Raw genomic sequence first — 57,671 nt, 5'->3', positions numbered from 1 at the left:
TCTCCGATAACAAGTGACTGGAGACAAATACTGAAGTATTCTCTTCTACAGCCAGTCTGCGCAAATAATCCCTCAATTCACGTATTCCCGCAGGATCAAGCCCGTTGGTCGGCTCATCAAGGATAAGCAGTGCAGGTTTGTGCAATATCGCCTGCGCAACCCCAAGACGTTGCCTCATCCCCAGTGAATATGTCTTGACCTTGTCATGAATTCTGGCTTTTAACCCCACCAGCTCGATAACCTCGTCAATACGTTGTTTGGTAACGCCTGGAAACATGCGTGCGTAATGCAACAGATTGTCATAGCCGCTCAAATATTTATACATTTCCGGGTTCTCTACAATGGCGCCGACATGCTTGATCGCCTGCTCGAATTGTGAGCTGATCCGGTGTCCCCGGACAATAATCTCTCCCTCGGTCAGCTTCATAAGCCCGACCATCATCCGGATCGTTGTCGTCTTCCCTGATCCGTTTGGCCCCAGAAAGCCAAAGACCTCTCCCTGCGGCACATCCAGCGTGAGCTTGTCAATAATGGTCCGTCTGCCAATCCGCTTGGTTACGCCCTGGAGTCTGACTACCGGCTCATCCATATGCTGCTGCATAGATAACCTCCTGTAATTTCAAAAATAAAATCACTACAAATCGTAGCAATTTGCCTTGCAGACTGTATTAAGACTTTACCCATTATAACCAAGGACAATAACCAAAGAAAGGCAGTTTAATAAAAATTAAGGTTCGCTTACGGCACTGGCCGCTAGCGAACCTTGGAATCATCAGGATATCAGCATATAAGATTCGGAACTGTATTTGTCATTGAACAGCCGGGTCTGGTCACGATAGGGCTTGGCATCATCGAGAATCGGAATTTCATCCGTGCTGTCCTGGGCAGCAGAATCTCCCGGCATAACAGCCCGGTTTTCCAGCACTTCCTGGCAGGCAACGCAGCATCCCAACGGGTGGACCACACGGAAAAACCCGGTACGGAACAATTGATGAGCCTCATTAATCTGTTCCAGCTTTTTGCACACAACACAATAATACAGTTCTGAATTAGACATTCTTCCCGCTCTCCTTTTTCTGGACAACTACTAAATGTATCATTATAATTGGTATGTTACAATTCGTATCTTTGTACATTTAATTTATGACAAATAGCGAATTTTGTCAAGACAGGTGATGAAAAATTTGTCATTTTTGTTGTCAGATTGTTTGATTTTAACGAAATCAGGTTGTTAGAAGTGCTCCCTGTTTTCTTATCCTGTCTTAGCTTATGAGGACAAGAATCCAAATAGAACCACATTCTGCTAAAAAGCTGCATAAACCCGAGGCTGCTGACTGTATTCTGCAGGCGGCGTCGTTTCGCGTAGAATTCTGGATTTATCCGAGGTAGAGCACCCGCTCTTTCGATTCTCTGTAAATCTGTTAACCCAGCTCGAATTGTGATAGAATATATTTGAAAATATATTAAAAATTACTACACAGGGAGGCGTTACCAGATGCAGTCTGCATCCCATATCACATGGCAGTCCTCCACCTTGAATAGGCAGGAGCGCTCCCGTCGCAACGGCCATAACAGCTGCACCCTATGGTTTACCGGACTCTCGGGCTCCGGAAAATCCACACTCGCCTTCGCCCTGGAACAGGAGCTTTATGCCCTGGGCAAAGCGGTCTATGTGCTCGACGGCGATAATATCCGCCACGGTTTAAACCGTGATCTGGGCTTCACCCCCGAGGATCGCAAGGAGAATATACGCCGGATCGGGGAAGTGTCGAAATTGCTCGTCGATGCGGGACTGATTGTCCTGTCCGCCTTCATCTCCCCGCATGAAGAGGATCGCGAGATGGTACGACAATTATTTGCACCGGAAGATTTTATCGAAATCTATGTCAAGTGCTCTCTGGAGGAATGTGAGAGAAGAGATCCGAAAGGGCTGTACAAGAAGGCCCGCAGCGGTGAAATTCCAAACTTTACGGGTATATCCGCCGGATATGATATCCCCCGTTCACCTTCGATTGTCATGGATACAGAGGAACTTTCAGTGGAAGATTCAGTTCAGCTGCTGATTGACTATCTCGATCAGAAGGGGATTCTGAATTTGAAATCCTGACGGACGATACCGGATTGGATGCATATGAGGAGTGAAAGGGGCAGGGTATATACATAGCAAGCTGCCGTCCGTAGCGGACGGCAGCTTTTGTTTTGCGTGAAATGCCGGTAAAGTGATTAGTTAGGGCTGAAGCGTGTGCTCGGCCTGCATATGCAGCAGCTTGCTGAAGCGACCTTTGCTGTCGCTGGACAGCTGCTGATAGCCGCCCTGCTGGATCAGTTCCCCCTGCTCCATCACCAGCACCTGATCGGCGTTGCGAATGGTAGACAAGCGGTGGGCGATGACAATAATGGTCATCTTCCCTTTTAATTGGTCAATCGCTGTACGAATTTTGGCCTCATTCTCCAGATCAAGTGCGCTGGTGGCCTCATCCAGAATTAAAATTGAAGGCTTGCGCAGAATGGCCCGGGCGAGAACAATCCGCTGGCGTTCCCCCCCGGACAGCCGGATCCCCCGGTCTCCAAGCACTGTATCCAGCCCCTGCGGCAGCCGTCGCACGAATTCATCCGAAGCTGAAAATTGCAAGGCTTCCCATATTTCAGCCTCTGTCGCCTCAGGCTTTACAAGCATCATGTTCTCACGGATTGAGGAATGGAACAGAAACGGGTCCTGTGCGACATAGCTGACAGAGGCTCTGAATGAAGATAGCCGCTCCGGTGTCAATGGCTTCCCGTCCACAGCAACTTCCCCTCTTTCCGGCTGAATCATGCCCATAAGCATATCTATGAGGGTACTCTTCCCTGCTCCGGATTTGCCGACAATTGCCGTCAGGCTGCCGGAAGGAATACGAAGGTTAATATTGCGCAGCGCACACGCTGCCTCATTGCGGTTATAGCGGAAATACACATTACGGCATTCCAGCGCCTCCTTGAGTGGAAGCGGATCAATATTGGAGCAGGCCTGCTGCTGCAAATCCAGTTCCCGTGCAGCCTTGCATTCCGCCCTCAACTCTATCAGGCTGTTGAATGCGGGAACGGAGGAATAAATCTGCTCGACATTGGACTGAATGGAGGAAAAGCGGGGCCATAGTCTGGCCAAAATCAGCACGATTAGCAGCATTTGTCCCGTCTGCACCTGAAGCACCTGCACAGACACAAATACAAAAATAGCGATCATTACGGCAGAGGCCAGCTTGTAGTAGAGCTGCGTCGTCGCCTGGAGTCTCGTAAACCGGACCATATTCTGTTCCATTCTCATGCAAAGTCCCTGAAACCAGTTCAGATGCGACTGCTCCATGCGGTTGCTTTTCATTTCCTTCATGCCATTAAAATGATCGGTAATCCCAAGGAAATAATTTTGCGACAGCTCGGAGGTCCGGTCGCCAAGCTGCTTGGCATTTCGCACAAAACGGCGGGAGAAAACAGCAAGCAGCAGCCCGCTCAAGAGTACCAGTACCGTAAGTACAGGTGACAGGAGAAACGCCAGCCCGATCTGGATTGCAGTGAAAATGAGAGATTTGGCAAGATTCAGAAACAGCTGTGTCCCCTGGCTGACCCGCGCCAGTTCAGAGGTGAGGATATGCTGGAAATCGGATTTGCGCTGTTTCAGGAAAAAACTCCAGTCCGATTCGATTATGGTCCGGTATGTATCCAGGCGAAGATAGCGAATGAAGCCTTGGTGGATTTGAACCCCAACCACCGATTGATGGCGCTGGAGCAGCCCCGTCACAGATAGAATCAAGACATACGCGCCAAGTACCAGGGGCAGACTCGCTGAAGATGGAAGATCCGACAGCGGTTTCATCATCTCTGAGATAATCGGAAGCTCAGTTGCGCTGCTGTTGGCAAACCCGATCACGCTTAGCATTGGCAAAATGAGCAGGATGCCCAGGCTGTCGAAGAAACTGATCAAGAGCGCAAGCAGCATGTTGATATACAGCTTTGCTCCGGCAAAGATATGCAGCTTCTTGAAATATAATAGTATCGGCTTCATAGCATCTCCCCTTAGGAATAGGACTGTCTGACCCGCCTGTAAAACCACAGAAAAGGACGCAACGGGAAGTATAGAAAATGCAGTCCTCTGGGTAACGGAAGCACTTCGGCATCTCTGGAGCTCGGATACAGCCTGCGAAGAAGGTAGGCTATCCTTTGCCGCCAGGATTTCAGAGACAGCATATAGCTTTTGTACTGCCCGGCGATATCCTCCGTCGGTTCCGGACATATCTGAACCCTATTCTGCATAAAAAAGGCGGCCTGAGAGGCCAGCTTGCGGGATTTTCTGCCCGAATACAGCGGTTGGAAAATATACGGCACCGGCGTTCCCAAAAAAGTCGAAGCGAGCAATAGCGCCTGCCCCCCCAGGTTATGACTGCCATTTCGATAGAACAGCTTTATCAACCGCTCGTAATCCATTCCGTTCCGAATCATCCGGTCAATATCGGATAACCAGCGCAATCTGAACCAGGCATGCCGGGCGCCGTGAGTAATCAGATAATCCATCATTTCTTCCTTGCCCATATTATAAATCGGATAGCCTGTCAGTTTACTCGTTCTACGCCGGCTCCACAGCTCCTCAAAGCTGCTCTCCGGTCCGCTGTCGGGATGCAGCCGCCAATGGAGTTCCACCTGAATTTGCTTATGGGGGTGATAATAGGATTGATGATGATCCTTCCACTTCCAGTCATTAATCAGGCGCAGCTTCTGATCTTTGATGACATAGCCCTGCTGCAATAATACCGCCTCTGCACAATCCACATCCTCTACCGGAATCAAAACATCCAGATCCTTGGAGGTGCGCATGGAAACATCGCCGTACAGCTCTTGCGCCAGCAGCGGCCCCTTGAGTATCAGCATGCGGATATTCTCACCAGCCATCAGTTCCGCTACCTGCTTCAGTTCAGCAGTCAGCTGCAGCATTTTAAAGGTATTGTGAGTACAATCCCGGGAAATCGCTTCAATGACATCGGCTGGAATCAATTCCGGCGGCAGCTTTTTCATGGCCGCATATACGGTCGGAAAGACTCGGTGATGCCTGACCAGTTCCACGAATTGATTCCAATCGATATCGTTAAGCCAATCCCTGACTTGATGTGCTGCTTCTTTCTCCTCATACAGTTTCATAAGTTGGAGCATCAATTCCAGTTCTCTTGACCAGGTATGTGTTTGAATGTCCCATTGCGAGCTCATTTGACGCTTCCCTCCATCTGCCGGGCGAACATGGCTACACAGGTGTAGCGCTCCCTTCCTTCCGCTCCGGTAATATAAAACGGGCCACTGCGCAGCCATGCATGCGCCACGAGCTTCCCCTTTTCATCCCGTCCCATCCCCATATAGAGCGTGCTTTCAATCTTGCGGCGCTCCAGCATGCGCATGGCAGCAATTGCTTTCACCATACATTGGCTTTCCCACCAGGTGTGGCGGCTCATGAACTGCACAGCGAAGGAGACCTGCTTGATCATTGGGGCATGAACGTGATTAGGCTGTTCTGTTGTTTCTGCCATATGCTGACCCAAAGTCGGGGCCACCTTGGAGAAGGGCAAAGCTTTCAGTATTCGAGCCCAGCCTAAGTAAAGGAAAGCCTCCAGCAAGAGCCGCTTATGCTCCCCGCTCAGGGAGGCGTACCGTTTCCATTTTCTCCACACGGGCGTAATCCTCCCTCAACTATGCCGGAGGCTGATCAGCCCCTCCTGCTTCAGCTGCTGCAGGAAGCCCAGTACCTGGGTCTGGCACTCTTCGCGCCCGACTTCATAGCGGTCTGTTAAATCATCAATTAACTGCTTTACCGTCTGTCCAGGAGCAATACTCTCCCAAATCACGCCGCCCATGGAGCCAAGATTAAAATATTTTCCGGAACTAATGCTCATCATGACTTTTTCCCCGTCCATATCACTTACCAGGTTCCCTTGCTCCTGTTGTATCAGGTCCTCCAATTGAATCATACTAACTGACATGGTATGGCTCCCCTTCCTTTACCAATTGCAAGATTTGGTCTGCTATCATGTGAGCAGTGAATGCACCTGATCCTCTCTGAAACTTTGCCATTTGCAATCTGCCTGCCAGACGGGCCGTAAAATCAAAATGCCACTGTCCAAGTCCCATCATCGGCACCAGAAAATTACGGTACGTATGGGCAAATAGAAGCGGCATGCCCATCAGCCCTGACAATTTCGTACAGTTCGGCTCTGTACCTGCCAAACTTTCATTGTGCTCCAGTTCAAAAAAACCGGCTAGAGGCACCTGCTGGTGCTCAAAGCTGTCACGTACCGGAACAGCAAACTTATCCGTTTCGGCATATAAAGAAGAATAGCCTTTTCCGTTCATGCCGAGTTGGTCCAGACTTGCCTGCCAAAGCTTTTGCTGCGGGTAAGACGGAATGACAGCCGGGTGGCCATGCTCTGTGAAAGAGACAGCAATGACATCATCAGTCAGTATGCGGTATCCCCGCTGTGTAAACACAGCTGCCAAAGTAGACTTGCCTGCCCCGGATTCCCCACAGAAGGCATAGGCTTTGCCGTTGACAACTACTGCACTGCCGTGCAGCGGAAGAATGCCTCGCTGAGGCAGCAATGCCCCCATGCACGATCCCAGAAGGTACAATCGGAGCTGATCTTCACAGCAGCATGCAAAAGGCGATACGTGAATATACCGACCCTTCTCTACCCCTAAATAGCCAATGTCCGGAATATAGAACAGAACCTGATCCCCGTACAAAGCTGTATAAGGGTTCCATTTCTGTGCATGGTCCCACGCCTGTACCAAATCTGCTCTTCGAATTTCAATCTGTGCGCTTGAATCGTTAACCTCCACTTCGGTTGACTGACAAATCAACTCAGGGAGCGGAAATTCGCTTATTAAGGATAGACCAAAGACCGTGTACCGGTGCAATTTTGAATCCACTTGCTTCACCTCTCGATTGAACGGCTATGGTAAAATCAGGCCCTTACACAATAGCATGTGAAGGGCCAAACACGGGATAAACAAATAATTACGATCTGCTTGGCTCCCAAGGGATTGGTGTTTCGGGCTTATCGTCTGTGATATCCAAATCGCTTGGAGATACAAAGTCAACATACTTTCTTCCTTTTCCATGCATCGTCATGCTAACATCGAGCACTTCGAGCTTTGGCTGTTCCCATACTTTTTTGCTCATGGTTTGTTCACCTCCTTTCAGGCTGTTCCTAAAGGCAGACAGCCATTTACCCGGTCTGGTACCGCTTCAAGAAGCGGTACATAATCAGACTCCGCATGAGAAAACGCGGTGCAGGGTCAAATGCATCCCGGACAGATGGCGCACCTGCCTCTGTCATCGCCTTTCTAATCTGGCTCACATCCATATAGGAGGCTGCACGATCATCGGTGCAGAGCTTCTCCAGTTCTTCCAATAAAGCGGGCCACGCGGGCAGCATGCGGTGAAGCCAGTCTGCTCCCTGAACTCCCCGGACACGCTGGTTCAACCGGACGGTATCCGGCAAATCATTCACTGTTGCCCTGCGGACAAGCGCCCTGTCAAGGCCTTGCTGCATATACTGCTCCACCGGAATGGACAGACAGAACCGCACGACTCGCACATCAAAGGTCGGATCGCGTTCCCATATGCCAAAACGGAGGGACAACTTGCTGGATTTATTCCCGGTCATGTTATGGATAGCCAGATTCTCAAAATGCCTTCTCCTTGCTTCGGTAGCATTGGAGGAGGAGCCATTATCAAGGCTGATTCCGGATTGCCTCAGACGTGCCAATACTCCGGTGCGCCGGGCAAAATCAGGATTAATCAGGAGCGGCATTTCATCACCGGGCCCGGATGAACGTGAGAGCCACGGGAAAATCTGCCTGCCGATCAAGGACATCAGCCTCGACCTGCGAATCCCCCGCTTCCTTCCAAAAAGCTTGAGCTCCCGATAGAATTTAATCCAATGCAGCCGCTTGACCAGGGAAGCCAGGTAATCCAGCGTCGGCCCCCATGAGATGGTATTATTGCCTTTGGCTCCTGTAAGCAAAATACCGATTCCCTGCTTGTGAGCCTGTTCATAAATTCCTTTAATCCAATAGGAATTTTCAAAGTATTTATACGGCATTTCAAGGATATCCAGCCAGTCATCGACTCCCGTAAGGGGACTCTCGCCAGGGACATCTATGTAATTGGCCGTCATATTTCCAACATGCGAAATCGTCTCCCTAATATAGGGCGACTCATCAGCCGCACGGTTCCTGGCTGTCCAGTCCACAAAATCAGGTGACGGGACATGGCTGAATGTATGCAGCAGTTTTCCCTGTCCCTTAAGCTCACGTGCCGCATAGCTCGACACAACACCAGAATCAAGCCCCCCGCTCAAGGTGGCGCCTACCTGCTGGTGTGTGCGCACCCTGCAGCGGACCGCCTGCTTCACGACTTCACGGAATGCCTCCTCATATTCACCGTTGGACGACAAGCTGAGCTTGCGCTCCGGCAGCAGGGTGCCATACCGGGTGACCCTGGCCTGCCTGCTGTCCACTACTATAGAGTGAGCGGGTGGAAGCTGACAGATACCGGAAAAGGCGGTTGCCTGAAGGTCTGTAGACTCAAACATGACCGGAATTGCCAAAAATTCCGACAGCCAGTTCTCGTTCAGTTCTTTCCCGAGCCCAGACAGCTCACGCAACGGCGCGATCGCACTGCAAAAGGCAAAAATTTGAGCTCCGGCATGATAGTACAATGTCCGGTTGCCGCATAAATCCCTTGCGCCGAACAGCCTCCGGTTGCGCTCATCCCAGATGGCAAAGACAAAATCACCAAGCAGATGAACCGGTGCTTCTTCTCCCCATTTAAGAAAGGCAAGCAGAATCAGCTCCTGGTCGCTCATCCGGATGCGCCCCTGAGGATGAACGTGCAGCTTGTCGAACAGTTCATCCCGGTTGTCGAGAATCGCATCAGCAACTACCGTCAGTCCGCTATCGGGATCATGATACGGGTTAGCCGCCCCAACAGCCTCTGGGGTCAGCCATTGTACCCGGCAGCCAAGAGCAGCCTGCTCCCCACGCCAGTGTTGAAAGGTATCACCCGCGTAGTGGTTCAACGCCAGAAACAGATTATCTCCTGCATCCGGCCGCAGCTCTTCCCCATTTATACCGAACACACCTGCAATTGCGCTCATTTCTTCTGCCCCCCGGAAGCCAGATAGGCTGACGCCCACCGTGACAGACGGTTTCCGAACGGGATAAAAGATTTAACACGGTTGACTTTGGCCCGCATATGATCCAGCTGCAGCTGAAGCCGCTTCTGATTGGCATAGCTTTTTTCCAACCGCCGGTCCAATGCCCTCAGCGTCATCTGCAGACGGACAATCTCTGCTTCGGCCTCGCTGCCCGCCTCTTGAGCTGTCTTTGGTGCTGAAGCTGAAGCCACAATAGCTGATGCTTCACTGCTGATCCGGTAATTCTCCTGCCACTGGCAACCCGTCGCTTCTGCAAGCTGCTTGCGGCGAAGGTCCAGCAATTCATGGTCTGGCTCCATGTCAAATCGTGCACCCGTCCAGGTTTCAGCATCCTCAAGCTGCTTGCTGTACCCCAACTCATGGAAGACCCGGGCACCGATTGCCCGGCAATACAGCTCCGTCTCCTCCCGGTCGAGTATTTCCTTCCAGTTATCGAGGGAATCTGTATGCGGCTCTGCATGCTGCCCTACAAAGGGATCACCGACTCCCATACTGAAGAACAGCTCTGATTTCGGCTCATCCATGAAGTCGCCATACCGCTCCAGTCCTTCTTCATAAGATATCTCCAAAAACTCGCAAAGCTTCATCAGTTCTTCCTTCGGATTAACAGCCAATTGCTCGTAATACAATCGATATGTATGGGGATGCGGCTTGCTGAAATAATCCAAATAACGGAATAAGCCAACGGTTATATCCGCCATCTTGATATTGAATTTTGGCTGCATCAGCTCGCTTTTGAGATCAAAGCGGTCCCGGACATGCTGGTTAACTTTCTTATAGGAAGCGATAACCGACAGCGGGTTCCGTATGAGCCATATTCGCTTGGAGTTTGGGAAGAGCTGATCCAGGAACTCCAGCAGATAATAATACCTTGGCGATTTATCAATGACCTTTTCGGCTGTTCCGCTTTTGAGCAGGCTGTTGTAGACCTCTATCGCAAATGACCGGCAAGCCTGCTCATAAGCAGCCTCGGGAAGCATCCCGTTAAAAAACTGCTTAATAATTCCCGTCCCTCCGTAGGGGCGGTAAGGCGCCAGCTTCAAATCATATAGGCTCATCAGAAACCACATTTCCTGCGTGGCAAACACCTTGCTGTGGTTTTGCAGCATAACGGTCGCCAACGAGCTCCCGCTGCGCGGCGTGCAAAGCAGGAAAATCAGATTGCTGCCATCCTGTTTGATCAAACCTAACGCCCCTTCACTGAATGTTACTATCTGTTTCAATTATACATCAAATGATACAATTTGTAACTATGTTTTTAAAAATTTTTTCTTTTTTTTGTAAGCATGTTTAGGCCTTTAGATGTACCACAAGAAGCTTGTCTGACAAAATCTTGTGGTATTTTACAATAATTCTAAGAATATATACTACCGTAAATATTAAGCAGGGAGACTTTTGCTTCATAAACCCGGGTTTTACCCAACTTGAAAGGTGTGTGAATCATATTGGTTAATGTTGCAGACTTTCCCAGAATCGCAACCGAAGCAGATGATACACTCCGTATTCAAAGGGCAGCTGATAACGCAGTTGGCAAAACACTCATAATTCCCTATAAAGTAAGTGAATATGTAATCAGTCAATCCATAAGAATAGACCCTACTACAAAAGTCACGGGATCTACACGGAGTGTGAAAATCCGAAATACGAATGATAATGTCTACGCCTTTGTTATCCAGCCTGCTCTTGGCAGCAACAATGTCAATCAGGCGGAAGGATTCGAGCACCTTTATATTCGTTCAAAGTTTGGCATTAAGTATAACAGGGAAGGAGATTATGGTAGTGTTTGGAGCCAACAACCTGCATTATTTAATGTGTTTGTCCGAAATTGTTACTTTGAGGGAAAATACAGTTCTACAGAAGACCCCAACTACAACACGGATATTGTACCTGACCAAAGTGAACTGGAAGCTTACGGGATTGCAATTTGGGGAGCAAAAATATTTAACCTGGTTGTCAGAGACAACTTTATTACCCAATTTGGAATCCCTTTGTACTTGGAAGGCTGTGACCATACCGAAATCAATAATAATAGAATTACACAGAATGCAATCGCAGTCTATTTGACAACCAAACGGGGAGGCGGTCAAAACTATGGCTCCCAATGCTCAATCAATCATAATGAAATTGTAGGCAATGCACGCAGGGGACAAATTGTCATTCCTGACGGGGATGCTCATACCATCACTGACAACTTCTTTGAGGCAGACAAATCTGCCTGTGAATTTCTCAGAATCTTTGGTGATTTTTCCAATCTGATTACCGGCAACCGCTTTAATGTGACGAAGATGGGAGATGTTGCACCGACAACCCCCCTTATGACAATCGATGTCGGGTATGGCTCGGTAGTTTCCCATAACCGCTGTAATTTTAAACATGCTGAATTTATAATCGATATTAAAACAAGCCGCTATAAAAAATATCGGGGAAATCCATACTTAGAACCAAAGTATTTCATTTTATGGAAAGACAATAGTACAACATTCCCAGTACCTAATCACCCTTTAGTAAAAACAAGGGAAATTGATCCTCTTATATTCAACTCCAAAAACCCACGCTTCTTAAACAATCAAATTGCTCTAGGGGAATTTCCTTGGGAACCGTCCACTGTGTCAACCAACTGGACAATAAAGTCGAATATTGAGGTTCCTTTTCGCTCTAATTTAGCCGTAGACATCGTCATGGACCATCTCAGCCCCAGAAACTTCTATTACACCGTGTTAATACGGGGCAGAGATGTGTCAAAAGAAGGCTTTTGTGAAATTCGGGCTGATGATGAAAATGGGTCCCTGCTATATAATCGAAAATTTGCCTTTGGTTCTACTGATGAACTTTCATCACATATTGTATTCTTACAAAGTACGCGTGGGGTGACCAAACTGTTTTTTCGTTTTATCGTTCATGATGGTACCGCTGAGACAATCAAAATTGAAGAAATTATCTTACAACCCACCTTCAACTGACATAAAATTAGCCAGCTTGTTATGGACTGAGATACGAGTAGATTCATCTACAATAAAATAATAAATACTATTAATCTTTTGGCCTCTTCCCTCAATCTCCAGACTGCTTACTTCTTTAATCTTGGGTCGATAAGATAAGAAAATTTCCTTCATCATCTCAAACTGCATATTCGTTTTAACGGATTGACCAATTTCATCCATAATCGATTGTAAATTTGTTAAACTTTTCCATGTTATGCTCTGCCGAACAAGTGCTTTGATGATCTCGCGCTGTCGCTCATTGCGGCCCAAGTCTCCACGCGGATCATCAAAGCGCATTCGCGAATAAGAAAGCGCTTTCTCTCCATTCAATGCCAAAATTCCTTTCTCAAAGCTAAAACCATTGTAGCTGAATGGGAAATGGTTCTCCACTTCAATCCCTCCAACACTGTCTACCAGGTGTACAAGCCCCTCCATATTAACCTTAATATAATAGTCGATTGGAAAGTTGATAAAACTTTCAACCGTCCGCACAGACATCTCTGTACCCCCAAAAGCATATGCATGGTTAATTTTGTCTTCTATTCCACGCCCAATAATATTCGTTCTTGTATCTCGCGGAATATTAAACATAAGAATAGACTCCTTGGCAGGGTTGACCGCCAGCAGCATAAGACTATCTGAACGTCCACTATCCTTTTGTCGTTCATCCACTCCGATAAGAAGCACAATGAAAGGCTTCAGAGTATCCTCTGAAGCCCTATCTAACGTTGCCATGTTAAGAGTTGAAGGAGAACGGTCTTCAAGAGCCAGCGGCTCATACATCTGCTTCGCCATTGTGTTTACTGCCCGGTTCAAATAAAGGAGCGTCCCGGCAATTCCAAATACGAGCACAATGCAAACACAGATTGAAATTTTCATCCAACGTTTCATAATTCATTCTCCCTCTATAACATTAGTCGGTGTGGTTATTTAGCAAATAATGCTGTAAAGCTTGCTGCCAGGAAGGCAATAAAGGGAGATCATTCAGCCTGAGCATAAAGGGCTCCATAACGGAATAAGCAGGTCGAGCAGCAGGCCGCGGCATGGCAGAAGTCGGGATAGGCGTTACTTGAACCTCCATCTTAGCTTGTTTAAAAATTTCCTGGGCGAATTCAAACCAACTGCAATGCCCTGTATTGGATACATGATAAAGACCGTACTTTTCCGTTTTCAGCATGGCTATGATTGTCGATGCAAGATCATAAGTGTAGGTTGGCGAACCAACTTGATCCTCGACCACTCTCACTGCTCCATGTTCCGCACCCAGCTTAAGCATAGTCTTCACGAAATTATTTCCATGTGCTCCATACACCCATGAGGTACGGATAATGAAGAATCGATTATGATGCTGCTGTACAAACTCTTCCCCTGCCAGCTTGGATTGTCCATATACATTAATGGGTGATGTCTCTGACCACTCGTTGTATGATGAGCTTCCATATCCGTCAAATACGTAATCCGTGCTTAAATAAACTAATTTGGCCCCGACTCTGGCCGCCGCTACAGCTACATTGCGGGTACCAATAGCGTTACAACGGAATGCAACTTCCGGTTCAGACTCCGCACGGTCAACCTGCGTATATGCAGCAGCATGAATAACTGTCGTAGGACTAATTTGATCTATAAGGCTATGAACTTCTTCGCAGTCTGTAATATCCAGTTGATTGCGGGTTAGCCCATAGACCTCTATGCCCTTAGCATTCAGGAGTTTGACAAGTTCCTTTCCTAATTGTCCGCCAGCCCCCGTTACCAAAATCCGTTCCCCACTTTCTGGTCGGGTCATAGAAATAGCTCCTTCCGCTCAATCGCCGAAAGGGGCTGATACGTGTTGTCTTTTCCAGATAACAAAGGATTATTAATCGGCCACGGAATAGCAAGCTCAGGATCATTCCAGGCTATCCCCCTATCCGCGGAGGCATTATAATATTGGTCCACTTTGTACGCAACCTGTGTATTAGGTATTAACGTACAAAAACCATGAGCAAATCCTGGAGGAATCCAGAGCTGCCGATGATTATCCCCACTAAGTATAACGCCAACCCATTGACCAAAAGTAGGAGAGGAAATTCGGATATCAACAGCAACATCATATATAGCACCTGCTAATACCCTCACAAGCTTGCCCTGAGCAAAAGGATCCAACTGGTAATGGAGTCCTCTCAAGGTTCCTGCCTCTTTGGATAATGAATGATTGTCTTGAACAAACTCAGGGACGATTCCGAATGCTTCATAATTTTTTTTGCTGTATGATTCTGTGAAAAAACCGCGGTTATCCTGATGAACTGTTGGCTCTATAATCCAAACCCCATCAATTCCCGTATTTAATTTTTGCATAAAAATATCACCTCGTATGCTTTATATGCAAGGATGTATGGAATTAGTAACGGCGGTTATAACAAAATAGGAGCTCCTTCTCTCACTCCGTTATTTAATTTAGGTCTTCCTACTGAATAGTAGACAAAATCAGTATTCAAGAGCTCTTCCTCCGTATAAATATTGCGTCCGTCAATCAGATTCGGAGCCTTTAGCCAAGAACGAATCTCTTGCAATGAGAATTGTGAGAATTCCCGCCACTCGGTTACAATGCATAATGCATCGGCGTGTCTGGCAGCATCTTCGGCATTATCACTGTAATAAAGATTGTCATGCTGGATTAACCGCTTGAAGTTTTCTGCTGCAACCGGATCATAGGCCCTCACCGATGCGCCCAGTTGCAATAAAGAATTAATAATGTCAAAGGCAGGTGCTGCCCGCACGTCATCTGTATCCGGCTTGAAGGCCAGACCCCAAATAGCAATTGTCTTCCCGTAAAGATCGCCCAATGTTGACTTTAACTTATGAATAATATTAAATCTCTGCCCGTTATTCACATCCACAACAGACTTCAATAATTTGAAGTCATAGTCTACATTTCCAGCGATTTGAATGAGTGCCTGAGTGTCCTTGGGAAAGCATGACCCTCCGTACCCTATGCCTGCATTAAGAAATGAGGCTCCAATTCGTTTATCGTAGCCCATTCCCTCTGCAACCTTGGTTACATCCGCCCCTACTTTTTCACAAATATTTGCTATTTCATTAATAAAAGATATTTTGGTGGCCAAAAAGGCATTTGAAGCATATTTGATCATTTCAGCACTTCGAATATCTGTAACAATAATATTTTCAGTAAGAGGGCGATGAAGCTCCACAATTCCCAATACAGCTTCTCGATTCTCGACCCCAATTACAATTCTGTCAGGATGAAAAGTATCTCTCACTGCTGAACCTTCACGCAAAAATTCAGGAACGGACACAATCTCAAATTCCTGGTCAGTGTGGCTCCTGATTATCGCTTTAACCTTTTCATTTGTGCCTACAGGGACTGTACTTTTGGTCATAATGATTTTAAAGTCATTTAATGCGAATGCAATATCTCTGGCTGCTTGTTCAATGTATTGCAAGTCTGCCTCACCACTTGGAAGCGACGGAGTACCCACAGCCAAAATAATAACATCCGATTCTTGGACTGCCTGGCCCAGCTCACAAGTAAAACGGAGACGTCCGGCCTTCGTATTATTGTCCATCAGTTCCTTCAGCCCCGGCTCATAAATAGGTACTGTGCCACTTTTCAGCAATTCCACTTTCGCCTGATCCTTGTCAACACAAATCACATGATTGCCCATTTCCGCAAAGCATACACCTGATACCAAACCTACATATCCTGTACCAACAACTGTAAGCTTCATCCTCTACACCCCGTTATATATATTTCTTAAAGCACAAATAGCCGCTCGTTCCCGGAGCGGCAGCTGGTATTTCTAATTGTATTCATTTCACACTTGTATAGATTTTAATATTTCTTCCCACGACATGCAGATCCGGTGAATGTCCCCTTCAGTCAGTTCAGCCCCAGTCTGAACCTCAATAATTTCCAAATTGCTTAAAGCGCGAATACTATGTTTACTGCCGCTCGGTATTTTCACAACATCCCCTGGTTTTATTTTTCTATAGCTCCCGTCTTGAATCAGTTCTCCTTCACCAGATATAACCGTCCATATCTCATTACGTTTCCAGTGATATTGGTAGCTTAAATTACGACCTTCATAAATACAGATTCTTTTCGTCAGCACCTCATTTTGATGAGAATACTTGATATAATCAATTACCTTATAGTAACCCCATCGACGCTCTTCGTACATTGGACGATGATCTGTATGCTTCAATACATCCTTGATCCGGAAGCTTTGCTGTTTATCACTGACTAAAATACCATCTGGACTAGCAGCAACAATCAAGTTTGAAGCACCAATAATCGTTACCGGTATTTCCAATTCGTTAATCAGATGCGTATTTTGAGTATCCGGAGTCACAATTCCCCCACCGACAACTTTATTCCCCATTTCAGAGGTTAAGGTATCCCAGGTGCCCAAGTCCTTCCATTTCCCTTCATGAACCATGGCAGCAATTTTGCCGGTCTTCTCTACCACTTGGTAATCAAAGCTAATGCTTGGCAACCTGTTGTATTGCTTCAGCATTTCGTCATATTGGATAGGAATATTTAATTGAATAAGCAAATTAATGATAAGATCCAGCTTAAAAGCAAAAACCCCGCAATTCCACAGCGCACCTTGTTTAATCAAGGCTGCTGCTTTCTCCTTGGAGGGTTTCTCTTCAAATTTTTGAACATCCATGTAAGATAGCAAGCCATTTTTTATTTGCCGTTCCGGAATTATATAACCGTAATTCTCAGAGGGATGATCTGGCTTAACTCCAATTAACGCAATTTCGGCTTCAGATTGGGCTAATATATCGGGTAAAACAGCCAAATCATCAAAAAAGTTGTCATTTACATAGGGATCAACAGGCATGATGACAATGGTCTCATTCAACCCCACACCCTGAATGGAATAAAGATAGGTAGAGACCAGAGCAATAGCGGGAAAAGTATCTCGTCTTTCAGGTTCCAGAATGACATTGACACGGTTGCCCAATTGATTGCGAAAGATCTCCTCCTGAGATTTGCTTGTAGCAAAACAAACATCATCTGCCAGCCCCGCATCATGGAGCTGTCGCCATACCCGTTGAACCATGGATTCGAGTTGTCCGTTTGGGTCCTCCAGAACTTTGAGAAACTGCTTTGACCTGGACTCATTGGATAAAGGCCAAAGCCGTTTGCCTGACCCGCCAGATAACAGCACAACTTTCATGTACCGTGCACCTCCTGTTGATTTAAATCGAACGGTATATGCTCTCCAGTTTGGTTTGCCAATCATTCTCTTGCGCTCTGCGAATTCTCTTAAGGCGATATATTTCCTTGTCCTTCAGCTGTAAAGCCTGCTCGCATGCCTGAATGAAAGCCTCTGCTTTACAATCTGTATGGTAGTAGACACCCGGCTCCTGATATTTATCAGTTGTCGGCAGCCCGCAGCCTACAACCGGAATTTCTGCTGCCATATATTCAAACATCTTGAGCGGACTAACTGCCCGGTTATATGCGATATTTTTGTAAGGCATCAAACCGACATCCAATCTTTTCATGTAACCCGGAACAGCATCAGGAGACTTACCACCCAAGAAAAAAATATTGGGCCTTCCTTTAAGGGCTTCAAAATCTTCTATCGTCCCGTGAGCCGGACCAATTAGAAGCAAATTCCACTCCGGCTTCTGTTTAGAGACTTCAAGCAATAGTTCATAATCAATTTTTGCCTTCAATCCCCCAACGAATCCAAGTTTGACGCCTTGTATCTGCTCAATTTCTTCTTCACGCACCGGGGGGACTTGTGTAAACAAATCGAATTCCACCCCATTTTCAATAACCTTGAAATTTTTGTTAGATTGCTGATGTATGTGACGAGCTAAAAATTCTGATGTTGCAAATCCTAAATTTACTCTGGATGAAATTTGATTCTCCGTTCTGCGAATCATATAAGCTTTAAACTGCTGCACCATACCGCGCAATCCGGTTTTTGGTACCCATGTACCGCACCAGTAATCACTGCAATCATAAATGACCCGCTCCCATTGAGATAAGCCGATTAATTGAGAGAAGTAAGGGTATGTATAAAAAAGCACCTTTCTGGAAGATTCAGCAAGGTACGGTTTTAATGGACTATGGATCATGGCATTGCACATATTACCTACATATCTGAACATCCCTCTGCCGTATGGAAGACTAATCTGGGTAACTTTCGGGTGATTCTGCACTGATATGGATGTGAACGAATCATGGTCCGGATAAATCCAGTAGATATGTCTGGTACTCTCTTTGGACTGTAATAATTCTGTAAGCCGATGACGCCGATATTTCAACCCCTCTTTATCCCAAGAGGTTGGGGCCACAATAAAGTAATCGATTCCCTCACTCATGAAATTGAACTCCTTCATACAAATTATCCGATCTTCTCCAGAATTAATCCTGCTTCATACAGTCTTGCAGATAAGGTATCCGGGTCACTTGTGTTCTGATTCATCAAATGCTGTTCATGATTATAATGTCGCTCGAGCTGAAGTTGGCTCCATTCTCCAGCTTCTTGATCATTCAAGTCTTCCAAATAGTCTTTAAAGACGGATAACACACAGGCCATCTCAATTCCCACCGGATTATAAGGAGATGAATATTTATTCCTCTGTATTGTCGCTTTAAATTCCGGATCTTGCGTATAGTTAATGGCCCTCTTGAGCATTTGCCTGACATTACTCATCTTCCAAACAAAATGGTCCGGAACAAAATGATATAGAACAGCAAAAGCATACAGATTAAAACTGTGATATCCATGCTCCAACAAGTATTGATGCTCCCGCTGATGACGGTTAAAATAAAAACGATAGGCTTGCTTGACGAGTCTATACTTCAGTCTGACATGACCGATGACATGAATAATCCGTCCGGAACGGCTGAGCTGGAGATGATCCATCATTTTAACGAAAAAACGGTCTGTTCGTGTCCGGACATCTTCATGGGGCCGCAGTTTATTTAGCAGCACGCCCATCACTGCAAACCATAATTGCTGATTGAAGGTATGACTAATTCCACCAATCGAACCATCTACATTGCGGATTCTCCACAAACCGGAAGGCTGATCTATTTCATGAAGCAAGAAAATCTCCTGAGCCAGGTTAATATATTGTGGCCGCTGAAAATAATCCCCCAATTGAAGTAAAGCTTGAATAACCCATGCCTGACCAATCAATCCATTACAGAAATCTTTGCTTGAAGTATAGCGGCAATAAAATGTAGCATTCATGGGTCTGGCTTCATGGGAAACCAAATAATCGGCAGCCTTCAGAGCAGCCTGCTTAAACGTATCATCACCCGTAAGCTTGAAGGCTTCCAAAAAAAGAAGACTCCAGTGGGCGGTATTGCGCACTGGAGTCTGCGGATCATTCCATGGACCATTGTGGCCCGGAGGCATATCCCCCTTCTTTCCCTGGAGCTCAACCCCACGGGTTGCACTACTTATGATAATTTCCGTCCATCCAGCTACCATTACATTCCCATCCCATCACGAATGATTTTCTTCTGTTTACGCTTAAGCAATTTGTTGAACATTGGTCTAACTTCATTAGCGACTTCCATATATATTGCCTGATTAAACAGGCGAGTAAATAAGACATACAACGCTGCATACCCCGCCACTGCAAATACTGCCAGCCACAGTTGATCATTAAACTGCTGAACACCGTAACAAATAATGGCCAGACCGCAGGAAATTAAGAATGGGGAGCGCAACTGCAGCAAGTAATCTCTCCATGACATGGAACAAACCCGGTTCACTTGTACCTGCAAGATGCATGCCTTTAAAAGAACAAATAATAAATATGCGAAGGCAACTGCTGATAATCCATAGTAACAAGCAGCAATTAATGTAATTAACCTGACCGGAAGCAGAATCAAATCCACATAAAAAGCTGTCTTTGAAGAATGATGAGCATACAAAGCATTTGTCGCAAAACCGGCAGATAAAATATCGACCATTCCTTTCAAAGCCAGCACCTGCATTACAATGATCGATGGTTCCCATTTGTCACCGAAGACAACCGGGACAGCGGAAGGTACAATAAGAAAGAGCATCGCGAAAATCGGTAATCCTGCTGAAGCAACCAAATGTGTCATTTTATAATACATTTTTCTAAATTGAATTACAGCATTCTCACCCTGCTGTATTTTACAAAATACCGGATATGTAACTTTAGTACTAATCTGAATAACCAGATCAATAACCCTATCCAGCGCTTGCTTGGCAAAAGAGTAATAGCCCAACAGATCGATACCGAGCAGCTTGCCTACGATCAATTCATCGAAATTTCTGCCAAAGTAGTTTAGAATATTTTTTCCGGAAACATATATTCCAAATGCATAATAGGGTTTCAGACTTCTAAAGTTTAAGTATAGGGCAGGGAACCAGCCTTTCTTCTTTTTAAAAAGCCAAAACAACGAAACCGTAATAAACATTGTAGAAATAAACTGTCCGATGATAAAAGAATAGACCTGAAACCCGAGAAGGGCAAATACAATAATGGTGACATTCATAATCCAGGTTTTATTCATATTAATCAGGGCCAGTTGCTTGAATTGAAGTTGTTTTTCCAGCAAAGCTATAAATACGACCCCAAGCGGTTCGATTAAAAATAAAAGGGACGCACTGTGCAGAAGTGTCTTCAGTTCCTCCGCTCCATAATAATCTGCTAACAGCGGTGCTGAAAGATTCACACAGATAAACATGATAACTCCTGATAAAACATTCACAGTAAATATGCTGTTCAGCTCCGGTTGCGTCACCTTCTCATGCTGAATGATGGCTTGTGAAATGCCAAAGTCCGTGATAATTTTGGAGAGGCCGAGGACAAAAATAATGATGGCTCTAAGTCCAAAATCCTCTGGACTTAAAATATAACCCAGTATAAAAATCATTAATGCATTCAGAACCAAATTTGTAAATACCAATAGTCCATTCCACTTAAACCCTGAGATTGTCTGATTTTTCAGTTCACTCATATATATCCCTTATTTCTGCTAAATATAAAACTCAGCGGCTTGTTTCTGGCGGCCAATGTTCAACCACCACTCTTTGTTCTTCTGATACCATTCAACTGTCTCCCGCAGGCCCTCCTCAAACGTATAAACCGGCTGCCACTTCAGCTCTTGAACAATTTTAGTCGGATCAATCGCATATCTCCGGTCATGTCCTTTCCTGTCTTCTACATACGAAATCAAATCAACCGGCTGGCCTAACTCTTGCAGAATCAGCTTAACAACATCAATATTGCGCCTTTCATTATGCCCCCCGATATTATAAATCTCACCAGGCTGTCCTTGGTGAAGCACAAGATCGATAGCTGATGCATGATCTTCTACATGCAGCCAGTCCCTAATATTTAAACCATCTCCATAGACCGGAAGCTTCTCATGCTGTAGCGCTCTAATAATCATTAAGGGAATAAGCTTTTCCGGATGATGAAAAGGTCCATAATTGTTGGAGCAGCGTGTGATATTGCAATTCATCCCATAAGTCTCATGATAGGCTCTCACAAGCAGATCAGCTCCGGCCTTGCTTGCCGAATAAGGGCTGTTAGGCGCAATGGGAGAAGATTCAGTGAAGTATCCTTCCGCCCCCAATGAGCCATAGACCTCATCAGTAGATATCTGAATATATTTTTTAACACCAAATTCTCGTGCTGCTTCCAACAAAACCTGGGTTCCCACCACATTAGTCTGAATAAAGATCCCGGGATCATTGATGCTGCGGTCTACATGAGATTCAGCGGCAAAGTTAATAATGGCTTGAATCTCATAGGTCCCCAAAACTTCCCTGACTGCCGTCGGGTTCATAATATCTCCACAGAAAAAACGGTATTGGGGCAGATCTTCCACAGCCTTTAAATTGTCGAGGTTCCCAGCATATGTGAGTTTATCGAAATTTATAATATTGTAACCCGGATACCGCTTCAGCATATAACGAATAAAATGGCTGCCGATAAAGCCTGCTCCGCCTGTAACTAATAAATTCATTTCTCTCTCCCCTTAAGCTAGGTTAATGATATTGATGAGGCTGTCTGTTTTTTTCCAAATGTCAAATCAAATAAGTGATTTCTAACCATCTCATTAGCCTTTGCCCATGATTCGTGCGTACCTGCATCTGTCCACCAGCCCTCCAGGATATCATAGGTTAATTCACCTTGATAAATATAAGCATTATTGACATCTGTTATTTCCATTTCACCACGGCCTGAAGGCTCTAATTTGTCGATAATATCAAATACCTTGCTGTCATACATATAAATTCCGGTCACAGCATATGAGCTTTTGGGCTGTTTTGGCTTCTCTTCAATTGAGCTAATGATCTTTCCTTTTAGCTCCGCTACTCCGTAACGTTCAGGGTCAGCAACTTCCTTCAACAAAATTTTAGCTCCAGCCCCCTGCTGCTTGAAATTATTAATATAATCATTCAGTGAGTCTGAGAAGATGTTGTCTCCTAGCAACACTACAATAGATTCATCTTTTACAAAACTCCTGGCTAAACCTAAAGCTTGTGCGATGCCTCCAGCCTGGTCCTGAACCTTATAGGAAAAAGAAGCACCAAATTCATGGCCGCTTCCCAACAAATTTACAACGTCTCCCATATGATCACGACCAGTTACAATCAGAATGTCTTTTATGTCAGCTGCAATTAATTTATAGATAGAGTGATAGATCATCGGATACGAGCCTACAGGCAATAAATGCTTGTTTGTAACCTTCGTTAACGGATACAATCTTGAACCCGTTCCCCCTGCTAAAATGACACCTTTCATGCTTCCACCCCTACCTTGAATTTATTAACAATTTGTTCATACAGATCTAAATGCTTATCGAGCATTCTGTCCACGCTATACTGATTACAATGGTCCAAACATTTCTGTTGAAGTTTAGCTCTCTCGTGCGGATTTAAAGTATGAAAACGTAAGAGCTGCTCCGAAATCGCCTGAGAATTACCAGCCTGGAAGAGGAAGGTTGCATCTGCAATTACTTCGGGGATCCCGCCAACATTAGAGCCAAGTACTGGTGTACCTAACTGGTAGGATTCGATAATGACACGCCCAAAGGGTTCGTCCCATACTGAAGGAAGTACGGTTAAATCCGCTTGCTTAATCCGTTCATGCAGCATTACGCCGGACATTTTACCAGTAAATTCAATTCTGCTATCAGAAGCTGACAGACTTTTCAGTATCGACGCCTGAGGCCCCTCTCCACAAATTGTCAAACTGCCAATAACCGTTTCTGGTAACTCCATAACTGACTGTATAAGATGTTCAATCCCTTTTTCATTGCTTAGTCTGCCAAAGTAGATCAGATTGAGTGGCCCTTCATGTTGTTTTATATGAGATTTAATTTCTCCCTCAATTGCATTTGCAATTACGCATTGCACAGCTTGCTTGAACATGCCGGCTGACAAGTGCTCCTGTAATATGAAATCGGAAATGCCAATCACTGCTGAGACATTTCGGCTATAATGTCGAGCTGCTTCCCGGTAATAAAAAGGATTACACAACGAATAGTCCCTCAAGGTATGCACCACAGGGATACCCAGCCGCCGGGCCGCGATCCAGACTGCAAATGTCAATCCGGCTATTTTTTGTGTATGAATAATTGAAGGACTGATGGACTGGATGATTTGTTCAACATGTCTGTACATCGCGGTATTATGAATATCCCTTAAATACCATAAGCCTCTAACCAGTTTGTTTGGACTTGGATCACCATACCAGTACAGATTGTGAACCGGAAGCCTGTGAACAGGAATATCATTAACTGTATCTTGAAACACACCCTGCTTTTTATTTTGTTTGCCTGCTGTCAGAACATGAACATCCATTTTTTTAGAAAGCGCCTCAGCCAGAATTTTTGTTGATACTTCTGCTCCTCCAATAATATCAGGGGCATATAAAGAGTGACTAACCAGAATTTTCAGCATATTTATCCTGTTCCTTATGATCTTCTAAAGTTTTTTGTACCTGGAGATACCAACCTCCAATTATTCCCAAAGAAATCCAAACCACCATCATCCGAAAAGAATCCACATTCATTCCACAAGCGAGTATACCGAATGTCAAACCAAGCAAAATATAAATTTCAGTCTTTTCTCTTGGTCCAACTCTTTTTTTTACGGCAAAAAGTTTCACGATGCACATTACCCATAACATCAACCAAATGATAAGTCCTATAGCGCCCAGTTCCCCAAACATTCTGGCAAACATACCATGTGCTTGAGGAACTTTACGAGCCAGAGGATCTAAGGCATGCTGAATTTCATAAGCACCCAATGCCCAATCAGGTACGTAATCTTGAAATTTGAACATAAATTGCCCTTGACCGACGCCAAAGAAGAAATTATCCAAACCCATATTAACAGCGGAGGCCTGCATACCCAGTCTCGTCATTGATGAATAACTTTCATTTGAATCCAAACTAAAATCATTGACAGACTTTAAAGTCCCTGTCAACTGACTTGTAGCCTGTGCAACGATTTCCTCATTTGAAAACATAATACCAGCGAACAAGGCTATTGAGACAAAAGCTATTGCTACATTTCTTTTATTCAACAGAGTTCGTTTCAATAAGATCGGTAGAAAAAATACAGTTTGAAGTAAAATGATGAAATACATCGTTCTGGATAAGGTGAAATAGATGGTGACTAAAAAAAGAAGAAGTAGCAGCACATGCTTCCTCTCTTTTACAATGGCATGGATCAAGAATGGATATGCAAAAGCACTGTAAATTCCATACCAGCTCGGTTCACCAGAAATACTGTGTATACGGTCTGGAATAAATCTGCCTCGATTAATTGAGGAAGCGACAACTTGATAGATTTCAAGGAAAATATTAATACCGATAACTTTGCCCAATATTTCAATTAATCCAATGAGTACACAAGTTTTAATGGAAATAATGATGTATTTTGAAAGCTGCTGTATGGTTATTTTATATTTGGAAATTAATGTTGAGATGAATAGAACAAGCATAAATCCTATAATTACCATGAATAGCTGGGATAAATATCGGGTTGGTCCAAACGTTTGCTTGTAATAGGAATGAAGAATTGAATCCATATTGGCAAATCCGCTAACAATATTCCAGTAGACAAAAACTAATAAAATTTTAGTAATAAATGAGTTGTAATAAAATCTCTCTAACAAAAGAATTGCCATTAACGGAGACAAAATTAAATAAGGAAAAAAACCTAATTCCAGAAGCAATTCATTATACAATCCTAAAGGGAACCCATTCACAGGCAATAAGATCAAGGAGAGAAAAAGGAACCCCTTAAGAAATTTATATTTTTTATCCTCCAGGTTATGTAAGATTAGTATCTTTTGCTGCTCCATGCTAAGAAGCCCTCCTTTTTTCAAAGAGCAGGGACCAAACTATCTTTCTCAATTATATTTTTCTCCATTGGAATAGTCAGATTAAAGGCTTGAGTTATACTTTGTACGTACTCCTCACGGCTGTACGTTTCCTCAATACTCAACCTTGCCCTCTCTCCAAGTTGTAGTGCAAGTGCCTCATTACTAGATAAATGAATAACTGATTCTGCGAAGAGCTGAGGGTCATCAACAATAAATACGCCATCCTCCTGCGTAAAATCAGTACCTTCCGCTCCGACCGATGTGCTGACTATGGGGATACCACATGCCATAGATTCAAGTAATTTAATCTTTATACCGGCACCAAGCCTCAAAGGGATAATACCAATACGTGCTTTTGCAATAACTTGAAACGGATCCTCTACAAACCCTGTCACTTCAATATTCGGACAGCTTTGAGCCAGTTGATACAATTCTTTGGAAGGACCATTGCCTACAATAACTAAATTTATAGCAGGATTTAGTTCAGTGATGTAAGGGAAAATTTCATTGATGAACCAGACAATTGCATCATGATTCTCATCCCGGTTTAATGCACCGAAAAAAACCAGATCATATCGCTTATTTTCCCTATTTAGTTCAGGTGCAGTATGATAAAAAGGGCGTACAACTTGAGTATTGCGATTTAACTTTAATTCATCTACAAGCTTACGATCCTTATCGTTAAGGGTCAAAATAGTATCGACTTGACTAAACCAGTTTATTTCATTTCTGACACACAGCTTGGTCTGTAATGTATAGAACAACCGCAGCTTTCCTCTTCTGGATTTGCGCTCATACATTTGATTCATCACATCATGGCAGGTAACTGAGATTCTACTGTTCTTTCTTATCTTGTTATCCAACTGCTCCGTATACTGCATCATTTGTTCCCATTCGAAATGAATATATTTATAAGTATTTCTTTCAAGCAGAATCTGCATTTCTTTCGCTGCATCAGATGATGCTTTCGTATTATAATGGATGGCTCTAAGGGGATATAGGAGACAATTTACCAGTTTTCGAATACCGCTTATTTCAATTACTTTGAATTCAGGACACTGAAGTTCTGACAAACTTTCCTTGAGCCCCCAGCTGTGCTCCTGCCGGTTAACAATTGTAATAAGATGGATGTCCACAAAATCGGACATAAACTTCAAAAAATTAAAAAAAACCTTTTGTCCGGCTTCTTTTGAATTTTTGAGTGGAGGGTGGGCACTGACAACCAACATTTTAGGCTTCAAATAATCACCACTTTATCTACTTTAAATAAGCAGAAAATTGTTTTTTTATTGTGTAAGGAAATAACCGGTTTTTTTTACCAAGTTGATAGGCTGACAATTTGCATACATTCTCCATCAAGGCATAAATAATTAGATGTGGCTTTTTTCGTTGAAGCAGATATTTAGTCTGCCTGACAATCATCTTCATACCTTCTTTTTCATTTGAAACATTGGTAAATAGCTCTTCTGTATCTTTAAAGGCCATACCAATATCGAAATAACGCTTGAATTGCTGTTTTAATGAATAGTTATGTGAGTGATACACTCTGGCCTCTGCACAATAATAAACAGATAAATCCTTATAGACTGCTTTTGAGGCAAAAATCATATCTTCATTTAAAATAATCCGTTCAGGAAAGCCGCCAAGAGGAAAGAAATATTCTTTTCTATACATGCTGCAAACATTGGAATTGAAAAAAGTTTTTATTCCTAGCTGGGCAATTTTTGATTTATTTTTAACTATTGAAGTTTCCGGGTAATTGTATCCCCTCGCGAAGCACTCCAGATCCCCGGCATCCTGTTTAGCAATTTGCCGTGCAAAACACACCGCAACTTGCTGGTCATAAAACACCTTTTGCATATTGAACAGTAAAAATTGGTCGTATGGAATGGCATCCTGGGTCATAAAAAGCAGAAACTCGCCGGTGGCCATTGTTGCCATCTTATTACGGGTCCCCCCATGATCAAAACTTGAGTTAGGAATAATTTCAAGTTTGACTTGAGGAAATTCTTGTTTAATGATCTCCACTGTTCCGTCTGTAGAAGATGAGTCAATAATGATTATTTCAATCTCATTTGAGCCTATTTTTTGTTCGTACAATTTAGTCAGTAGAGACCGTATATCTTTAGAAGCATTGTAAGTGGGGATCAGAACTGAAATCAAGGTTTCCCAACCTCCTGTTTAATAACCCTATTAACAGATACACTCTTAATTTAGAGGTAACTATTTTGAAGAAAAAATCAATGTGTTACATAGCCATCACTAACAAGCATCCTTTGAACCAAACAGCACCCTTACAGTCCGCAAAATAATCCAGAGATCAAAAAAGAAGCTTCTTTTTTGGATATACTTCAAATCCAGCTCCACCATTTCCTCAAAGCTAAGGCTACTTCGCCCGCTAACCTGCCACAATCCCGTACATCCAGGAATGACAAGGAGCCGCTGCCTATGGTAGCTGGAATATTCCTCAACTTCTCTCGGCAAAGCCGGGCGCGGACCGACCAGACTCATTTCGCCTTTAAGCACATTGACAAGCTGGGGCAATTCATCGATACTTGTTCTTCGGATAAACCTGCCAATTCGTGTCACACGAGGATCATTCTTCATCTTGAACATGGCACCAGCAATTTCATTCTGATTCTTCAACTTATCCAGCAGTTGCTCTGCATTATGGACCATTGAACGGAACTTATACATTTTGAATTCCCGGCCGTTCATCCCAACTCTTAATTGATGGAACAGTACTCTTCCCCTTCGATCCTCCAGCTTAATCAATATACTAATTACAATTAATATCGGAGATAACAAAATAATTCCAGTTCCAGCTCCTACGATATCCAATGTTCGTTTGGCAAAACGGTAGAAGGTGTACTTTTTCTCTTTGTCTGCCACAACATAATAAGTTCGGGAATCCAGAGCAATCTGTCCCTTATCCCTTCCGGACGGTACGCTCATCCTCCCTCACCCCGGCTTACAAGGAGGCTGTTCAGCTTTTCCTTCCCAATTATTTCTTCAATCGCATTAAGCAGAGGAATGCGCAGCTCTTCATTTTTTAAAGCAAATCCAATACTCGTCAAAATAAAGCCCAGCTTCTCTCCCACATCATAGCGGACACCCTCAAAATTATAAGCATATACGCCCTGAATCAGATTCAGCTTCTGAATGGCATCTGTAAGCTGAATCTCCCCGCCCGCACCAACTTCCTGCTCATCCAGGAAACCAAAGATCTCCGGAGTCAGCACATAGCGCCCCATAATCGCCAGATTGGAAGGCGCCTTGCCTTGCGGCGGCTTTTCTACAAAACGATTGACCTCGTATAACCGGTCAATATGACTTAACGGATCCACAATCCCATAGCGATGGGTTTCATTGACGGGTACTGCCTGCACACCTATGACGGACTTGCCTGTATGTTCATATTGTTCCGCCAGCTGCCGGATGCATGGAACCTCACCTTGAACAATATCGTCCCCTAGCAGAACTGCAAACGGTTCGTTGCCGATGAAATTGCGTGCGCACCATACGGCATGGCCCAGCCCTTTGGCTTCCTTCTGGCGTATGTAATGAATATCTACGTTGGAGGATCTTCGCACCTCATCCAGCAGATCAAACTTTCCTTTGCTGAATAAGTTATTTTCCAGCTCAAATGCATGATCAAAATGATCTTCGATCGCCCGTTTCCCTTTGCCGGTTACAATAATAATGTCCTCAATGCCGGACGCAATGGCTTCCTCCACAATGTATTGAATGGTCGGCTTGTCGACGATCGGCAGCATTTCTTTGGGCATTGCCTTCGTTGCGGGGAGAAAACGAGTTCCTAGACCAGCAGCAGGTATAATTGCTTTTCTGACTTTTTTCATCTTTTCATCACCCTATCCTCTATCTATTTTTTTATAAAAATATAAATAACACCTCTTAGCTTCATCATTACACTTCTAAAAGGTGTTATTTATATTTTCAAACGTAAACGGCTGGCGCCACCCTTGACAGACGCAGCGCCATTCCGTCCAGGGCATCAAACCCCGCCTCACATCACACCCTCGACAATTCATGTCTAAGGCCCGCAGCGGGCCCACAGCGTGACCGAGTGCCTACGATGATAAAGGTATAGTAGGCATTACCTCAAAGCCGCTCATTCGGTGCGTTTATCATTATTTCCCTGCTTTATAATAATCGTGATAAATTTTTCCGCTGCTTCCTGCTACATTGTTCAACACTGTACCAAGCAGTGGCGCATTTACATGCTGCAGACTTGCCCTTGTCTTTTTCACCAGATCCTTCTTGACCTTCCCCGCCTGAACAACCAACACAACACCATCACACAAAGCACTCAGAATGAGACTATCGGTCACCGCCATGATTGGCGGGGTATCGAACAGAATCATGTCATACTGCTCCCGCATTTCCGCAAGCAGCACCTTCAGCTTTTGGGAACCAAGCATCTCGGAAGGATTCGGCGGAATCGGACCCGCAGAAATAATGGACAGATTATCAACTGGAGTGTCGGAAATCACGTCCTGGACATTGAATTGATTGGAGAGGATACTGGATAACCCCACACGGTTCGTCAAGGCGAATACATGATGAATAGAAGGCTTTCTCATATCGGCATCAATCAGCAAAACCCGCTTGCCTTCCTGTGCATATGCGATGGCCAGATTCGTAATTGTTGTTGTCTTGCCTTCGTCCATCTGCGTCGAGACTACCATTACGACCTGAATGGAAGTATCTATCGCGGAATATTGAATATTGGTTCGCAACGTGCGGTACGCTTCAGATATCGGAGATTTCGGATTGGTCAGTGTGACCAGATTCGTATCATTGATTGAGCGTCGCATAGTTTCCTTCACCTGCTTCCTGTTTGTAAGAGGCTGCTACCTTGCGGTTTGCCCGCATATCATCTTTTTGTATTCTTGTAATTGTAGCCAGTACAGGCAGGCCAATATGCTTCTCCAGCTCCTCTTCGGACTTGATTGTGTCATCCAGATAATCAAGCAGGAAGGCTAGCCCGATACCAAGCAGCAAAGCAACAATAGCGCTAATCAGAATATTCATAACCGGATTGGAATTAATCGGTCCTACACGGTCCGCAGGGTTGGCTTCATTTAACAGGGTTACATTGTCTACCTTCATAATGGACGGGATTTGCTCTTTGAAGACTTTCGCGATTGCATTGACAATGTTGGCTGCTCCCTCATAGGAATTGCTCTGGAATGCGATATTCATGACCTGGGAGTTGCTTGCTGCGGCTACGAAGATGCCCCCTGACAACTGGTTAGCCGTCAGTCCCAGCTCCGGGTACTGCTCGACAACTTTAGAGGTAATCGCCGTTGAGCGGATAATCTCCTTATAAGAGTTAATTAGCATGATATTCGTCTGAACCGAACTATAATTGACTGTTGGTGTACCTTCGATCTGGGTTGCCTGATTCACGATGATTTTAGCGCTGGCTTGATACAATGGCGTAGTCATCACATAACTTTTTACAGCTGCTCCGGCACATGCAATAATCATAATAGCGAGTATTAACCATATCTTTTTCTTGATAATGTTCATGTACTGAATGAGCTCCACAACTATACCTCCGTTTATTCTCAATATTATTTAAATTCAACTTTTCACAGTGCAATAATATTCTTTAGCTCATGTTTCATCAACAAAGTAGAGATTGCCGCTTAACTGCCATCTCTGACTTGAAAGTGCTACGGAATCCGACGACTGTCCAAGGAATAATAAGCCGCATTCATCTGCTGGTACATCTTGTGAATTTTATGCTGCTGCGGACTTTGCTGGAGAAGAATGTGATTAAGGGAATAAATTAAGGAGCGCTTCGAGGAAGGCGGCACAATAAATGCAATTCCATACTCGGTCAAATATTCCAAAGGCTTTCTCCAGATAATCTGCCCGTACAATTGATGCACAGTATGGCCAATTTCCAATTGAATCTGCACAACATATTGCAGGGTGACCGGAAAATCCAAAATTGTAACTACCGCCATGCCGCCTGTACTAATGTGGCTCACTACGACCTTGCGGAGCCTGCTTTGTACCGGCTGTCCCCTCACTTGACTGATTCCAATCTGGGCAATCAACCCGTTTGTCAAATGAAGTCGAACAGGATGTCGATTTTTACCGCTTAAAGGTTTTGCGTTTTGCATAATCCACTCCCATTTCACAAAGAAATTCAAGATATGATGGGAATATTTCATCCGAAAAAAGGGCATCATGTCAATAACTTTCGATACAAATCGTATCTTTTATACGTTTTACTTTACGATACAGAACGTAACATGTCAATACTTTTTTCACAAGTTTTCATAAAATTTGCGACGATTTGTTTCAATAAATGCATTTCGTCTTCATACGTATTAATATACAATTATATAGTGTTAGGGGGATAATAATGGACACTGGAGGACGTATTGCTAAACTCAGGGATGAGCGCGGCTGGACACAAGAGCAGACCTCTTCGATGCTTGGTATTTCTCGCGCCGCTCTATCTCATTACGAAAAAAACCGGCGGGAGCCGGATACGGAGACTTTATTGAAGTTTGCCGATCTGTTCCAGGTGTCTGTAGACTATCTGGTCGGTCGTACCAAGCTTCCTCAGCAAATTCTTGATGATAATATACGTGATTTTGTCGATCAATTGGAGCTTTCTGACGATGAAATTCTAGAGAAATTCTCCTTAACCATTGACGGCCTCAAACTGACTCCAGAAGAAGCGCGCAGATTTATTGCTTTTGTCCGGGCGGAAAGAATGATGAAATAATTTTTAAAAATACGAATCAGACAGGATAGCCTGGTATCGTAAGACCCCCTGTTCAAAGGGGGTCTTTGTTTTGCTTGATCCAAGGTGACAAGTCTTCAGGCCAATGCTTTGTTTCCATACCCATTTGCTCCAGAATGGATCGGATGTCCAAGACCACAGAAGTAGGGTAATTCTCTTCCTCATTCTTCTTGTCAACCATGAGCCATCTCCAACTCCCCATCCTTCATAGAGTTCTCTTCTTTCTATTAACAAGATACTGTATTAAAGTTTATTATAGCGAAAAACGTTTGAAAGAGTGTGTCGGAAGGTAGTGTCGAACAGAAGCTTTTAAAATCACTTGATGTCGAGTGTACATGCAGGTTTATGACGAGTGGTGGAGAATATAGTCGAATATCTATTCGATTCCGGAAAAATAAATAGAAGCAACTCGGCAGATGCTGATTTTTGTGAGATGAAAATAGAATACCACGTGTCGCACACTCCCCCAAACCCGTCTATTTTGTCGGACAAGCTGTATATTCCACTGCCCTATGGAGCCATTGAGCATTATATACAGCTTTAAATCCACACACCAAATAGCCCTTCCATTTTGAAGGGCTATTTGGTGTGTGGATGAACAAGCCGCATAAATCAGCAGTGCCAGCTCTCCTCTTAACGGAGCGTAAACCCGGCATACCCTGCTGATTTATGAGGTGTTTCTACTATTATAATAGTTACTTGAACCGAACCCGTTAATTGCCGCCGACGCGTGCCAGATCTCTCATGTTCGCTTCGAAAGCCGCGAGCAATGCTTCCTCGCCCTGCAGGCCGGAATCATGCATTTTTTTGATTTGTGCCATCATACGCTTGTAATCCTTCGGAATGACACGCACAAAATGATTTAATGATGCATTCCAGTCTGCCAGCACTTGTTCACCTATGGCGCTTCCGGTATTGGCGGTATGGCGTTCGATGAATCCTTTAAGCTGGGCAATCTCTTCTTCAACCTCGAGACGCTCCAGCGCAACCATTTCCAGGTTGCATTTCGGATAGAACTCGCCGGACGGATCATAGACATAGGCAACACCACCGGACATCCCCGCTGCAAAGTTCCGCCCTGTCTTGCCGAGTACGACGACGCGGCCGCCGGTCATATATTCACAACCGTGGTCTCCAACCCCTTCAACAACTACAGTTGCTCCAGAGTTTCGCACAGCAAAGCGTTCTCCGGCAATACCGCGGATATACGCCTCGCCGCCGGTAGCGCCGTACAATGCCGTATTTCCGATAATAACATTGTCCTCGGCAGCAAACGTCGCTTTTGGTGATGGTGCCACAATGATTTTACCGCCGGACAAACCTTTGCCGACATAGTCATTGGAGTCTCCCTCAAGCGAAAGCGTAATTCCTTTTGGCAGGAATGCGCCAAAGCTTTGTCCCGCTGAACCTACGAAATGATACGAAATCGTGTCATCCGGCAAGCCCTTCGCTCCATAGCGGCGTGTAACCTCGCTGCCAAGGATCGTTCCGACTACACGGTTCGTATTGCCGATCGGCCATGTGCCGCGCACAGGCTCTGCGTGGTTCAGGGCAGGTGCCGCATTCGGCACAAGCTCCTGCATATCCAGTGACAGCTCCAGACCATGATTCTGCTCTTGAATGCAGTAGCGGGAAGCATCTGCAGCGACCTCTGGCTGGTGAAGCAGCGGTGAGAGGTCTAAACCTTTTGCTTTATAATGATGAATCAGTTCCTTCGTCTCCAGCTTGTCGGCACGTCCAACCATCTCATCAATGGTACGGAAGCCAAGCTCAGCCATGATTTCACGAAGCTCTTGTGCAACGAACAGCATATAGTTCACGACATGGGATGGATCACCCATGAATTTCTTGCGGAGCTCCGGATTTTGTGTTGCTACCCCTACTGGACAAGTATCCAACTGACATACTCTCATCATGACACAACCCAGAACTACGAGCGGAGCCGTCGAGAAACCAAATTCCTCAGCACCCAGCAATGCAGCGATCGCCAGGTCGCGTCCATTCATCATTTTGCCGTCACATTCCACTACGACACGGTCACGCAGATTGTTCAGCATCAGTGTCTGATGAGTTTCGGCAAGACCAAGCTCCCACGGCAGACCTGCATGCCGCATTGACGCCATTGGAGAAGCTCCTGTTCCTCCGTCATAGCCGGAGACCAGAATAACATCGGCACGGCCTTTGGCAACACCGGCCGCAATCGTACCTACTCCAACCTCGGATACGAGCTTGACGTTAATACGGGCACGCGGATTGGCGTTCTTCAGGTCATGAATCAGTTCTGCCAGGTCCTCGATAGAGTAGATATCATGATGCGGCGGCGGCGAAATGAGACCAACACCCGGTGTAGAGCCGCGAACCTCTGCGACCCAAGGATACACCTTGCGGCCCGGAAGCTGTCCGCCCTCGCCCGGCTTCGCTCCTTGCGCCATTTTAATCTGAATCTCATCAGCATTGACCAGGTAGTTGCTCGTTACACCAAAACGTCCCGATGCCACCTGCTTGATCGCACTGCGTCTGGAATCGCCGTTGCTGTCCGGAATATTGCGGGCAGGGTCCTCCCCGCCTTCACCAGTATTGGATTTACCGCCAATTCGGTTCATTGCAATTGCCAGACTTTCATGCGCTTCCTTGCTGATCGAGCCGTAAGACATTGCACCGGTTTTGAACCGCTTGACGATCGACTCGACGCTTTCCACCTCATCCAGCGGCACGGAGCCTCCGTCATGACGGAAGGAGAGCAGCGAGCGCAGCGTCAGGAATTTCTTGTCCTCTCCTTGTACAAGGCTGGAGAACTTTTTGTACATTTTATAATCATTGGCACGGCAAGCCATTTGCAGCGTGTGAATGGTCTGCGGGCTGAACAGGTGATCCTCGCCGTCCTTGCGCCATTGGTACTCGCCGCCGGAATCGAGTTCTTTTTCCGTTCCTTCCTTGCCGTCAAATGCATGATGATGTGCTTTAAGCGCATCTGCTGCAATGACATCAAGACCTACACCGCCGATACGCGATGGTGTCCAGGTGAAATATTCTTCAATCAGCTCTTCTTTCAAGCCGACAGCTTCAAAAATTTGCGCGCCGCGGTACGATTGAATCGTCGAGATTCCCATTTTGGAAAGGATTTTGACAATTCCTTTAGTCGCAGCCTTGATATAGTTTTTGACAGCTTTCTCATGGCTGACGCCTGTGAGCATTCCCTGGCGGATCATATCATCCAGTGTCTCAAACGCCAGATAAGGGTTTACTGCGCTCACACCATAGCCAAGCAGCAAGGCATAATGGTGAACCTCGCGCGGCTCACCGGATTCCAGCAAGAGGCTAACCTGCGTCCGCGTGCCCTGGCGGATGAGATGATGATGCAGGGAAGATACAGCAAGCAGAGCAGGAATCGCCGCATTTTCTTTATCAATGCCACGGTCGGACAAAATAATAATATTATGGCCTTTGGAAATGATCCGGTCTGCGGCCTCGCACATCTCGGCAATCGCTGCACGCAAGCCGTCTTCTCCCTTGTCTGCCGGGAAGAAGATCGGCAGCGTAATGGATTTGAAGCCTGGACGGCGCACATGGCGCAGCTTTGCAAAGTCCTCATTGGACAGCACTGGGGTAGCCAGACGAATATGACGGCAGCTCTCCGGTTCCGGCTGGAGCAAATTGCGCTCCGGTCCGATTGTTGTTCCGGTCGACGTGATAATCTCCTCACGGATCGCATCGATTGGCGGATTTGTCACCTGTGCGAACAATTGTTTAAAATAATTATATAGGCGCTGCGGCTTCTCTGACAGAACAGCCAACGGCGCATCGTATCCCATCGAACCAATCGGCTCTACTCCGCTTCCAGCCATCGGCTCCAGCACCTTGCGCAAATCTTCAAAGGTATAACCGAAGGCCTGTTGGCGCGTCTGTACTGTCGCATGGTCCGGCTCAGGCAGCTCTGGCGCATCCGGCAGATCATCCAGCCCAATCAAATGCTCATCCAGCCATTCGCGATACGGATTGCCCGAAGTAATCCCGGACTTCACTTCCTCATCGGAGATAATACGTCCTTCTTTCGTATCAACAAGCAGAATACGACCTGGACGCAGTCGGTCTTTGTACAGGATATTTTCCGGCTCCACGTATACAGTACCTGCTTCAGAGCCAAGAATGATAACATCATCCTTGGTAACATAATAACGGGCAGGACGCAGACCATTGCGGTCCAGCAAGGCGCCGATTTGCGTACCATCGGTGAACGCCATGGCAGCCGGTCCGTCCCAAGGTTCCATCAATGTACTGTGATATTCGTAGAACGCTTTTTTGTTCTCGTCCATGCTTTCATGATTGGACCATGGCTCCGGCACCATCATCATCGCCGCATGCGTAAGCGGGCGTCCGGACAAATAAAGGAATTCAAGTGTATTATCGAACATCGCCGTATCCGATCCGTCAGGATTGATAATCGGCTTGATTTTCTCCATATCTTCACCGAACAGCTCGGTTGCAAACAGGGTCTGGCGGGCATGCATCCAGTTGACATTGCCGCGCAGCGTGTTAATCTCTCCATTGTGAATCAGATAGCGGTACGGATGCGCACGCTCCCAGCTTGGGAAGGTGTTCGTACTGAAACGGGAGTGAACGAGTGCGATCGCCGTTTCTACCGACTCATCATTCAGCTCTACATAGAACGAGCGGACCTGCTCGGTTGTAAGCATTCCTTTATATACGATCTTCTTGCTGGAGAAGCTGGGAAAGTAGAACATATCCCCACCTTCAAGTCCGGCATAACGGATTGCAAGCTCCGCACGTTTGCGGATGACATACAGCTTGCGTTCAAAAGGCAGTTCGCCTACAATATCCGCCGACTTGGCGATAAATACTTGTCTCACATATGGCTTCGCGGCCTTGGCCGATTCACCCAGCTTTCCGTCATAGGTAGGAACCGTCCGCCATCCGATCAGGGTCTGGCCCTCCTCGCGGATCATTCCTTCCAGAATGCGCTCATGCTCGGCACGAAGCTGCTCATCCTGCGGCAGGAACACCATGCCGACCGCATAGCTGCCTTCCTCCGGAAGCTCCATTCCCAGCTTCTTCAGCTCTCTCGCAAAAAAAGTGTGCGGGATTTGCAGCAAGATCCCTGCTCCGTCGCCTGTATTCGGCTCGCTGCCCTGTCCACCGCGATGCTCCATATTTTCAAGCACCGTCAGCGCCTGTTGAACAATACTGTGTGATTTGTGTCCTTTTATGTTGGCCACAAAGCCCATGCCGCAAGCGTCTTTTTCAAACTGCGGATCATAGAGGCCCTGTTTTGGCGGCAAACCGATACGTTTTTCTGTCATCTTGTTGCAACCTTTCTATATAGAAGATTTTGTTGCATGTGAGGTCTTGCAGCCGGTTGGAACGGCATCACTGACAAATGCCCGTTGTGCCTATTCGTTCCATATATTTTCCGCTTCAATTCCGGTCGCTTCTGTCATAAAATGGTGCAAGGGGATCCTAGCGTCACCAGCAACAACAAATGACGCTCTCCCGTGCAGTTTCTCCTCTGCCGCTTGCTATCAACAGCAAAATCCGTCAATAGTTGGTAATCGCATCTTATCAATTGTGTTATTTATTTTAACATCCCCCTAAAATGATAGCAATTTAATATTTTTATGAACAGGCAAGGAATCTTTTATCAAGATAAATATACAAGATTGTCCTGATACCTTCCATAGATAAGATCGAAAAGCTAACCCCGAAGGCAACTTATTCGCTTCCGGGCCGAAATTCTACGTTTTATTCCAATATATCAGAAGGATGTGTTCAAAATGTATAGCAAGTTAAGGAAAAAAGCTGCCAGGGCTGCGGCTGTAATAATGTCAGCGGCCATTCTCACCGGAAGCCCGGAACTCACATTCGCAGCCGCACCGTTTAATGTAAACATTGGCGAGACCTCCACGTCCTCAGCTGCTGCCTCAACGGCTGCCGAAGCTCCCTCTACATACCGGATTGTAGGTATTGGCGACTCCCTGACTGCAGGCTACGAGCCAGGCATGAATGCAACCTCCGTCCCTTATGGCTTTGTAGAGCGGATCTATGAGCAAGCGCTGTTCAGAGGACGCGCCGCTTACAGCAACTATGGCATTCTCGGACTCAAGCTGGACGGATTGCAGCGCTGGCTAAAGGCCGCGGAAAATGGGGCAGCTATTACGCCTGACGAAATCCAGCCCTCGCTGCCTGATCCTCGCGCAGCACAAATTGCCGCCCAGACAGTCAAGCTGCAAAACGAGCTGAAGCAGGCTGATCTGGTTGTCATCTCAATTGGAGGAAACGACTTCCGGGGACTGCTTGCGCAAGTCCCTTTGGGGAGAACCATCTCGGATGGATGGCTGAAGCAGGAACTGGAGCGTTATGAAGCTTCACTGGAGGCTTCAGTTCGTTCCATAATCACTCTCCAGCCCAAGGCGCAAATTGTGATTTCCGACCAGTATTCTCCCGTTCCCGATATGCCTCTGGTACTTGCGGTAATGGGGCTTAACGACAAAGATGGAATGACAGACAACTATCATTATTTACTGGATGCAGCAAAACAATTAAAAGAACGGCTTAAGCAGCTCACAGCACGCCTGGCCAAGGAGGGCTATCAGGTCAAAGGAGCTTATTCTTCAGATTCTTTTATCGGCAAAGAAAACAGTGCAACCCATGTCATAGAGAAAGACATCCATCCGACCCAGAAGGGATACATCTACATGGCCGAAGCGTTCACCAATGCTATCTGGGGAAAAACGCTTGCGGTAACGCAGGATGCCGAGATCTCCATTGTCGTGGACGGCAAGGAACTGATAAACGAAAACAAACCGGTTTTGAAGCTCGGGCGAACCTATGTTGCATTTCGTGACATAGCGGAAGCAATGAAAGCGAAGACGCAGTGGGATAATAAGACAAGTACTGTCACAATAACTTACGGCGGGAATGTAGTAGCGATCAAAATCGGAGAAACTGCCATGACAGTCAACGGAACGAGAGTCGCGATTGATTCCCCTGCTTTCCTCCATAAGGTGGGCAAGGAGCAAAAAACCTATGTTCCGCTGGCTGTATTGGCTGATGGTCTCGGGTTCCAGGTGGAATACAGAGCCCCGTTAAAGACAGCATTTATTAATAAGTAGATCCGTTACTTCCTGGGTGCATAGTCTTCACGCAGTCTGGAGAGCTGTTCCAGGCCCTGCTCCGCCCAGCGGCGAAGCCGGTCAAGCTTGTTCCATTCCGCTTCCAGGGCGGCCTCAAGCGAGCTTGTATAGTCCGGCAGCTTACTCTGATAGGGCTGGAGATCACGCGACAGCGTCCAGGCCTTCTCGGTGTAGCTCAAAGCTCTGCGCTCATGGAACATCGGGACATCCGGGTCCTGCGGATGATGAAGATCCCCCTGCTCCGGATGCTTCAGGACAGCAAGAACTTTGACGAGTGAACGCGGTCCGCTTGTTTCCACCAGCTCGCCTGCATAAATTCCTGACTTGTACGGCATTTTCACAATATCACCGGGTTGAAATGACTGATTTGGAAGCTGTGACAACTCGACACCTCCTGATTGTAATATGTTTGTAGTAAATAATTTTAACATATTTTAAGGTTTGCGACACAGTGAAAACCGATTTCTGATCTTGTCTAAGCGGTTCTGAAGTCGTAATATGGTATTAGGAAAAGTAGGTGAGAAGATGCGTAAGAAAAGAGTGCTTCTACTCTCTGAAGGGTTCGGTTCTGGACATACCCAAGCTGCTTATGCGCTGGCCTCAGGCTTGAGAGAGCTCTGTCCGGCTGTTCAGACACGCGTAATTGAGCTGGGCAAATTCCTTAATCCGGTTGTCGGCCCCTGGATAACATCCGCATACCGTAAGACGGTCAGCAAACAGCCCAAGCTGGTTGGCATGATGTACCGCACCCAGTATCATAAGTCGCTCAACCGTTTTACCCAGCTTGCGCTTCACCGGGTCTTTTATACCCAGACTTCACAAGTCATCTCCCAGCTTAAGCCTGATCTGATTGTGTGCACCCATCCGCTTCCCAGTGCCGTAGTCTCAAGACTGAAGCGGCTCGGACTGGATGTTCCTTTATATACACTTATAACGGACTATGATGCCCATGGAACCTGGTCCAGCCCCGAGGTGAACAAATATCTGGTTTCCACCGGTCTGGTCAAGAAGAAATTGATGGCTCACGGCATCTCGAACAGCAGGATTGAAGTGACTGGCATTCCTGTTCATCCGAACTTCTGGACAACGTATGATAAATCCGAGCTGCAGCGCCAGTTCGATCTGCTCCCCCTCCCAACCGTGCTCATTATGGGCGGCGGCTGGGGACTGCTAAGCCGCAACACACTGTTCGAATATATGACCAGATGGCGGGACAGCATTCAGATAATCTTTTGTGTGGGGACCAATCAGAAGGCGCGGGAGTCAATGCTCGCGAACGAGAAATTCCGGCATCCGAATATAAAGGTGCTTGGCTTCACCAACGAGATCAGCAAGCTGATGGATGTATCCGACCTGCTCATTACCAAGCCGGGCGGCATGACCTGTACGGAGGGGCTGAGCAAAGGCATTCCGATGCTGTTCTATGAGCCGATTCCCGGTCAGGAGGATGAGAACTGTGAATATTTCATTCAGAACGGGTTCGGAGAGATGTTTCAGAAGGATACGGTAGAGCGCTGGTTCTCCTTATTGCAGAAGCCTTACGCAGCGGGACAGACCCGCAGGGATCTGCTGACCAAGCGGAACCAATATTACGATCCCATGCAATGCCCCCGGGCAGTATTGGAGATGATGCCCTGAGTACGGGCAAACATAATGTTATGGATAAAGCGGCCATGCCCTGATAATCAAGAGCATGGCTTTTTTGTATCATTGGCTTTTCATACACGAAGAGAGCACACAGGCTCTTCCGGAAAAGAACTTGCATGCTCTCTTATTCGTTTTAAAACGTTATGGAATCTCTTGTATCGTTCCTGCCCTTCAGACAATCAAGCTTAGGAAACACTTCCTCCGAACAGGAAACGGTATTCCCAGTGCTTGCCTTGAATGGAGTCGGTACGAACGCCTCCTGAAGCCTTAGAATACGTATGGAGGATTTGCCCGTTGCCGAGATAAATGCCGACATGGGTGATTTTTGCCGTTGATTTGTTTATACCGTTATAGGACGCCTTGGAGGTTCCTTTGTAATCCATAAAGAACATCAAATCCCCGCGTTTCAAGCTGCTCCAGGATTTCGAAGTCTTCCCCACCTTCTTCACATAATCCCCTTGCTGGCGCGAATCGGCTGGAAGCTGGAGATTCAGGCCGTCAAGAAAGGCTCTTCTTACAAAGGAGGAACAGTCAAATGTCGCTGTCGAGTCACGGTTTGAGCCGAATTGGTACGGTGTTCCCAAATATTTCATCCCCGCGGCAATAGCCTTCTCATAGGAACCATTCTTTGCCGGCTGCTGAGGCTTCTGGGTCCCATTACCGCCCGGCGTCTGTCCCGCACCGCCATTGACTGTAATGAATTCACTGCTGCTGCTGATATAGCCTCTTGTTCCGCTGGCATCTACAACCTCGTACCAGTAGGAATTAGGCTGGCTGGCAATTTGGACAGTCTCTCCTGTCTTCAAAAAACGGATTCGCGGCGAACTCGTGGAAGCACCCGTACGGAATGAAACCGATGATTTCACAAACGCTGTCGCCTGTTTGCCTGCGACGGAGTCAGCCGGAGGGGCAGAGACTGCGCCTATGTATTTCGCATTGGAGGATATGTAGCCAATTTCTCCTGTGCTGTCTTGTACTTTATACCAATAGGAATTAACTTGCTCCAGAACCTGAACTTGTTCTCCCGATTTCAAATAATATTTAACCTGGGATGAGGTATTCGGTGAAGTGCGGAAACTGACGGAAGACTGAATCTGGGCTTGTCCTGCTGATGCGTTGGCGGTAAAGGGGATCGTAGCCGATGCAATTGCTACAGCCATTGCAACGGTCCATATTTTCTTCATGATGTTGCCTCCAATATTGAGTTGTAGACAGCCGCTCTCCTTATGGGCCTGCCGGCCCGCAAGCTGAATCGGCGTCCCGCTTGGATGTCATCTTGCTGTCATAGGGGATTGACTACGATGTTCTAAGCTGCCCTCCATCCCTTTATTAGCTTTATTTCACCTCTCATTCTATGGGGACAAGCATCTGAAGGCATCCGACAGGAGTCTCATTTCCATTGCTGCCAAAATTGTCATTGGTGATTATTTCTTCCTTTTCCTCCTATATGGAAAGGGATTGAGAAATTGCCAAAATCATCACCAATCTACTGCCGCCACAGGCTTTCAGCAGTCTCAACCTTAAAATTTTGTCAAGCGTAATTGGAAATAAAAATAGTTCCAAAGAATTATTTACCAACCTTATAATCTAGGACCCGGAATAAATTGGCACTGCGGCTATCCTTCTTAAGACTCGTAATCTGGTTCCATCCCGGTAATGGACACAAGTGTAAACAGCTTTGCCGTGCTTTGTCAGACAAAACTTCGTTTCGCGTAGAAATATAAGAACAAAAAAAAGCCTGCGCCCCCGCTACGCGGTTTCACAGACTTCTGTATACTCGTCCAGTTTGCTTTATGCTTTTGATGCCAGGCCACCTGTCAGGTCGCCTTCAAGCTTTTATGGTCCTCCATATATGGCTCGACATGCACATGCACGCTCATAATGTTGTGCTTCTTCTCCATTTTCCGCTCTATTTCATCACAGATCCGGTGACTTTCAATAAGGGTCATCTTGGGGTCGACCTGGACAATTACATCTACCAGAACATTGCTGCCATGGACACGCGCTTTAATATCAGCGATTGTCCTGACACCTTGCACGCGCTCAATCGAGCTGCGCAAGGACATCAGCCTGCCCGCATCAAATCCGTCCGTCAAGGCATGCGTAGAGCTGTAGAAGATATCCCAGGCTGTCTTGCAAATGATAATGCCCACAACCACAGCCGCAGCGGCGTCCAGCCACGGAAGCCCCATTCTCGCTCCCAGGATGCCTACAGCCGCCCCTGTACTAACGAGCGCATCCGATAAATTGTCCTTGGCCGCTGCCATCAGTGCATGATTATCAATTTGTCTGGCCAGCCGGTTGTTATACATATATACGCCATACATACAAATAGCCGCACCTATTGCTACCCAGAACGTAACCATGCCAGGCGCCTCTTCCTTGCCCGAGAACAAAGAGGATACTGCCGTAATCAGCACCTGAATGCCCACTGTCGCCATAATGAATGAAGCAATCAGCGCAGCGATGGTCTCTGCCCGGAAATGGCCGTAAGGGTGATCCTTGTCCGGCGGCTTTTGGGAAATCCGAAGTCCAATGAGCACTGCCAATGAAGCAACAATATCGGTCAAGTTGTTAAAACCGTCTGCAAGCAGCGCGCTGGACAAAAACAAGTAACCGTTGATCAATTTTAATGAAGACAAGACAATATAAGCCCCGATGCTCACCCAGGCCCCTTTTTCACCTTGTCTGATTTTTTCATACTGCTCCAACTTCCCCGCACCTCCGAAGTACCTCATCCTGCCAATATCGGTATCATAACCGACCGGACCCTAGTGGGTCTAGAGAAACAGTGTTGACCCAGGGTTGACTTTTATGCATAGAAGCAACTTGTTCGGCCTGCTGCAAAAATGTCGTCTCCGTCCAGCATCCGGATTATGATGCCCAAAACCTGCCAATGGTATGAAGCGTAAACAACAAAAAGCAGCAATTTCTAATCACCCGTCTTATGACCTACAGGTGAATTAAAAATGCTGCCCCTATTGCCAGCCGCTTCCTTAGCTTTGTCTTGCAAGCTCAAGTCCGGATAGCTTTTGATTCTTCCAAGCCTGTAATTGCTATGTCGACGAAAGCTCCTCGCCGCATTGAATGCAATATTTGGAGTTGATATCATTCTCCGTCTTGCAGTGATAGCAAATAACGCGAATTTCTCCCGTTGTATCCTCCTGCCTGGGCTCGTCCACAAAACGTTTGCCGCAATCCGGGCAGAAATTCACATCCGGTCCGACCACTTTGCCGCATACACAGGTTTTCTCTTCTTTGAGCTTCTTGATCGTCTCTTCAATCTGTGAAATCTCTTCACGAAGCTCGGCAAGCTCCTCACAATAGGCAAGCACTTGCTCTTCGGACTGGGACAGGTCACCGACTGTATAAGCATCGAATACTGCTTTTCCGATCCGGGTGCTGATTCGGTCCATTTCTTTCTCCCGCGTTGAAATTTTACTTCTCAACTTGGTCGTCTCTACAGTCAACTGCGCCCGTTTCGCCGCTTCAGAGGCGCCTTGTTTCATTTTATCAAATATCGACATGGTTCACTCTTCTCCCTGTATAATTGATAGCCTTCACCAGACACTGGCATTATCAGCCAAATAAACTTCGCTGTTTTTCATACGCACCAAAGCTAAAATAGTTTCTCACAACAGGTGTTTTATGAGCAGAAGAATCAGCGGCGTCATGATTAAATTACCGGCTGGTACCCGCAAAAAAACAAAAACCACCCGTAACTGAACTGCACCTCCAATGTCTAACAATCGGGGTACAGTTCATAATCCGGGTGGTTTTCAACTCTTCAGGACGATCCTTTAGCCGATCCGCCGCAGGATATTCCGAATATCTGTGCTTGAATTAAGCTTCTACCGGGTACAACTGCTCGCGCAGCGCCTTGATTTCCTTGCTTTCCAAATACTCATCATAAGACATCAGACGGTCAATAACACCATTTGGCGTAATTTCGACAATGCGGTTTGCAATCGTCTGGATGAACTGATGGTCATGAGATGTAAACAGCATAGTGCCGTCAAAATCGATCAGACCATTATTGAGTGCAGTAATGGATTCCAAATCAAGGTGGTTCGTCGGCTCATCCAGCAACAGGACGTTGGAGCCGGAGAGCATCATTTTGGACAACATGCAGCGGACCTTCTCGCCCCCGGACAATACGCTTGCTTTCTTGAGCGCCTCGTCTCCGGAGAACAGCATCCGTCCCAGGAAGCCGCGGATAAAGGATTCATCCTGGTCTTTGGAATATTGGCGCAGCCAGTCAACGAGCGTATCCTCTACGCCGTCGAAGTAAGCCGAGTTGTCTTTAGGGAAGTAAGCTTGAGTTGTCGTTACACCCCATTGGAACGTGCCTGCATCCGGCTCCAGCTCACCCATCAGAATTTGCATGAGGACAGACTTGACTAATGAATTCGGGCCGACAAGCGCGATCTTGTCTCCCTTGTTCACCGTCAGCGTCAAATTCTCAAACAGCTTCTCGCCATCTACTGTCTTAGACAGCCCTTCAACCAGCAGCAATTGTTTGCCTGCTTCACGCTCCGGCTTGAAGTTGATGAACGGATACTTGCGGTTGGAAGGACGAATATCGTCCAAGGAGATTTTATCGAGCAACTTCTTACGCGAGGTTGCCTGCTTTGCCTTGGATTTGTTGGCGCTGAAACGTTGGATAAACGCTTGCAGCTCCTTGATCTTATCTTCCTTTTTCTTGTTCTGGTCACGCATCAGTTGCAGCGCAAGCTGGCTGGATTCGTACCAGAAATCATAGTTACCGACATAAAGCTGAATTTTGCCGAAGTCAATATCCGCAATGTGCGTACATACCGTATTCAGGAAGTGACGGTCATGGGATACGACGATGACAGTGCCTTCATAGCCTGCCAGGAAATTCTCAAGCCATTCGATAGACTGAAGATCCAAGTGGTTCGTCGGCTCATCAAGCAGCAGGATTTGCGGATTTCCGAACAGCGCCTGGGCCAGCAATACGCGAACCTTTTGGTTGCCGTCCAGTTCATTCATCAGTTTGTCATGCAATTCAGTCTCGATTCCGAGACCATTCAGCATGGAAGCCGCTTCTGATTCCGATTCCCAGCCGTTCATCTCGGCGAATTCCGCTTCCAGCTCCCCTGCGCGCATGCCGTCCTCATCACTGAAATCAGGCTTCAGGTAGATGGCGTCCTTCTCTTTCATGACATCATAGAGCTTCTTATAGCCCATAATGACTGTATCCAAAACCTTAAACTCATCATATTCGAAGTGGTTCTGCTTCAATACGGCAAAGCGCTCACCCGGCGTAATGTGAACATCACCATTCGTAGGCTCGATCTCACCGGACAAGATTTTCAGGAAGGTCGACTTCCCTGCGCCATTGGCGCCAATCAGACCATAGCAGTTGCCTGGCGTAAACTTAATATTCACATCTTCGAACAGGGCGCGTTTCCCGAAGCGAAGTGTAATACCGCTTGTACTTATCATTGGTTTCAATCCCGTCCTTCATATCAAAATCGTTTCATCTCTTAATTATAACATATAACGTAGAGGAACGGCATGGCGTCTTGGTTGAAAAGCGGCTGCGCCTGAAAATCCGCAGCATTCCCCTCATTCTCCATCAAGCATAAAAGCACAGTCCCCCGTATACCGGAAGGACTGTGCTTTCGTATGACAACTTACCAGTTAATTTTAACCTCATTTCCTGTTCGGGACGATTCATAGATAGCGTCCAGAATGCGGTTGTTCGTATAGCCTGTTAGCGCAGAACTTACCGGTTCCTTATTGGTGCGGATGCATTCGACGAAATGCCTGCCCATCAGGACACGGTCACTTTCCCCCTCCAGCGGCTCGACCGCCGTCTCCTTCACCGCGTCATCCTCATGGGTAATCAGCATTCCTGTATCTCCGGATACCGCAAGCCCCGCCTCTGTTCCCATAAGCTGCACATACGGCTCCTCTTTTGCACCGGCAGCATGCGCTGCCCAGCTGACTTCAAGCAGCAGTGTAGCGCCATTGTCCATTTTGATCATGGCTGTGGCCAAATCTTCTACATCATAATAGCCTTCCAGATTCGGCGTTCCCCACGTCCCCATACCCCGGCGCTGGGGACCGAATTCCGCATAGGTTGACCCGTATACCGACACAGGCTTGGGATTGCCCATCAGGTACAGGGACAAATCAAGCATATGAACACCGATATCGATCAGCGGCCCCCCGCCTGACTGGTCCTTGCGGGTAAACCATGAGCCCCAGCCGGGAATCCCCTTCTTGCGGACCCAGCCGGTCTTCACATTATAGATACGTCCCAGCGTTCCTTGATCCACCTGCTGTTTAATCGCACGGTTCAGAGCGGACCAGCGCATCTGATGGGCCATCATGAGCAACTTGCCTGATTCGCTTGCGGTCTCAAAAATCAATCTGGCCGATTCCGAATCAATCGACATCGGCTTCTCAAGAAGGACATGCTTGCCGTGTTTCAACGCTTCAATGGCAAGCGGTGCATGAAACTGATTCGGCACACCAATAACAACCGCGTCCAGCTCCGGATTTTCCAGAAGCTCCTGCGGGGTGGCGTGTACACGGTCGATTCCAAATTCGCTGGCACGCTGCTCAGCGGCAGGCAAGTAGGCATCGGCGAGAGCGGGGATATGAACTTCCGGTATTTGCCGGAATGTTTCGATATGGACCTTGCCAATGGCTCCTGCACCAATAATGCCAAGACGGACAGGCTGCAGTTCGGACATGAATGAAATCCCCCTTTGGTTATATGAACCCAGTATACCTGCCCGGCCAGCAACAATCCAGCACACCGTTTGTCCTGTCCTTGTGCTGGTTTGGTATCCGGCCGCAAGCCGGGCACAGCAAAAAGCGCAAGCCGGCATGGCTGATTTGACGATGCAGCCGCTCCATCTGCGCTTTTTGCTTGCGGTTATACATAAACACTTATCTTGCCCGCTAACCCCCGTCCAGCCTCCATGTCTCGCCGAGAGGGAGAATGACCAGCCGGTGCTGATCAATCCGGTAATACTCTCGCCCGTTTTCCAGCCGGTCCAGCGCTTCGCGCGGGGTATCGTCAGCCAGCTTGAATGTTCCATAGTGCATAGGCACGAACCAGCTTGCCCCTGTATCCAAAAAAGCCTGCAACGCTTGTTCCGGCGTCACATGCTGCGGCCCCATGAACCACTCCGGCTCATAGGCCCCAATCGGCATGAGAGCCACATCAATATTGAAACGGCTGCCAATTTCCTTGAAGCCGTTGAAGTAGCCGCTGTCACCGGCGAAATAAATGGCGGGTCTTTCTGAAACGGCCGGACGCGTAAAAGGTTCAGGCTCCGCCTCAGGAGCTGCAGCTGTGTCCGCAGGCTTCAAATCTGCATGCTGCATGTCTGATCCCCCGATATCTTCAGTACCGGAGTCAGGCTCAATAATCCACCCTCCCCAATGAGAGCGGTTCATATCCCATGGCGTCCGGCGCGTCCAGTGCTGGGAAGGGACAAAGGTAAAGCGGATACCGTTAATCGTCACGGAATCCCACCAGTGAAACTCCCGGATGCGGAAGAAGCCTTTCAGAAGAAGCTTGCTCTTTAGCCCTGCCGGAACCAGAAGCTGCTTGTTGCCTGCCAGACGGCGCAGGGAGGTGATGCTTAAATGATCGTAGTGTGAATGGGAAATCAGAACAATATCAATGGGAGGCATGTCTTTCAAATGAATACCCGGCGGAGCAAGCCGTTTCTGTAACGCCATCTTGCCCGACCAGACAGGGTCCGTCACAATGTTCAGACCGGAATGCTGGATGAGGAATGTAGAATGCCCAACCCAAGTCATAGAGGGCTTATGTCTGTTTTGCTGCAAAAAGTTCAAGTCCGGCCGTACACTCGGCACGACAAAGGAATAATCCTTGAGCTTCCTTGCCCTCTCCTTGCGCCAGCGCGTAAAGTGGGCCATCGTGCGTTCCGTTCGGACCGGATTCGAGTTCGTAAAGCGGTCTTTTCGCAAGCCGTCAACTCCTTTGCTGCCTTAATCTATTATCTAGCATAACAGGATCGCTAATCAGAGAGCAAACCGGACGCTCACTCAAAAGCAAAAGCAGCCTGCGGACATCCGGGCAGTCCTACCTGCATATTAACCAGAGCACGACAGTCCAAAACGGCAGACACAGCAGCGAAGCATTGAACACCCCGGTGAAAAAATCCCCTTCCCTTCTGATCATTCACCCCACCCCTTTCCCTTCGGAATATTCCTGTACTGTTAACCATTTTGGGCTTTAGGGGGCGTTTTCATTCGTCCTGCCGTAAAGTCTGCTGCTGGAAGCAGCTCGCATTGAGACCTTGATTACGTTAAACTATATAAAGACAACCCGGCCGAACAGGCTGCAATATAAAGGAGGTTATTTCCTTGAAGCTACTTTCCATTGAACCGACACCAAGCCCGAATTCCATGAAGCTTAATCTTGATATAAAGCTGCCGCCCGGGCAGCGCTACACGTATACAACCAAACAGCTCGAGCAGGCGCCCGAGCCGCTCCGCAGCCTGCTGCAAATTGAGGGGGTACGCAGTGTATTCCGCACCGCCGATTTTATCGCGCTCGACCGCAAATCAACCGCAGACTGGCAGCCGATTCTGGAGCAAACGAGACAGCTGCTTGCAGGTGATTCCGGCGCCGCCCAAGGGGCAGGAGCTGCAGGACAGGAAGATACAGCTTATGGCGAAGCGCAAGTGTTGGTGCAAATGTACAGGGGCATTCCCATGCAGATCCGCGTCCGCATAGGTGACAGCGAATCCCGCTCCGCACTGCCGGAACAGTTCGCCGCTGCCGTTCAGGAGGCTGCCGGGTCCGGCATGATTCGCGAACGGATGCTGGAGGATCTCGGCGTCCGATACGGAGAGCCGGAGGAAATTATGACAGAGGTCGTGAATGAGTTGGCCGCAGCATATACGGCAGAGAGACTGCGCGAGCTGATCGAAGCTGCCAAGGCACAAGGCTCTGCCGCACCCGTCGAGGGCACAGCACCGCCAAGACCTGCACCGCTAAGTGCTGATGAACTCGCACAGCGGCTGATTCTGCCGGACTGGAAAGACCGTTATGCGGCGATGGAACGGGTATCTCCAGGTGCGGAGTTTCTCCCGCTGCTCGCTCAGGCGCTGGGGGACGAGAATGCCTCGATCCGCAGGCTTGCAGTCGTCTATCTCGGCGATCTTCGCATTCCGGAAGCTATGCCGCATTTGTTCACAGCACTGAAGGACCGTTCGCCTTCCGTCCGCAGGACGGCGGGAGACACCTTGTCCGACCTCGGCGATCCGGCAGCAATCGGGCCGATGATTGAATCACTGGAGGACAGCAACAAGCTGGTAAGGTGGCGGGCTGCCCGTTACTTGTATGAAATCGGGGATGATTCCGCACTGGAAGCGCTGCGCAAGGCCGCCCAAGATGAGGAGTTCGAAATCCGGCTCCAGGCTCAAATAGCGCTGGAGCGGATTGAGCGGGGCGAGGAAGCCGCCGGTTCCGTATGGCAGCAGATGACTGCAAGCCGCCGCAACGAGGGTTAATAGCCGCATCGTTTCCGCTCCCAAGATCACTGGCAGCAAAATTGCTTGAACCTTGCTAAGGATATTTGAACACAAAAAAGGCAGCTCCATCACGCCGTCATGACAGGCTTCCATCAAGTAAACAGGTTAAACCATTTAACCCGCTACTGGAAGGTAAGCCTATCATGAACACGGCGATGCAGCTGCCTTTTCATCCCAAAATATTCAATATCACACGGATACAGACTTCACAATACTGCTAAACCGCTTAACCAGCCTTCTCTTCCTCATCAAACGCCAGCCTTTATCCAGGCTGTCATTCATTTTCCGCCTTGCGGATGAGCTCGGCCAACCGGATATAAAATGTCTGTCGCGCCGGATCACTCTTCTTCAAGCTTTCAAGGGTCGTCTCATAGGAGAGAAGTGCCTTTGGATACTCCTTGGTCCATGCATGGTCTTGGCGAATCTGTTCATCCGTTTTCAAATAATAGTTGTACGAAAGCAGATCATCACGATTCGGTACAGGGTCATCCCAGGTCACATCCAGATGGTACCATTTCCCGTCCAACAGCACCAGATTCCAGGCATGATCACCTGAAGCAACGGTTCCCTCGACAATTTTATTCTTAATCCCGGCTTCATTCAGCATTTTGTAGGCAAGCAGTGCATAGCCCTGACAGACAGCCCTGCGGTCCTGGAGCGCTTGATAGGCTGTATATCGCTCATAACGTGTATCATATTGCAGGTAACGGACCAGCCAGTCGTGAATCTCTTTGACCTTCTCATGACCATTCATCCTTGGGCTTATAATCTGCTTGACAATATGACTTACCTGCCGATTCACCTCGGCAGTCTCCTCCGGTGTCTCCCGGTATTGAATCGTCACGGTAAGCTTGGCCCTCGCGCTCCATGTACGGAGTGTATAGAAATAAGAATCAACAATATAGGCCGTATAGTCGTCCTGCTCAGTAGCCTCCCTTAACAAGCCGGGAAGTTGCTTGGACAACTGCTCCTTATCCCCGGAGTAAGATACAGTGAACTCTTCAGTTCGCGTCAACAGCCGGTTTTCAAACACGCCTCTTAGTTGATCCAGGTTCGTAATGGCGGAAGAATCAGCAAATACGGATTCGAATTTCAGTTCAGTCCCCAGGCCAAAGAAGAAGATAGCGGCCGTCAGGGTCCACTTCATCAGCGTCTTCTTCATTCGTACCCCCTTAACCGTTTCATTTTTGCTAGCCCTATTATACCTGACATGGTCGGCTAGCGTAAACAAATTGTCCAGACTACTCCTGTACCTAATGCCTATATTCCTTGTCAGAGCTGTTCCGGCTCGCATGCCGGCAACCGCTTCTTGGAGATGGATCTGCCATAAAAAAGTGAGGCTTTGCCCTCTCGCATCCGGTTCATCTTTGGGCCCGGCGTTTGCGAAACCAGGTCAGCCCCAAAAAAAACAGCGGAAAAATGATACCGTGCCACATTTCATATTCGAACACATAGCGGCTGTCCCACATAATATTTTCCACGACATTTTCGCTTGCAAGGGACAGGCTGGACACAATCAGTATAAGAGGGGCAGCTATCCAAAACCGGTCCTTGATACCAAATAATTGGCACAAACCAAGTACGGCAGCATAGAACGTAAAGGACAACTTGACAAAGATGGCCACCAAAAGCACTACCGTAACCGAAGCCTCCAGATGCTCAATCAGCGGCCCGATCCGTATTTCCTGTACGATCAGGAACAATGGAGAAGTACCATGAGCGGCACGGGTAGGGCCCAACACCCCTACCATGAACAGGGTCACCGCACATAAAATGAATGTTGCGACCAGAACGCCGAGAAACATCGCTTTCTTTTTTCCTTTATTTACATATGGATATACCATCATCAATGCAATGACCTCAATATACGGAAAGGCGATGATATTGCGTGTCTCCTTGATCGTCTTAAACAGGTTCATACGAAATGCAGGCATGATCCTCTCGGTGTTCCACTCGGGAATCATCAGCAGGCAGATAATCAAAAAGGTAAACACAATAACCGGAGTCAATATTTCATTGGATCTGATAATCGGCTCCAGCCCCTTGGTCACAGCGTAACAGACAACAATTAACATCATAATATGAAACACGGATATCGGAGTTCGGGGCATCAGCGTGGCCGTCATAAAATCACCCAGATTACGGACAACCCAGCCTGACACCTGGATGAACAAAAAAATATACAACAGTGCGATAGCGCCCCCGACCCACTTGCCTGCTGCTGCTGTACAGATTTCTACAAGCGTCATCTGCGGGTATTGCTCGGCCAGCTTGATCCATAAATAGACGAGCCCGATTCCTGCCGCTCCGGTCCAGATCCATACCATCCAGGCATCTTGTTTGGCAATGGCAATGAGGCCTCCGGGACGGAGAAAGAACGTCGTTCCGAGTACATACATAAAGCTCAAGAGATAAAACTGCCAGCTGCTTACCCGGACCTTTTCCATATCCATCACTCCCGTCCTGGTGTATATGCTCTCTATGCGAAGTGCTAGTGCCCTTTTACCGTGTCAATGACCCAGGTAATCCACTGATTGGGGCTGACCGGCCGGTCCAAAAAAATAAAAATCCACAGCACAAACCCAAGCCAGGCCAGTACAGAAAACATGATGAATTCCTTGGCCTGCTTCTTCATTTTCCGCATGAGATAAATTGAAAAGCAATAAGAAAGGAGGAAAAAAATAATAAACGCGATCATCAAGACCCCCTCCTTCTTTCTATTATTGCGTTCCCATATACGGATCAATTGCTCCCCCGACATCGGCTAATCTGGTCTTAATACTGAGATTTAGAGATGTCGTCTGCCATATTTTTTTGTCTTCGCGCACTGCTGCCCAGTCCTTCCCGCGCTTGTTATTAATGCTTTCCTCCAGGCCGTATAAGTCCCAGCCTTTCTTTGTATACTTGTCGAAAAAGGCCATCTCTTGCTCCTTGATCTTGTCATTGAACGCATTTTTGATATCTGCGATATTAGCTGTTGTCAAACGTTCACTTTGCTGATTATTGAGAATAACAAGCCTGGCCCGGATATCCACATTCCAGACGGGCTTTCCGTCTACAAGCGAGAGTCTTTTTTTGATTTTGATTCGCGTTGCATACAGGTCTACGACACCCGAATCCAGCTTGATGTTGGAAAAGTAGACCTTCGTATCCCCTTGCAGCAGATGATACAAAGAGACATCCTGGAAATTGAGTTTGCCGATCATCTTATCCTTCTTAAATACAGCGCCCCCATTGATTTCAATATTTCCCTTGTTGGCATCAATACTCTCATATCTGTTCGTCGTAGCGGACTCCTTGGACTTATTCAAGGTAATAATCGGAAGCACAGTCAGACGGGTGCTTTCCATATTCTCAATCAGATCCTTCACCCGCGATTTCAAGCTGACGGTACTGGATACTTTGGCTTGGTATTCGATAAGTGAACGCATGTATCGCCCGGGAATTCTCTCAAGCAGCGTGAAGGTATCCATCACTTCATCCATTGGTGAATCCGTTATGAGCAAATACAGGTCTGTTCGGCGGTTGAACTGCCGCTCGACAAAGTTAATAAACTTCCCCAGGCCATGCCTTGCAAAGCGCTCTGATACAATGTGGGATTGGAATTGATCAGGAAACAGCTCCCTCGGAATAACATCGGAAGACTTTAGGGTCAACTGTGCCATATCATTCGCTTCGATCCGGTAGGAGTAGACCGGAGCTTTAACTCCTGATCCTTTTTGAACAGCAAGAGCTGAAGGATTAATAATATGGTAATAAACAATTTGTTTTTTGGTCTCAGGGTCAAAATCCCCCCCGGCCATGGAACCAATCGCGAGTTGATTGATTTCAACCAGGTCCCAGCACCCTGTTAATCCACAAAGGCAGCACAAGGCTAATATGACTAGCATAATTTTCCTACGCATCCGTTTCACCTTCTACTTTATCTTCTTGCGGTTCATAATCGGAGGCTTCTTCAAAAACGGCAGAGGCGCTCTGGCGAGAATATCCTTCCAATCCGATAACACAGTCGGCGCAACAGGTGCCAGATACGAAACGCCAAACGACTTGATCGAAGCCAGATGAACGATTGTAAACAGCACGCCGCATAAAATTCCAAATAACCCCATGAAGCCGCCTAGTGCCATATAAGTGAATTGCAGAATCCTCTGGGAAATGCCAAAGCTGTAGGCGGGAGAGACGAAGTTGGCAATTGCAGTAATTGATACGACAATAACCATGGCCGCTGATACCAGCCCCGCCTGAACAGCAGCCTCCCCGAGCACAAGAGCGCCCACAATGGAAATCGCCTGGCCGGCAATCCGCGGCATGCGCAAGCCTGCCTCGCGCAATATTTCAAATGTGACCAGCATAATAGCTGCTTCAATGAAGGTGGGGAAAGGAACTCCCTCCCGCTGTGCGGCAATGTTAATCAGGAGCGGGTTCGGCAGCAATTCCTGATGGTAGGATATAACGGCCACATAGACAGCAGGAACAAATACGGCCAGCAGAAAAGAAAGCATCCTCAGCCAACGGAGCAGTGTCGCAACATCCGCTCTCTGATAGTAATCCTCGGGTGCTGAAAAAAACTGAAACAAGGTGATCGGACCCACCAGCGCAAACGGGCTGTTATCCACAAGCACTACAACCCGTCCCTCAAGAATGTGTGAGGTCGCCACATCAGGGCGCTCCGTCTCCAGCAGAGTTGGAAAAGGGGACAAGGTCTTATCCTGAATCCATTCCTCCAAATTGGTGCTGTCCAGGATCGAATTGGCCTCGGCTGATTCAATCCTTGAACGGAAGCAATCTACGACTTCTTTAGGTGCCATGTTTTGCAGATATATGATATTAATGACCGTTTTGGTTTGACGGCCAACCTCCAGCAGTTCAATCCGCAAGTTAGGGTCCTTGATTCTTTTGCGCAGCAAGGACAGGTTTATACTAATGTCCTCTGTCAATCCTTCGCGCGGACCATGAACGGTCGTTTCTGTCTTTGGTTCTTCAATTGCACGATTGACCGTCATGCTGGCATCCAGCAGCAGTACTTCATTCGTGTGCGGAAGCAGCAGAACGCATTGCCCGTTCAGCAGCCCCCGGATACAGGTATCATAATCGGAAGCAACCTCCGAAGGGACGAGCGGTATTCGCCTGAGTAGCCTTGACACCATTTTCTCAGCGTCCCGGCCTTTATCATTCACATCTACCTGGCCCTCATCCAGAAATTGAAATACATAATCCTCTACCTTGCCCATATCAATCAATGTCCGGATAAACAGACAATGCACCTGCGCATCATCCGTGAGGGCAAATGTCCGGTTCACTAAATCCGGCGGGTGATGGAGCTTTTCAGCCAGCCTTTCTGCCAGTCGTTTCGGGTCGATATCATGTAGTTCTGACATACAGCTTTCTCCCTCCCTAATGCCGGATCAAATCATCAGCCTGTCAATTTCATACATTATCGTACCCAATTTCTGCATGACTATTCGTAGAATGGTTTTACTGGATGCTCCAGCTGCTCCCTCCCGGCATGTTCAGCCTGCGGTTTCGCATCCATTTGAAGTACGTCTTTAAATACAAAGAAGGAAGCGGCTATAACCGCTTCCTTCTCCATGACCATGCTTTGTGTAATCCCAAAATTAATGGGGTAACATTTTGTAATATAATTGTAATCTTTGCTTCAGGTTAGGTTCATCTTCGTTGCCTATAATGTGAAACATGACCCCCCTTATTATATATTCTCTCTTGTGCCTGCGGCTTCGTTCCCGCAGGCATCTTTGTTTTTAAGGAGCTGTACCGCGACGTCAAACTTCCTTATTTACCCGCCGCCGCGTTCACGAATTTTGCCGCTTGCTCAGTCAGAAGTTCATATTTCCCTTCACGTATCCATTCCTTATTGAGCAGTTTGCTGCCCATCCCGACCGCGCAGGCTCCTGCAGCGAAGTAGTCCTTGATATTGCCCAGATCAACGCCTCCGGTTGCAATCATAGGAATATTGTTAAGCGGAGCGCAAATTTCAGCCAAATAGCCGACGCCAAGCGAGGCCATAGGGAAAATTTTGACCGCTTCAGCTCCTGCCTTCCGTGCGCGCACAATTTCTGTTGGCGTCATTACTCCGGGCCATACGGAAATGCCGCGGCTCGCTCCGAACTCGACAACCTCTTCATCTAAATTCGGCGAGATCAGAAAACTCGCACCGGCAGCCACAGCTTCCTTTGCCATCTCCACATCAAGTACCGTTCCGGCACCAATCGCCGCTCTCCCTTCATACTTCCCGCGCCAGCGGCTGATCGTCTCTGCCGCCTCTTCGGTGTTCATGGTCACTTCCATCAGCCGTATTCCACCCTCGATCAGTGCCAATGCTGCCGCATCAGCCTCCGGCCCTTTATATCCTCTAAAAATAGCTATAATTTTATGTTCGAACAGCATATCCAGCAGTTTGCTCACCGCACATGTCCTCCTTCTTATAATCAAGCATTTCCGGTTTCTTTGAGGCCCCCGGTCCGGCCCTCACGCCAGTTTGGACGGGCTATAAAAAAGACCCGGACGCTTGTATATCTTGTATATAGTCTTGAATTGTATTCGACATCAAAGCTGATTTTCCTTGCTGCAAACGGCAGACTCCTGCCCCCTGTTCAAACTGCGGACAACAAGAAATCTTATTGAAACTTTAACTTCGTGTGACACCGGATAAGCGCCTATGCATACTATGGTGCAGGTATAAACACCCAGTCGAGTTTAAAGGGAGTATGAGAATAATGACAAGATCTCCTATTATTGATACCTCTGTCCGTGCGGGCGGATGCGGATGCCGCGGCACGAAATTCGTAACGAATCTGGCCTCCGCACAGACTGACAATTACCGGGCCTTGCAACAAGGTTTTGGACACGGGGGATTCCCGTCACCTCATGGGCCGGGACCTGTACCGTTTCCCCCTGGACCAGGACCTTTCCCCCCGGGGCCTTTTCCAGGGCCGGG

At 47.0% G+C, this 57,671-nt stretch carries 51 protein-coding genes (1 of these 51 cut by a window edge); 7 read left to right on the top strand and 44 right to left on the bottom strand.

Annotated features, from left to right (window positions below):
* Positions 1 to 601: the 5' portion of an ABC transporter ATP-binding protein gene (locus tag H583_RS0126550; RefSeq protein ID WP_028563129.1), read on the bottom strand. The gene continues 323 nt to the left of window position 1, outside the view; the window shows 601 of its 924 coding nt (coding positions 1-601); the start codon lies at positions 599 to 601; its stop codon lies beyond the left edge, outside the window.
* A gap of 171 nt (positions 602 to 772) precedes the next feature.
* Positions 773 to 1,057 (bottom strand): hypothetical protein, encoded by a 285-nt coding sequence (locus tag H583_RS0126545; protein WP_028563128.1) that lies wholly within the window; start codon positions 1,055 to 1,057, stop codon positions 773 to 775.
* Between the two features lie 438 nt (positions 1,058 to 1,495).
* Between H583_RS0126545 and cysC the strand changes: the two genes are divergently transcribed.
* Positions 1,496 to 2,107, top strand: coding sequence for an adenylyl-sulfate kinase (gene cysC / locus H583_RS0126540; protein ID WP_028563127.1), 612 nt, complete (start codon positions 1,496 to 1,498; stop codon positions 2,105 to 2,107).
* 120 nt (positions 2,108 to 2,227) lie between these two features.
* Here the strand turns inward: cysC and H583_RS0126535 are convergent, their stop codons facing one another.
* The 8 genes from H583_RS0126535 to H583_RS0126500 all read right to left on the bottom strand — a co-directional run bounded on the left by H583_RS0126535 (position 2,228) and on the right by H583_RS0126500 (position 10,420).
* Positions 2,228 to 4,039, bottom strand: coding sequence for an ABC transporter ATP-binding protein (locus tag H583_RS0126535; RefSeq protein ID WP_028563126.1), 1,812 nt, complete (start codon positions 4,037 to 4,039; stop codon positions 2,228 to 2,230).
* Between the two features lie 11 nt (positions 4,040 to 4,050).
* The gene (locus tag H583_RS0126530) at positions 4,051 to 5,232 is read right to left on the bottom strand and encodes a nucleotidyltransferase domain-containing protein (protein WP_036711166.1); all 1,182 of its coding nucleotides are present in this window, start codon (positions 5,230 to 5,232) and stop codon (positions 4,051 to 4,053) included.
* On the bottom strand, positions 5,229 to 5,687 hold the full coding sequence (locus H583_RS0126525) for a lasso peptide biosynthesis B2 protein (RefSeq protein ID WP_036711165.1): 459 nt from the start codon (positions 5,685 to 5,687) through the stop codon (positions 5,229 to 5,231). The genes H583_RS0126530 and H583_RS0126525 overlap by 4 nt, the downstream gene beginning before the upstream one ends.
* Positions 5,688 to 5,702: 15 nt before the next feature.
* A complete protein-coding gene (locus tag H583_RS0126520; protein ID WP_036711163.1) occupies positions 5,703 to 5,996 on the bottom strand; it encodes a lasso peptide biosynthesis PqqD family chaperone in 294 nt (97 codons plus the stop codon).
* On the bottom strand, positions 5,986 to 6,942 hold the full coding sequence (locus H583_RS0126515) for a phosphoenolpyruvate carboxykinase (ATP) (protein ID WP_028563122.1): 957 nt from the start codon (positions 6,940 to 6,942) through the stop codon (positions 5,986 to 5,988). The genes H583_RS0126520 and H583_RS0126515 overlap by 11 nt, the downstream gene beginning before the upstream one ends.
* A gap of 88 nt (positions 6,943 to 7,030) precedes the next feature.
* Positions 7,031 to 7,195, bottom strand: coding sequence for a paeninodin family lasso peptide (locus tag H583_RS36870; protein WP_154666005.1), 165 nt, complete (start codon positions 7,193 to 7,195; stop codon positions 7,031 to 7,033).
* A gap of 46 nt (positions 7,196 to 7,241) precedes the next feature.
* Positions 7,242 to 9,176, bottom strand: coding sequence for an asparagine synthase-related protein (locus H583_RS0126505; RefSeq protein WP_028563121.1), 1,935 nt, complete (start codon positions 9,174 to 9,176; stop codon positions 7,242 to 7,244).
* On the bottom strand, positions 9,173 to 10,420 hold the full coding sequence (locus tag H583_RS0126500) for a sulfotransferase family protein (protein ID WP_028563120.1): 1,248 nt from the start codon (positions 10,418 to 10,420) through the stop codon (positions 9,173 to 9,175). The genes H583_RS0126505 and H583_RS0126500 overlap by 4 nt, the downstream gene beginning before the upstream one ends.
* A 261-nt stretch (positions 10,421 to 10,681) precedes the next feature.
* Here H583_RS0126500 and H583_RS0126495 point away from each other — a divergent pair, with 261 nt between their 5' ends.
* A complete protein-coding gene (locus H583_RS0126495; RefSeq protein ID WP_028563119.1) occupies positions 10,682 to 12,196 on the top strand; it encodes a NosD domain-containing protein in 1,515 nt (504 codons plus the stop codon).
* On the opposite strand, the gene H583_RS0126490 is transcribed toward H583_RS0126495, so the two are convergent.
* The 19 genes from H583_RS0126490 to H583_RS0126400 all read right to left on the bottom strand — a co-directional run bounded on the left by H583_RS0126490 (position 12,176) and on the right by H583_RS0126400 (position 31,737).
* On the bottom strand, positions 12,176 to 13,108 hold the full coding sequence (locus tag H583_RS0126490; RefSeq protein ID WP_028563118.1) for an LCP family glycopolymer transferase: 933 nt from the start codon (positions 13,106 to 13,108) through the stop codon (positions 12,176 to 12,178). The genes H583_RS0126495 and H583_RS0126490 overlap by 21 nt on opposite strands.
* Positions 13,109 to 13,130: 22 nt before the next feature.
* The gene (rfbD, locus tag H583_RS0126485) at positions 13,131 to 14,000 is read right to left on the bottom strand and encodes a dTDP-4-dehydrorhamnose reductase (RefSeq protein WP_028563117.1); all 870 of its coding nucleotides are present in this window, start codon (positions 13,998 to 14,000) and stop codon (positions 13,131 to 13,133) included.
* Positions 13,997 to 14,551, bottom strand: a complete 555-nt coding sequence (gene rfbC / locus H583_RS0126480; protein ID WP_028563116.1) for a dTDP-4-dehydrorhamnose 3,5-epimerase — start codon at positions 14,549 to 14,551, stop codon at positions 13,997 to 13,999. Before rfbC ends, rfbD begins: the two co-directional genes overlap by 4 nt.
* 56 nt (positions 14,552 to 14,607) lie before the next feature.
* Positions 14,608 to 15,942, bottom strand: coding sequence for a UDP-glucose dehydrogenase family protein (locus tag H583_RS0126475; protein ID WP_028563115.1), 1,335 nt, complete (start codon positions 15,940 to 15,942; stop codon positions 14,608 to 14,610).
* An 87-nt stretch (positions 15,943 to 16,029) separates the two neighbouring features.
* Positions 16,030 to 17,403 (bottom strand): sugar phosphate nucleotidyltransferase, encoded by a 1,374-nt coding sequence (locus H583_RS0126470; RefSeq protein ID WP_028563114.1) that lies wholly within the window; start codon positions 17,401 to 17,403, stop codon positions 16,030 to 16,032.
* Between the two features lie 22 nt (positions 17,404 to 17,425).
* Positions 17,426 to 18,562, bottom strand: a complete 1,137-nt coding sequence (locus H583_RS0126465; RefSeq protein ID WP_028563113.1) for a glycosyltransferase — start codon at positions 18,560 to 18,562, stop codon at positions 17,426 to 17,428.
* Positions 18,563 to 18,585: 23 nt separating this feature from the next.
* Positions 18,586 to 19,683 (bottom strand): hypothetical protein, encoded by a 1,098-nt coding sequence (locus H583_RS35705; protein ID WP_028563112.1) that lies wholly within the window; start codon positions 19,681 to 19,683, stop codon positions 18,586 to 18,588.
* Complete coding sequence (locus H583_RS0126455; protein ID WP_028563111.1) at positions 19,683 to 21,191, bottom strand: MOP flippase family protein; 1,509 nt, start codon at positions 21,189 to 21,191, stop codon at positions 19,683 to 19,685. The genes H583_RS35705 and H583_RS0126455 overlap by 1 nt, the downstream gene beginning before the upstream one ends.
* 18 nt (positions 21,192 to 21,209) lie before the next feature.
* Positions 21,210 to 22,205 (bottom strand): dTDP-glucose 4,6-dehydratase, encoded by a 996-nt coding sequence (rfbB, locus tag H583_RS0126450; protein WP_028563110.1) that lies wholly within the window; start codon positions 22,203 to 22,205, stop codon positions 21,210 to 21,212.
* Positions 22,206 to 22,222: 17 nt separating this feature from the next.
* Positions 22,223 to 22,987, bottom strand: coding sequence for a sugar phosphate nucleotidyltransferase (locus H583_RS0126445; protein WP_028563109.1), 765 nt, complete (start codon positions 22,985 to 22,987; stop codon positions 22,223 to 22,225).
* The gene (locus H583_RS0126440) at positions 22,984 to 24,147 is read right to left on the bottom strand and encodes a glycosyltransferase (RefSeq protein ID WP_036711160.1); all 1,164 of its coding nucleotides are present in this window, start codon (positions 24,145 to 24,147) and stop codon (positions 22,984 to 22,986) included. Before H583_RS0126440 ends, H583_RS0126445 begins: the two co-directional genes overlap by 4 nt.
* Positions 24,128 to 25,558, bottom strand: a complete 1,431-nt coding sequence (locus H583_RS0126435) for an O-antigen ligase family protein (RefSeq protein ID WP_028563107.1) — start codon at positions 25,556 to 25,558, stop codon at positions 24,128 to 24,130. The genes H583_RS0126440 and H583_RS0126435 overlap by 20 nt, the downstream gene beginning before the upstream one ends.
* 20 nt (positions 25,559 to 25,578) lie before the next feature.
* Positions 25,579 to 26,820 (bottom strand): glycosyltransferase, encoded by a 1,242-nt coding sequence (locus tag H583_RS35700; RefSeq protein ID WP_028563106.1) that lies wholly within the window; start codon positions 26,818 to 26,820, stop codon positions 25,579 to 25,581.
* Between the two features lie 16 nt (positions 26,821 to 26,836).
* Entirely contained in the window at positions 26,837 to 27,742 is a 906-nt protein-coding gene (locus H583_RS0126425) for a glycosyltransferase family 2 protein (protein WP_028563105.1), read from the bottom strand.
* 99 nt (positions 27,743 to 27,841) lie between these two features.
* Positions 27,842 to 28,534, bottom strand: coding sequence for a sugar transferase (locus H583_RS0126420; RefSeq protein WP_028563104.1), 693 nt, complete (start codon positions 28,532 to 28,534; stop codon positions 27,842 to 27,844).
* On the bottom strand, positions 28,531 to 29,439 hold the full coding sequence (galU, locus tag H583_RS0126415) for a UTP--glucose-1-phosphate uridylyltransferase GalU (protein WP_028563103.1): 909 nt from the start codon (positions 29,437 to 29,439) through the stop codon (positions 28,531 to 28,533). The genes H583_RS0126420 and galU overlap by 4 nt, the downstream gene beginning before the upstream one ends.
* A 291-nt stretch (positions 29,440 to 29,730) precedes the next feature.
* On the bottom strand, positions 29,731 to 30,417 hold the full coding sequence (locus H583_RS34415) for a CpsD/CapB family tyrosine-protein kinase (protein WP_036711157.1): 687 nt from the start codon (positions 30,415 to 30,417) through the stop codon (positions 29,731 to 29,733).
* Complete coding sequence (locus tag H583_RS0126405) at positions 30,398 to 31,153, bottom strand: YveK family protein (protein ID WP_028563102.1); 756 nt, start codon at positions 31,151 to 31,153, stop codon at positions 30,398 to 30,400. Before H583_RS0126405 ends, H583_RS34415 begins: the two co-directional genes overlap by 20 nt.
* A 128-nt stretch (positions 31,154 to 31,281) precedes the next feature.
* A complete protein-coding gene (locus tag H583_RS0126400; protein ID WP_161631222.1) occupies positions 31,282 to 31,737 on the bottom strand; it encodes a PilZ domain-containing protein in 456 nt (151 codons plus the stop codon).
* 245 nt (positions 31,738 to 31,982) lie between these two features.
* On the opposite strand from H583_RS0126400, the gene H583_RS0126395 reads away from it, so the two are divergent.
* Entirely contained in the window at positions 31,983 to 32,351 is a 369-nt protein-coding gene (locus H583_RS0126395; protein ID WP_028563100.1) for a helix-turn-helix domain-containing protein, read from the top strand.
* Between the two features lie 731 nt (positions 32,352 to 33,082).
* On the opposite strand, the gene gltB is transcribed toward H583_RS0126395, so the two are convergent.
* Positions 33,083 to 37,687, bottom strand: a complete 4,605-nt coding sequence (gene gltB / locus H583_RS0126385; protein ID WP_028563099.1) for a glutamate synthase large subunit — start codon at positions 37,685 to 37,687, stop codon at positions 33,083 to 33,085.
* 471 nt (positions 37,688 to 38,158) lie between these two features.
* Here gltB and H583_RS34410 point away from each other — a divergent pair, with 471 nt between their 5' ends.
* The gene (locus H583_RS34410) at positions 38,159 to 39,496 is read left to right on the top strand and encodes an SGNH/GDSL hydrolase family protein (RefSeq protein ID WP_051237058.1); all 1,338 of its coding nucleotides are present in this window, start codon (positions 38,159 to 38,161) and stop codon (positions 39,494 to 39,496) included.
* Positions 39,497 to 39,501: 5 nt separating this feature from the next.
* Here the strand turns inward: H583_RS34410 and kapB are convergent, their stop codons facing one another.
* Complete coding sequence (kapB, locus tag H583_RS0126375; protein ID WP_028563098.1) at positions 39,502 to 39,900, bottom strand: sporulation phosphorelay system protein KapB; 399 nt, start codon at positions 39,898 to 39,900, stop codon at positions 39,502 to 39,504.
* Positions 39,901 to 40,042: 142 nt separating this feature from the next.
* Here kapB and H583_RS0126370 point away from each other — a divergent pair, with 142 nt between their 5' ends.
* Positions 40,043 to 41,155 (top strand): UDP-N-acetylglucosamine--LPS N-acetylglucosamine transferase, encoded by a 1,113-nt coding sequence (locus H583_RS0126370; RefSeq protein ID WP_028563097.1) that lies wholly within the window; start codon positions 40,043 to 40,045, stop codon positions 41,153 to 41,155.
* A gap of 194 nt (positions 41,156 to 41,349) precedes the next feature.
* Here the strand turns inward: H583_RS0126370 and H583_RS0126365 are convergent, their stop codons facing one another.
* The 6 genes from H583_RS0126365 to H583_RS0126335 all read right to left on the bottom strand — a co-directional run bounded on the left by H583_RS0126365 (position 41,350) and on the right by H583_RS0126335 (position 49,144).
* Positions 41,350 to 42,348, bottom strand: a complete 999-nt coding sequence (locus H583_RS0126365; protein ID WP_028563096.1) for a C40 family peptidase — start codon at positions 42,346 to 42,348, stop codon at positions 41,350 to 41,352.
* A 633-nt stretch (positions 42,349 to 42,981) separates the two neighbouring features.
* Positions 42,982 to 43,902, bottom strand: a complete 921-nt coding sequence (locus H583_RS0126360; protein WP_051237056.1) for a cation diffusion facilitator family transporter — start codon at positions 43,900 to 43,902, stop codon at positions 42,982 to 42,984.
* A gap of 318 nt (positions 43,903 to 44,220) precedes the next feature.
* A complete protein-coding gene (locus H583_RS0126355; protein WP_028563094.1) occupies positions 44,221 to 44,691 on the bottom strand; it encodes a zinc ribbon domain-containing protein in 471 nt (156 codons plus the stop codon).
* Positions 44,692 to 45,007: 316 nt separating this feature from the next.
* Positions 45,008 to 46,633, bottom strand: a complete 1,626-nt coding sequence (locus tag H583_RS0126350) for an ABC-F family ATP-binding cassette domain-containing protein (protein WP_028563093.1) — start codon at positions 46,631 to 46,633, stop codon at positions 45,008 to 45,010.
* A gap of 191 nt (positions 46,634 to 46,824) precedes the next feature.
* Positions 46,825 to 47,892: a Gfo/Idh/MocA family protein gene (locus H583_RS0126345; RefSeq protein ID WP_028563092.1), complete on the bottom strand. Its 1,068-nt coding sequence runs from the start codon at positions 47,890 to 47,892 to the stop codon at positions 46,825 to 46,827.
* Positions 47,893 to 48,103: 211 nt separating this feature from the next.
* Positions 48,104 to 49,144: an MBL fold metallo-hydrolase gene (locus tag H583_RS0126335; RefSeq protein ID WP_028563091.1), complete on the bottom strand. Its 1,041-nt coding sequence runs from the start codon at positions 49,142 to 49,144 to the stop codon at positions 48,104 to 48,106.
* A gap of 399 nt (positions 49,145 to 49,543) precedes the next feature.
* Between H583_RS0126335 and H583_RS0126330 the strand changes: the two genes are divergently transcribed.
* Positions 49,544 to 50,695: a conserved virulence factor C family protein gene (locus H583_RS0126330; RefSeq protein WP_028563090.1), complete on the top strand. Its 1,152-nt coding sequence runs from the start codon at positions 49,544 to 49,546 to the stop codon at positions 50,693 to 50,695.
* A 295-nt stretch (positions 50,696 to 50,990) separates the two neighbouring features.
* On the opposite strand, the gene H583_RS34405 is transcribed toward H583_RS0126330, so the two are convergent.
* The 7 genes from H583_RS34405 to H583_RS0126295 form a co-directional block, all read right to left on the bottom strand.
* A complete protein-coding gene (locus H583_RS34405; protein WP_051237054.1) occupies positions 50,991 to 51,878 on the bottom strand; it encodes a transglutaminase domain-containing protein in 888 nt (295 codons plus the stop codon).
* 199 nt (positions 51,879 to 52,077) lie between these two features.
* Positions 52,078 to 53,163, bottom strand: a complete 1,086-nt coding sequence (locus tag H583_RS0126320) for a GerAB/ArcD/ProY family transporter (protein WP_028563089.1) — start codon at positions 53,161 to 53,163, stop codon at positions 52,078 to 52,080.
* 44 nt (positions 53,164 to 53,207) lie between these two features.
* Positions 53,208 to 53,414: a hypothetical protein gene (locus tag H583_RS0126315; protein ID WP_028563088.1), complete on the bottom strand. Its 207-nt coding sequence runs from the start codon at positions 53,412 to 53,414 to the stop codon at positions 53,208 to 53,210.
* Between the two features lie 22 nt (positions 53,415 to 53,436).
* Entirely contained in the window at positions 53,437 to 54,621 is a 1,185-nt protein-coding gene (locus H583_RS0126310; protein ID WP_028563087.1) for a Ger(x)C family spore germination protein, read from the bottom strand.
* A 12-nt stretch (positions 54,622 to 54,633) separates the two neighbouring features.
* On the bottom strand, positions 54,634 to 56,094 hold the full coding sequence (locus H583_RS34400) for a spore germination protein (RefSeq protein WP_051237053.1): 1,461 nt from the start codon (positions 56,092 to 56,094) through the stop codon (positions 54,634 to 54,636).
* An 80-nt stretch (positions 56,095 to 56,174) separates the two neighbouring features.
* Complete coding sequence (locus H583_RS36860; RefSeq protein WP_154666002.1) at positions 56,175 to 56,312, bottom strand: hypothetical protein; 138 nt, start codon at positions 56,310 to 56,312, stop codon at positions 56,175 to 56,177.
* 194 nt (positions 56,313 to 56,506) lie between these two features.
* Positions 56,507 to 57,139, bottom strand: a complete 633-nt coding sequence (locus tag H583_RS0126295) for a bifunctional 4-hydroxy-2-oxoglutarate aldolase/2-dehydro-3-deoxy-phosphogluconate aldolase (protein WP_036711154.1) — start codon at positions 57,137 to 57,139, stop codon at positions 56,507 to 56,509.
* A gap of 311 nt (positions 57,140 to 57,450) precedes the next feature.
* Between H583_RS0126295 and H583_RS37390 the strand changes: the two genes are divergently transcribed.
* A partial coding sequence (locus H583_RS37390) for a hypothetical protein (RefSeq protein WP_211228362.1) occupies positions 57,451 to 57,671 on the top strand: 221 nt, incomplete at its 3' end.

Source organism: Paenibacillus pinihumi DSM 23905 = JCM 16419, assembly GCF_000422505.1.
GTDB lineage: Bacteria > Bacillota > Bacilli > Paenibacillales > Paenibacillaceae > Paenibacillus_D > Paenibacillus_D pinihumi.
This window is presented reverse-complemented; position numbering and strand designations above follow the sequence as displayed.

Excerpts from the sequence above, each read along its gene's own strand:
- rfbB (WP_028563110.1), bottom strand. The coding sequence starts at position 22,205 with ATGAATTTATTAGTTACAGGCGGAGCAGGCTTTATCGGCAGCCATTTT.
- H583_RS34400 (WP_051237053.1), bottom strand. The coding sequence starts at position 56,094 with ATGTCAGAACTACATGATATCGACCCGAAACGACTGGCAGAAAGGCTG.
- galU (WP_028563103.1), bottom strand. The coding sequence starts at position 29,439 with ATGAAAAAAGTCAGAAAAGCAATTATACCTGCTGCTGGTCTAGGAACT.
- cysC (WP_028563127.1), top strand. The coding sequence starts at position 1,496 with ATGCAGTCTGCATCCCATATCACATGGCAGTCCTCCACCTTGAATAGG.
- gltB (WP_028563099.1), bottom strand. The coding sequence starts at position 37,687 with ATGACAGAAAAACGTATCGGTTTGCCGCCAAAACAGGGCCTCTATGAT.
- H583_RS36860 (WP_154666002.1), bottom strand. The coding sequence starts at position 56,312 with ATGGTCATGGAGAAGGAAGCGGTTATAGCCGCTTCCTTCTTTGTATTT.
- H583_RS0126455 (WP_028563111.1), bottom strand. The coding sequence starts at position 21,191 with ATGAGTGAACTGAAAAATCAGACAATCTCAGGGTTTAAGTGGAATGGA.
- H583_RS0126320 (WP_028563089.1), bottom strand. The coding sequence starts at position 53,163 with ATGGAAAAGGTCCGGGTAAGCAGCTGGCAGTTTTATCTCTTGAGCTTT.
- H583_RS0126445 (WP_028563109.1), bottom strand. The coding sequence starts at position 22,987 with ATGAAAGGTGTCATTTTAGCAGGGGGAACGGGTTCAAGATTGTATCCG.
- H583_RS0126440 (WP_036711160.1), bottom strand. The coding sequence starts at position 24,147 with ATGCTGAAAATTCTGGTTAGTCACTCTTTATATGCCCCTGATATTATT.
- H583_RS0126395 (WP_028563100.1), top strand. The coding sequence starts at position 31,983 with ATGGACACTGGAGGACGTATTGCTAAACTCAGGGATGAGCGCGGCTGG.
- H583_RS0126315 (WP_028563088.1), bottom strand. The coding sequence starts at position 53,414 with ATGATCGCGTTTATTATTTTTTTCCTCCTTTCTTATTGCTTTTCAATT.
- H583_RS0126370 (WP_028563097.1), top strand. The coding sequence starts at position 40,043 with ATGCGTAAGAAAAGAGTGCTTCTACTCTCTGAAGGGTTCGGTTCTGGA.
- H583_RS0126545 (WP_028563128.1), bottom strand. The coding sequence starts at position 1,057 with ATGTCTAATTCAGAACTGTATTATTGTGTTGTGTGCAAAAAGCTGGAA.
- H583_RS0126475 (WP_028563115.1), bottom strand. The coding sequence starts at position 15,942 with ATGAAGCTTACAGTTGTTGGTACAGGATATGTAGGTTTGGTATCAGGT.
- H583_RS0126345 (WP_028563092.1), bottom strand. The coding sequence starts at position 47,892 with ATGTCCGAACTGCAGCCTGTCCGTCTTGGCATTATTGGTGCAGGAGCC.
- H583_RS0126435 (WP_028563107.1), bottom strand. The coding sequence starts at position 25,558 with ATGGAGCAGCAAAAGATACTAATCTTACATAACCTGGAGGATAAAAAA.
- H583_RS34410 (WP_051237058.1), top strand. The coding sequence starts at position 38,159 with ATGTATAGCAAGTTAAGGAAAAAAGCTGCCAGGGCTGCGGCTGTAATA.
- rfbD (WP_028563117.1), bottom strand. The coding sequence starts at position 14,000 with ATGACCCGACCAGAAAGTGGGGAACGGATTTTGGTAACGGGGGCTGGC.
- H583_RS0126470 (WP_028563114.1), bottom strand. The coding sequence starts at position 17,403 with ATGAAAGTTGTGCTGTTATCTGGCGGGTCAGGCAAACGGCTTTGGCCT.
- H583_RS0126520 (WP_036711163.1), bottom strand. The coding sequence starts at position 5,996 with ATGTCAGTTAGTATGATTCAATTGGAGGACCTGATACAACAGGAGCAA.
- rfbC (WP_028563116.1), bottom strand. The coding sequence starts at position 14,551 with ATGCAAAAATTAAATACGGGAATTGATGGGGTTTGGATTATAGAGCCA.
- H583_RS0126420 (WP_028563104.1), bottom strand. The coding sequence starts at position 28,534 with ATGAGCGTACCGTCCGGAAGGGATAAGGGACAGATTGCTCTGGATTCC.
- H583_RS0126490 (WP_028563118.1), bottom strand. The coding sequence starts at position 13,108 with ATGAAACGTTGGATGAAAATTTCAATCTGTGTTTGCATTGTGCTCGTA.
- H583_RS0126360 (WP_051237056.1), bottom strand. The coding sequence starts at position 43,902 with ATGAGGTACTTCGGAGGTGCGGGGAAGTTGGAGCAGTATGAAAAAATC.
- H583_RS0126350 (WP_028563093.1), bottom strand. The coding sequence starts at position 46,633 with ATGATAAGTACAAGCGGTATTACACTTCGCTTCGGGAAACGCGCCCTG.
- H583_RS0126530 (WP_036711166.1), bottom strand. The coding sequence starts at position 5,232 with ATGAGCTCGCAATGGGACATTCAAACACATACCTGGTCAAGAGAACTG.
- H583_RS34405 (WP_051237054.1), bottom strand. The coding sequence starts at position 51,878 with ATGAAGAAGACGCTGATGAAGTGGACCCTGACGGCCGCTATCTTCTTC.
- H583_RS0126400 (WP_161631222.1), bottom strand. The coding sequence starts at position 31,737 with ATGCAAAACGCAAAACCTTTAAGCGGTAAAAATCGACATCCTGTTCGA.
- H583_RS0126355 (WP_028563094.1), bottom strand. The coding sequence starts at position 44,691 with ATGTCGATATTTGATAAAATGAAACAAGGCGCCTCTGAAGCGGCGAAA.
- H583_RS35705 (WP_028563112.1), bottom strand. The coding sequence starts at position 19,683 with ATGGTAGCTGGATGGACGGAAATTATCATAAGTAGTGCAACCCGTGGG.
- H583_RS0126505 (WP_028563121.1), bottom strand. The coding sequence starts at position 9,176 with ATGAGCGCAATTGCAGGTGTGTTCGGTATAAATGGGGAAGAGCTGCGG.
- H583_RS0126465 (WP_028563113.1), bottom strand. The coding sequence starts at position 18,562 with ATGAGTGAGGGAATCGATTACTTTATTGTGGCCCCAACCTCTTGGGAT.
- H583_RS36870 (WP_154666005.1), bottom strand. The coding sequence starts at position 7,195 with ATGAGCAAAAAAGTATGGGAACAGCCAAAGCTCGAAGTGCTCGATGTT.
- H583_RS0126310 (WP_028563087.1), bottom strand. The coding sequence starts at position 54,621 with ATGCGTAGGAAAATTATGCTAGTCATATTAGCCTTGTGCTGCCTTTGT.
- H583_RS34415 (WP_036711157.1), bottom strand. The coding sequence starts at position 30,417 with ATGCGACGCTCAATCAATGATACGAATCTGGTCACACTGACCAATCCG.
- H583_RS0126535 (WP_028563126.1), bottom strand. The coding sequence starts at position 4,039 with ATGAAGCCGATACTATTATATTTCAAGAAGCTGCATATCTTTGCCGGA.
- H583_RS0126365 (WP_028563096.1), bottom strand. The coding sequence starts at position 42,348 with ATGAAGAAAATATGGACCGTTGCAATGGCTGTAGCAATTGCATCGGCT.